Origin of the sequence: Staphylococcus lutrae (assembly GCF_002101335.1) — a bacterium.
Taxonomy (GTDB): domain Bacteria; phylum Bacillota; class Bacilli; order Staphylococcales; family Staphylococcaceae; genus Staphylococcus; species Staphylococcus lutrae.
In genome coordinates this window covers 519,044-576,714 of record NZ_CP020773.1, presented here as the reverse complement: position 1 = coordinate 576,714, position 57,671 = coordinate 519,044, and the positions used below count along the sequence as shown (strand labels likewise).

Here is a 57,671-nt window from a genome sequence, read left to right as displayed (position 1 = left end):
GGAATTATGAGCAATTAAGCAAAATCGCACCTACCATTTTATTACCAAGTTTAGACGCGGATTATAAAGAAAACATTGAAGCGTTTAAAACAATTGGTAAAGCACTTTCAAAAGAAAAAGAAGCGGACAAACGATTAAAAGCGCATGAAGATAAAATTAATCAATACAAAAAAGAAATTACAATGGATAAAGACAAAAAAGTCCTACCACTTGTTATTTCTCAATCAGGTATTTTAGCACATTCAGATAAATCATATGTCGGTCAATTTTTACGTGATTTAGGCTTTAAAGAAGCATTAACGAAAGAAGTGGCAGATCAATTGCCTGAATATTTAAATGCGCCATACTTAAATATGAATTCCGAGCAACTTGCTGACGTCAACCCTGAACGCATGTTTGTTATGGTGAATGGCGAAAATGACCCAGAGTATTTGAAAGTGCAAAAAGATCCAGTGTGGAAAGAAATCGATGCAGTGAAAAATCATCGGGTTCATGTTGTGGATCGTCAAACATGGTCGAAATTCAGAGGCTTAATCTCTTCTGAAGAAATCGCAAAAGAGCTTGCTGAGATTTCTAAAAAAGAAAAAGGGAATGACAAGTAGTTTTAAGGTTGCTTCAAAGGCACGCTTGTCATAGGTTTAAAGGTGATTTGTTATGTCAAAGTTAAAACCAAAATTTAATGATGGACATCACCAAAGAAGGCGCACCACGCTTACATTCATTGTAAGCGTGTGCTTTCTTATTTTTGCAATTGTTTTAAATCTTGCAATCGGTTCATCAAAAATCTCATTTCAGTCCATGTTAGACTATTTCTTTCATCTTCAAACAACAAAGGAAACATTTCTAATCCATCAAGTGCGTATCCCTAGAATGATTGCTGGGGCATGTATTGGTGCGTCGTTAGCGGTTGCGGGTGTGTTAATGCAAGCGATGACGAGAAATCCACTGGCTTCTCCTCAAATTTTTGGTGTTAATGCAGGGGCTTCATTTGCAGTAGTACTTATCACAGTGTTATTACCTTCTTTTGCGCATCATACTGTCGTGTTTGCGTTCATTGGTGCATTTATTGGTGGGTTGGCTGTTTATGTGCTTGCGGATACGACGAAAGGGATGACACCGCTGAAACTGGCACTTGCAGGGATGACCATCCATTTATTTTTCACGAGTCTGACGCAAGGGATTATTTTGTTAAATGAAGATGCGACAACGACAGTCATGTTCTGGCTTGTTGGAGCCTTACATACAATTAAATGGCCGCAAATTTATCAAGTTTTGCCATGGCTCATCGGGGGTTTAATTGCAGCATTATTTTTAGCGCGTCAACTTGCTATACTGAATTTAGGCGATCAACTGGCCACAGGGCTTGGGCAAAATACGAAGTTGATTCGTGCATTAGCAGGGCTTATCGTTATTGTTTTAGCCGGAGCAAGTGTGTCTGTTGCAGGACCCATTGGTTTTGTCGGTTTAATCGTTCCGCACATTGTGAAACACTATTTGAATCGTAATTATTTTTTAATTATTATCCTTTCTATGATAATGGGTGCGAATTTACTGCTCATTTCAGATGTCATTAGCCGTTTAATTGCATTTCCATTTGAATCACCAGTCGGTATCGTTACAGCATTTGTCGGGGCTTTATACTTCTTATGGATTACGATGAGGGGAGTGAAATCGAGATGAACAGACACTATAAAAAACGTTATAGCATTGTCATTGTCCTCCTCGTACTATGTTCGTTATTAAACTTAAGTGCGGGTGCTGTATGGGTTTCACCGCTTACCGTACTTAAGGAAGTATGGACGGGTCATCATTTTATTTTGAGTGAATATCGTGTTCCAAGGATGTTGTTAGGTCTATTCGTAGGGGCTGCATTAGCGATTTCTGGTGCGGTGATTCAAGGTGTAGTTCGTAATTCATTGGCATCACCAGACGTTATAGGTATTACGAAAGGGGCAAGTTTTACTGCTGTACTAGTGATTATTGTTTTTCCCACAGCACCGCTATTCCTTTTACCAGTCGCTTCATTTTTTGGAGCACTTGTCGTCAGTTTGATTCTTTCAATACTGATGAGTTGGAAAGGGATAAAAGGTTCTCAACTTGCACTGATGGGGATGGCGATTGGTGCAGTTGCAATGGCTTTAGTACAATATATGCTAATTCGTAATCCTATGGAAGCGAACATCGCTTTAGTTTGGCTTACCGGGAGTTTGTTTGGCCGTTCAATGCAACATGTTTGGACAATTTTACCGTGGCTCATTATCGCTATACCAACGATTATTTTCTATAGTAAAAAATTGGATATTTTGCACTTAGGTGATGAAGTTGCGACGGCATTAGGTACACATGTCCCGAGAACTAAAATGATTTTACTGTTTATGGCAGTGTTACTCGCGGGAGCCGCCATTTCTGTTGTCGGTGGATTAAGTTTCCTCGGTTTGATTGCCCCACATATTGCACGGAGTATTATTGGTCACAGACATCGTCACATCGTGGTGATGTCAGGATTAGTGGGTGCATTACTTCTCGTGGTTGCAGACGGTGTGGCTCGGATGATTGCCCCGCCGGTAGACATACCGGTTGGCGTCTTGATTGCAATTATTGGTGCGCCATATTTCGTTTATGTATTGCGTAAAATGTAGTGGATTATTTTTCATAAAAACGTATCAATATTCAAGATCATATTGTCTGAACTTCAAATCATTGATATAATTTATTTTAATCATTGAATTGTGTGAGATATAGAAAAAAGGCGTGAAAATATGAAGAATTTAACTCAGAAAGCACGAAGCATAGGTAGGCTGAAGTTTATATTGCTTTCTTTGATCGGGATTATCCTCTTTTTAGTCCCACTCCCAGCTGTTGAAGAGGGTAAACAAACGAGTACGTTACCTATTGCCTATTTGGCAAAGCAGTTCCAATTACTTTTAGGTCCGATGATATCATGGATGATTGTGATGATCATTACTGTTTCAGGAATTTTAACAATCCTTTATTGTACCGTGTTGAAAGCGCGTGTTCCTAAAAACAGCTTTCGAGCGAATGCTTTTGTAGTCAGTTGGCCATGGTTATTGATTCGAATGGTGTCGATTGTTTTCGTTTGGATGACTTTTTTGAGTCGTGGTATACCATGGGTTTACTCTGAAGATACAGGAGGCCTCATTTTCTCAGGACTATTGCCGACATTAGTTGCAGTCTTTTTCTTTGCAGCCATTTTTTTACCGTTGCTTTTAGAGTATGGGCTACTCGAATTTTTAGGTCCAATTTTTAGACCAGTTATGCGACCGTTGTTTACATTACCTGGACGTTCGACAGTAGATAACCTCGCCTCGTTTATAGGAGATGGGACTGTAGGGGTGATGATTACGAGTCGACAATACGAGCAAGGTTATTACACACGACGTGAAGCGACCGTGATTTCAACGACATTTAGTGTCGTGTCACTTACTTTTGCAATTGTTATTGCTGAGACGATTGGATTAATTGATCGCTTTGTCATATTTTATGGAACAGTGATTTTTGCCTGTTTTATTGCCGCATTAATTATGCCAAGAATATGGCCATTACGTTCAATAGATGACCATTATATAGATGGTGTTTCTGCTGAAGCGCGTCCAGAAAAACAATATCATTATCGTGAATCATTTAAAAAAGGATATGAAGATGCGATAGAAACCGCATATGGTGCACCAGATCTTAAAAAATATGTGATTACTGCTTTTAAAACGGTCATGGATATGTGGTTAGTAGTGATTCCAGTTGTGATGACAATAGGGACAGTGGCTACAATTTTAGCGACTTATACACCGATTTTCAGTTGGATTGGATTACCTTTTGTTCCGATTTTAGAATGGCTCCATGTTCCTGAAGCGCGCGCTGCATCGGAGACGATGATTATTGGTTTTGCGGATATGTTCCTTCCTTCAATCCTTATTGAAGGTGTACAAAGTGATATCACACGATTTATTGTGGGTGTTTTAAGTGTTTGTCAGCTCATCTATTTATCAGAAGTGGGCGGAGTCATACTAGGTTCAAAAATACCTGTCAGTTTGTGGAAGTTGTTTGCAATTTTTTTAATCCGGACGGTTATCACGTTACCAATCATTGTACTCATCGCACATTTATGTTTTTAAAAGTTAAGTCCTATGCATGATCATCAGTTCAAATCAAAAGAGAGCGCCCCAGCACATGATATATGTGTCGGGGCGCATTATTTTTAGCCGTTCACTAGATGAAATGAGGCTGTTAGAGAACGTATTTTAAGTGGAGCGGATATGATGACGTTTTAAAATTTATTTTGTCACTTCGTTATACACTTTTTTGTCGTTGAATGTGTAAATGATATATTGTTGTGAATCTGTATCAATGATGACGCGGTTCGTTTTGCCGAATGTTGAACCAATACGTGATACTTTTTTTGACCCTACATCAGGAACAGCATGGATGTCTTGATCTTCTGTTACATTTCTGATTTCACTATTGGGAATGTGAATATCTGCAACTCTCCATTGAATATGTACTTCATTTTCATTTTTTTTAACTGTCATTGCCATCTTGCAACACATCCTTTATCTCAATTTGTAGCTTTATTGTAACGGATTAAACCCATTTTTTCAACCAATATGACTCAAATTTAATTAAATGTGCCATACTAATAAAAAGGCGCTGATGATGCGAAAATATGTTCGTGTTTCGTGGTGGTTTGTGGTATAATCCTCACATAAATAAGGAAGGTGGAGACAATGACAGGTAAAACACATTCTACTGCTGGCATCTTGATTGGCACTGTTGTTGCGACACAACATCATTTAGATATTTTTGAAATGACGACCTGTATGGTTGTGTCAGGTTTAGCGAGTCTTTTACCGGACATTTGCCATACGCGGAGTAAGATGGGGCAGCGCTTGCCGATTTTGAGTCACATTATCAAACACTTGTTTGGTCATCGGACTTTTACGCATTCCTTGCTTTTTATGATAGGAATTTATTTTATTTTACATACAATAGAAACACCGAATTACTATATGATGGGTATCATTTATGGTATGCTTTCACATGTACTATTAGATATGTTAACACCAAGAGGCGTACATTTATTCTTTCCTATTCCAATTAGAATACGTTTTCCTATTCACTTCAAGACAGGTGGTATAGTAGATTTATCTCTTGCCACAACATTTAGTTTTGTGACACTATACGTATTGTTTGAATCTACAATGAAGCAATTTATAAACTACATATTGTAAATGAATGGATATTAACAGCACCGCACTTCGAAGTGATGTGTTAATCAATGAACAAGTAAGCAGACTTAAAGGAGCGTATAATTAATCATGTTAGATGGTCATAAACTTGATAAATATAATCAATCACATTTAAAAGAATATGAAAAACTGATGAGTACGAATGAAAAAGAACGATTAAGTGATAAAATAGCGCAACTCGATTTAGCGGAGATTCAAAAATTGTACCAAGATGTTTATATCAATAGACAAACGATTGATGATGTATCTCAAGTTCAAGAGATTAACTATGAAGCAATTTCTCATATGACTGATGAAACAATTGCGTTTTATCAACGACGTGGTATCGAAGCGATTCAAGAAGGTCAATTCGCTGTATTACTAATGGCTGGGGGTCAAGGGACGCGGTTAGGTTACAAAGGACCCAAAGGATCATTTGAGATTGAAGGTGTGAGTCTATTTGAATTACAAGCGCGCCAGTTAATACATTTAAAAATGCAGACAGGGCATTTTATCGACTGGTATATTATGACGAGTCATATTAACGATGACGCGACACGTGCATATTTTGAAGCGCATGATTGTTTTGGCTATCCCGCTTCACATATTTATTTTTTCAAGCAAGATAACATTGTTGCATTAAATGAGCAAGGTCAACTGATTTTGGATAAGGACAGCAACATTATGGAAACTCCAAATGGCAATGGGGGCGTTTTTAAATCATTAAAAGCCGCTGGATACCTTGATCAAATGCGCGAACGAGAAACGTCGTATATTTTTGTAAATAACATTGATAATGTGCTAGTTAAAGTTTTGGATCCATGCTTTGCGGGGTTTGCAATCCACCATCATAAAGATGTTACTACGAAATCAATTGCGCCATTACCTGGAGAGAAAGTAGGACGTCTCGTCGTCCAAAATGGAAAAGATAAGGTACTCGAATATTCTGAGTTGAACCCTGAAGTGGCAGACCGTTTTGATAATGCGAATATCGGCATTCATATTTTTCGCCGCGCGTTTATTGAAAACGCAGTAGACAAGCCATTACCTTATCATTTAGCGATAAAAACACTGGAACAATTAGATGAAGATTTTGGAGTTGTTCAAAAGCCAACGTTAAAATTTGAATTGTTTTATTTCGATATTTTCCAATATGCGACTTCTTTTATGACTTTACAAGTCACGAGAGACGAAGAGTTCAGTCCATTGAAAAATAAAGAAGGTAAAGATAGTATTGAAACAGCAACAAATGACTTGAAGCGAATGAAAATCATTGAATAGGAGTGGCGACATGCATAATCAAAGCGCGTCGAAGAAAAAAACGACGATAGATTCTTTTAAAGACATCCATCCTTTGTCTTTTGGTGAAGAAGTAGGGAATGCGGTTTCACATGGTTTCGCTGCATTGATGATGTTACTGTTATTACCCTATGCAGCGGTTTACAGTTATGCCCATCACAGTGTTTTAATGTCTGTCAGTGTATCCGTGTTTGTTATTAGTTTGTTTTTAATGTTTATTTCGTCGACAGCTTATCATACGATGCAACAAGCGTCGCCCCATAAGTACGTTTTACGTATTATTGATCATAGTATGATTTACGTTGCAATCACAGGGACATATACCCCCGTGTCACTCGTTCTCGTCGGAGGGTGGCTTGGTTGGACGATCATGGTGATTTTATGGGTGACGACCATTTGGGGAATTTTGTATAAGGCCATTGCGACAAAAGTCAATCCTAAATTAAGTTTGATGATCTATTTATTAATGGGATGGGTAGGTGTGATTTACCTTCCTATTGTTCTGAGTCGTTCACTCTGGCTGTTTTTTCTATTTATTTTATTAGGTGGCTTGGCGTACACAATTGGTGCTTGGTTTTATGCTCAGAAAAATAGACCTTATTTTCACATGATTTGGCACCTATTTATTTTAATCGCCTCACTTTTTCATTTTATAGGTATTTTATATTTTATGTAGGTTGTCAGAAGGTATAAACATGACATCTTGAGAATAGACGCGTATCAAAGGAGACATTTTAAAATGACCACTTTGATACGTGTTCTTTTGTATAGTGCAACGTAAAATTAATGGAAGAAGACATGCGCTAACGCTTTAAGTCAAATCGAAAGATGGAGTTGATTTATCGCCTCGCTTTTTTGGAGATTAAACTTGGATCAAGTCGAGAAAACACTGTAGCTAAGCCGTTTAAATGACGATATCATCATAACGATGGGTATTCTTGCATAACGGTATCATATGGGAGTTAGGACATGTTATGATTGGGATAGAGATTGACATTGCCTTTGTGAAGTGGACAGAGGTGTGTCGTCAAAGGCTCGGATGTGCAAATGATGGAGATGCCACTCTATGGATTAAGGCTCTCGTTGCTTTTAAAAGGCATACTTTATAAAAATGGAAGCCTATATATTTTCTTTTTTGGTCGGTTTTTTTGATATGACATGATCATAGCCCATTGTTAAGCATGTCGTGTTTTAAAACGAAGCGGTTTGAACTTCAATTCGTTAGGCATGGAAGTGATAAATGATATATTGAGCAAAGTGATAATGTAAGTGTCGTAAAGCCAATGGACAACGATTTAATGTCAACAAGTGCATGCTTGCGGTGCTGGATGCATTGTCGCTTTGTTAGAAAGGTCGGGAAGTATGAATTTAAAACGCGTTAATATTATAGGATCGCTCGTATTAATGATGTTTATGGCAGCTATAGAAACGTCAATCGTATCGCTCGCCTTGCCTACGATGCGTGCAGATTTGAATGCAACACAACCGATTTCGCTTGTGTTCACAGTTTACTTTGTCGGGATTGTGTTAGCCATTCCAATTTTAAGCGAACTGATGACCCGTATTAAAATTATTTATGTCACGATGTTTGGCTTGATTTTATTTTTAGTTGGGAGTGCGTTGTCGGGAATGAGTTCCCAATTTGAAATGCTTATTTTTGCGCGCTTACTTCAAGGGATAGGTGCTGGGGTAAACATGTCGTTAGCACAAATTGTCCCTAAACTTGCTTTTGAAATCCCTTTTCGTTATAAAGTGATGGGGATTATTGGTAGCGTCTGGGGGATTTCAAGTATTCTAGGCCCTTTTTTAGGTGGCTTTATATTAGAAGTGTCCTCGTGGCATTGGTTATTTTATATTAATATCCCTATAGCCATCATTGTTATATTTCTAGTGATGTTTTCTTATCATTTTGAAGATGAAACCATTTCAAAACATCAAGTCGACTTTATGGGGATGTTGCTATTTTACATCCTTTTAGCATTAGTGATGGCAAGCGTATTAATCACGCAACATTTGTGGATGAATGTGACGGCTTTCATCTTATTTATTGGCCTGTTTGTGTTCACGATTAAACGTGCTAAAAGCGTAGCTGTTTCATTTTTACCGATAGATGAATTTAAATCAACGGTGCGATTAGCATTTTTCACAGATTTTTTCATCGCCGTTGTGTTAATTGGATTTAACGTATTCATTCCATCATATCTACAAGATGATTTGAATTTAAGTCCTTTGCAAAGTGGCTTAATCATTTTTCCATTATCGATAGGGTGGTTGCTCATTAATTTTACTTTAGAGAAAATCGAAGCCAATCGTACAATTCGAGGTTTATATTTGCTGGCAATAGGTATTTTAATTGTAGGTAGTATGAGTATCATTATCAATGCGTTTCACCCAATAGTGATTGCGACAACCTTATTCTTTTTAGGAATGAGTTTTGGTGCTGTTTATACTAAGGATAGTGTGATGATTCAAGAAGAAGTCTCTTCAGAAAGTATGAAGAAAATGATGTCGCTCTTTACATTAACACGTAACATGGGAAATTCGATTGGTTCTGCGATCATCGGTTACATTTATGCAATGAACATGGCTATATTTAAAGCGAGTATTCAAAATGTGATGTTGTTTTGTATCATAATCATTATTGGCTTATTGATTGTTTGGTTGACACGAAAAGGACAACGTTTGCGCTCACGTATTTAAAGAAACAAATCAAAAATGGGGAGGTCGTTTGAGTGAAAGGCAAATTTAAATGGTTTAACGTCATCACTTTGTTAATGGTTCTCGCCATTTTTATCGTTTCGGGCGCCTTCTTTTTAACATTTCTTGGTTTTGGGTTGTTTGGCTTAAGTCGATTATTGATTTATTTTCATCTCGGAACATTTACTTATAATAAAGGGTTTTACGATAATTTATTTTATTATGGCAGCTATATTATCCTAGGTTATTTTGTTGTATTTGCCGTTGAGTATTTGATGGATTGGTTGCAAAAGAAACTCCATCCTAACCCATATTTTGAAGGTTTGACATTTCACTTGCTCACTTATTCGCTCATGACAACTGTATTTTATTTTACGATTCATATTCACTATCAAGACATTCGAGTGGATTACTGGGTTTTAATGCTGATTGTAGCGTTGCTTTATGTCTGTAAAGAAACCTTTTATCCTGACGCGAAAGATTTAAATCGAAAGTAAATTAATGCATAAAATACTTTGTTGAAACAAAAACTTTGCCAAGCTAACTTTTTAGTCGTAAAATAAATCCTTGTATATGAGTGTGTGGAGGAGGAAAAATGAATGCATGAAGGTGTTCAGATCGATAAAAAGCAAAGAAATATTATTATTGCTGTTATTTTAATTAGTGCTTTTATCGCAATATTAAACCAAACTTTATTGAATACGGCGCTCCCTAGTATTATGAGAGGGCTTAATATTCATGAAAGTACGTCACAATGGTTAGTGACGGGCTTTATGCTTGTAAATGGGATAATGATTCCATTAACAGCTTATTTAATGGATAGAATACCGACAAGAACATTGTATTTAACTGCAATGGGTATCTTCGTGGTAGGTTCTATTACGGCATCATTAGCACCAACATTTCCATTGCTAATGACTGCCCGTGTGATTCAAGCAATGGGTGCCGGTGTTATTATGCCGCTGAGTCAGTTTACATTGTTTACGTTGTTTCCTAAAGATCAGCGAGGCTTTGCAATGGGATTATCCGGACTCGTTATCCAATTTGCACCCGCCATTGGACCGACGTTGTCAGGATTGCTTGTTGACCACTTTTCTTGGCGTGCACCGTTATTCGTCGTTGTCGTCGTATCAGTCATCGGGTTTATTTTTGGATTGATTTTCATGCGCAACTTTAGCGATACAAAAGAAGTGGTATTGGACAAAGCTTCAGTGATGCTCTCAACACTAGGATTTGGTATTTTACTTTATGGTTTTAGTGTTGCAGGTACACGTGGTTTTAATGATTGGATAGTTATTATGAGTTTAATAATCGGGGTCGTTGTTGTGGCTGTTTTCATTTTGCGTCAACTTCGTATCGACAACCCGATCTTAAGGTTAACAGCATTTCGTACACGAACGTTTACATTGACTTCTATCGCGTCGATGATTGTGTTTACGTCAATGGTAGGTCCAGCATTGCTTATTCCAGTCTATGTTCAAAATGGATTGGGGCTTACAGCGTTACTTTCTGGATTGGTCGTTTTACCAGGTGCTGTCATTAATGGTGTGATGTCAGTTGTCACGGGTCGTCTATATGATAAGGTGGGGGCTAGAGTGCTCGTTATTCCTGGTTTTATCATATTACTGATAACAACCTTGATGATGGCTCAATTGACCGCGCACACTTCTTACCTGTACGTCATTATCGTGTTTACTGTTCGTTTGTTCTCGGTCTCATTGTTGATGATGCCGTTGAACACAGCAGGTATCAATGCATTGCCTAATGACATGGTCTCTCATGGCACAGCAATTATGAATACGTTACGTACGATTTCTGGTTCAATGGGCACAGCGCTCATGGTGACTTTAATGAGTTTAGGGGCAGGTCTGTATGTACCGGATAAAAGTGTCGCGCCAGCAATGATTAGTCGTGAAGCGATGGCGCACGGTGTTGATTTAGCATTTTACGTTACATCGGGATTTATTTTGATCGGTTTGATTATAAGCTTCTTTATATATGAACAAGATAAAGGAAAGGCAAAAAGAAATCGACGTGTCGCCAACTAAAATATAAGCATTGAGCATTCAAGGATCATCAACTCTCGGAGCTGAAATTCAAGCTTTGAGTGATAAAAATGATCGTATGCTTGATGCTTTTTTATTTATATTTTGAGTCGATATGTTGAAGGCATAAGCAATGTTTTTGAATATAGGCGATGTCAAAGCGACTTTTCGTAAAATATAAGGTTTTTACTTTAGGCATTGCCGATAAATTTTGTTAAACTTATGAATAAAGTGTATACAAAAGGAGATGTCGGAAGTGTTAACAGTTGAACAAGCAAAAGCATTTGTTGGAGAAATCAACGACCCTACAATCAACGTTCCATTAAAAGAAACTGGCGGAGTGATTGAAGTTTCAATCAAAGAAGAAAAAGCGCATGTCAGTGTGAAAGTCGCAATGGCACAACTAGGGGGACAACCTCAACTTGAGCTCCAAATGGCGATTGTTGAAAAATTAAAGGAGCAAGGTGCGAAAACGGTAGGTATCCGATTTGAAACGTTACCTGAAGAAAAAGTCAAACAGTATACAGGAACACAAAAGGAAGAACGTCAAACCATTGAATCAATGCTGGCGCAAGGCAATGATTTAGAATTTATTGCGATTGCATCAGGTAAAGGCGGTGTTGGGAAGTCAACCGTTGCTGTCAACCTTGCTGTCGCCTTAGCGAGAGCAGGGAAACGTGTAGGATTAATCGATGCTGATATTTATGGTTTCAGTGTCCCTGATATGATGGGTATTGATGAAAAGCCAGGCATTGAGGGGAAAACGGTCATTCCTGTTGAACGTCACGGTGTAAAAGTCATTTCAATGGCATTCTTTGTTGAAGAAAATGCACCAGTCATTTGGCGCGGACCGATGCTTGGTAAAATGTTGACTAACTTTTTTACTGAGGTGAAGTGGGGAGATTTAGATTATTTACTATTAGATTTACCTCCAGGGACGGGAGATGTGGCATTAGATGTCCATACGATGTTGCCATCTAGTAAGGAAATTATCGTAACAACGCCTCATCCAACAGCAGCCTTTGTAGCCGCAAGAGCAGGAGCGATGGCGAAACATACTGAACACTCTATTCTAGGTGTAATTGAAAATATGTCTTATTTTGAAAGTAAAGAAACTGGAGAAAAAGCATACATTTTCGGTAAAGGTGGCGGTCAAAAATTAGCTGATGAATTGAAAACAGACTTGTTAGGCCAGCTTCCATTAGAGCAACCATCATGGAAACCTGCCGACTTCTCACCTTCAATTTATCAACCTGAGGATCACTTAGGTCAAATCTATCAAGATATCGCCGAAAAAGTGATTGAGATGACACAAAAGTAGCAGCACTTCAAAAAGTGATCCAGCATGGTGCATATCTGCATGTATTTTCCCGCATTTCTATGTTTTTGTTGCTGTATAAATAGAAGCGGTGAATCAAGGATAGCCGACATTGAGAAAGTTGAAAGCATATAATGATTTCGAAAGGGGGAGGAGAAGCTGTCATGTTTGACGTATTAAAGGCTTGTTTTCTCCCTTTTCAACTCGGTATCAAGCCTGTGATGAGCTACGATTTTCTTTGATTTCGATTGCTTCGAGTAAAAGGAGAACGGGAAAGCAGTTGTTTTAGAAATGGGGGGCACTTTTCTTAAGTGACGTGACCCAATAAGTATAGATAAGTTAACCTAGAAATTGAATGTGGGATTTCATTAATCGCCGCTTTACAATTGTCAGAGAAAAGGGTTTGACGTGTGTTTGATTTAATCAAAATCATTTTCGATAAAAAATGAAAAAAGGGGTTGCATTTTCTTTGTGACCTGTATACAATATATTCTTGTGAGCGAAATGAATTGTTCGTAGAAAATAAGAAATCAAAAATATAAAACATTTCTTATTGACAATCCATTCTTTCAGTGGTAAGATATAAAAGTCGCTGAAAACGGCAAACAAATTTAATTCAAAAGTTTTTGAATGGTGTAAAATTTACTGTTGCAATTATTTTTGAATGAAGTTAAAATAGTAAAAGTCTTGTTAATTAAGTAAAGATATAGTAAACTTAGCTAACAAAACGAGATGAACATTGAAAACTGAATGACAATATGTCAACGTTAATTCCGATAATTTTGAGTACTTCAACAGTACTTTCGAGAGTGATTGACTTAAACAATCAACGAGCTATATCAAGCTTACTTCTTTTATGGAGAGTTTGATCCTGGCTCAGGATGAACGCTGGCGGCGTGCCTAATACATGCAAGTCGAGCGAACAGATGAGGAGCTTGCTCCTTTGACGTTAGCGGCGGACGGGTGAGTAACACGTGGGTAACCTACCTATAAGACTGGAATAACTCCGGGAAACCGGGGCTAATGCCGGATAATATGTTGAACCGCATGGTTCAACAGTGAAAGACGGTTCTGCTGTCACTTATAGATGGACCCGCGCCGTATTAGCTAGTTGGTGAGGTAACGGCTCACCAAGGCGACGATACGTAGCCGACCTGAGAGGGTGATCGGCCACACTGGAACTGAGACACGGTCCAGACTCCTACGGGAGGCAGCAGTAGGGAATCTTCCGCAATGGGCGAAAGCCTGACGGAGCAACGCCGCGTGAGTGATGAAGGTCTTCGGATCGTAAAGCTCTGTTGTTAGGGAAGAACACATGTGTAAGTCACTATGCACATCTTGACGGTACCTAACCAGAAAGCCACGGCTAACTACGTGCCAGCAGCCGCGGTAATACGTAGGTGGCAAGCGTTATCCGGAATTATTGGGCGTAAAGCGCGCGTAGGCGGTTTTTTAAGTCTGATGTGAAAGCCCACGGCTCAACCGTGGAGGGTCATTGGAAACTGGAAAACTTGAGTGCAGAAGAGGAAAGTGGAATTCCATGTGTAGCGGTGAAATGCGCAGAGATATGGAGGAACACCAGTGGCGAAGGCGGCTTTCTGGTCTGCAACTGACGCTGATGTGCGAAAGCGTGGGGATCAAACAGGATTAGATACCCTGGTAGTCCACGCCGTAAACGATGAGTGCTAAGTGTTAGGGGGTTTCCGCCCCTTAGTGCTGCAGCTAACGCATTAAGCACTCCGCCTGGGGAGTACGGTCGCAAGACTGAAACTCAAAGGAATTGACGGGGACCCGCACAAGCGGTGGAGCATGTGGTTTAATTCGAAGCAACGCGAAGAACCTTACCAAATCTTGACATCCTTTGACCGCTCTAGAGATAGAGTTTTCCTCTTCGGAGGACAAAGTGACAGGTGGTGCATGGTTGTCGTCAGCTCGTGTCGTGAGATGTTGGGTTAAGTCCCGCAACGAGCGCAACCCTTGAACTTAGTTGCCATCATTTAGTTGGGCACTCTAAGTTGACTGCCGGTGACAAACCGGAGGAAGGTGGGGATGACGTCAAATCATCATGCCCCTTATGATTTGGGCTACACACGTGCTACAATGGACAATACAAAGGGCAGCGAAACCGCGAGGTCAAGCAAATCCCATAAAGTTGTTCTCAGTTCGGATTGTAGTCTGCAACTCGACTACATGAAGCTGGAATCGCTAGTAATCGTAGATCAGCATGCTACGGTGAATACGTTCCCGGGTCTTGTACACACCGCCCGTCACACCACGAGAGTTTGTAACACCCGAAGCCGGTGGAGTAACCATTTTGGAGCTAGCCGTCGAAGGTGGGACAAATGATTGGGGTGAAGTCGTAACAAGGTAGCCGTATCGGAAGGTGCGGCTGGATCACCTCCTTTCTAAGGATAATTACGGAATATCACCAATAGGTGATAGCGGATTAACGTGACATATTGTATTCAGTTTTGAATGCTCATCCATTTGAGGATTCAGAATGATTTGTACATTGAAAACTAGATAAGTAAGTATTGATTTTACCAAGCAAAACCGAGTGACAAGCGTTTAAAAGCTTGAAACAAAAAATGAATCGCTAGTCGTTGAAAAACGACTCACATAATTAATAACAGATTAAGTTATTAAGGGCGCACGGTGGATGCCTTGGCACTAGAAGCCGATGAAGGACGTTACTAACGACGATATGCTTTGGGGAGCTGTAAGTAAGCGTTGATCCAGAGATTTCCGAATGGGGAAACCCAGCACGAGTTATGTCGTGTTATCTGCATGTGAATACATAGCATGCAAGAAGGCAGACCCGGAGAACTGAAACATCTTAGTACCCGGAGGAAGAGAAAGAAAAATCGATTCCCTGAGTAGCGGCGAGCGAAACGGGAAGAGCCCAAACCAACAAGCTTGCTTGTTGGGGTTGTAGGACACTCTATACGGAGTTACAAAAGAATTTGTTAGACGAATAACCTGGAAAGGTTAATCAGAGAAGGTAATAATCCTGTAGTCGAAAACAAATTCTCTCTTGAGTGGATCCTGAGTACGACGGAGCACGTGAAATTCCGTCGGAATCTGGGAGGACCATCTCCTAAGGCTAAATACTCTCTAGTGACCGATAGTGAACCAGTACCGTGAGGGAAAGGTGAAAAGTACCCCGGAAGGGGAGTGAAAGAGAACTTGAAACCGTGTGCTTACAAGTAGTCAGAGCCCGTTAATGGGTGATGGCGTGCCTTTTGTAGAATGAACCGGCGAGTTACGATCTGATGCAAGGTTAAGCAGAAAATGTGGAGCCGTAGCGAAAGCGAGTCTGAATAGGGCGAATGAGTATTTGGTCGTAGACCCGAAACCAGGTGATCTACCCTTGGTCAGGTTGAAGTTCAGGTAACACTGAATGGAGGACCGAACCGACTTACGTTGAAAAGTGAGCGGATGAACTGAGGGTAGCGGAGAAATTCCAATCGAACTTGGAGATAGCTGGTTCTCTCCGAAATAGCTTTAGGGCTAGCCTCAAGTGATGATTATTGGAGGTAGAGCACTGTTTGGACGAGGGGCCCCTCTCGGGTTACCGAATTCAGACAAACTCCGAATGCCAAATAATTTAACTTGGGAGTCAGAACGTGGGTGATAAGGTCCATGTTCGAAAGGGAAACAGCCCAGACCACCAGCTAAGGTCCCAAAATATATGTTAAGTGGAAAAGGATGTGGCGTTGCCCAGACAACTAGGATGTTGGCTTAGAAGCAGCCATCATTTAAAGAGTGCGTAATAGCTCACTAGTCGAGTGACACTGCGCCGAAAATGTACCGGGGCTAAACATATTACCGAAGCTGTGGATTGTCCTTTGGACAATGGTAGGAGAGCGTTCTAAGGGCGTCGAAGCATGATCGCAAGGACATGTGGAGCGCTTAGAAGTGAGAATGCCGGTGTGAGTAGCGAAAGACGGGTGAGAATCCCGTCCACCGATTGACTAAGGTTTCCAGAGGAAGGCTCGTCCGCTCTGGGTTAGTCGGGTCCTAAGCTGAGGCCGAAAGGCGTAGGCGATGGATAACAGGTTGATATTCCTGTACCACCATGATTCGCTTTAAGCGATGGGGGGACGCAGTAGGATAGGCGAAGCGTGCTGTTGGAGTGCACGTCTAAGCAGTGAGATTGAGTGTTAGGCAAATCCGGCACTCTTAAGATTGAGCTGTGATGGGGAGAGGAACTTGTTCCTCGAGTCGTTGATTTCACACTGCCAAGAAAAGCCTCTAGCTAGAATCAGGGTGCCCGTACCGCAAACCGACACAGGTAGTCAAGATGAGAATTCTAAGGTGAGCGAGCGAACTCTCGTTAAGGAACTCGGCAAAATGACCCCGTAACTTCGGGAGAAGGGGTGCTCTTTGGGGTTCACGCTCTGAAGAGCCGCAGTGAATAGGCCCAAGCGACTGTTTATCAAAAACACAGGTCTCTGCTAAACCGTAAGGTGACGTATAGGGGCTGACGCCTGCCCGGTGCTGGAAGGTTAAGAGGAGTGGTTAGCATCTGCGAAGCTACGAATCGAAGCCCCAGTAAACGGCGGCCGTAACTATAACGGTCCTAAGGTAGCGAAATTCCTTGTCGGGTAAGTTCCGACCCGCACGAAAGGCGTAACGATTTGGGCACTGTCTCAACGAGAGACTCGGTGAAATCATAGTACCGGTGAAGATGCCGGTTACCCGCGACAGGACGGAAAGACCCCGTGGAGCTTTACTGTAGCCTGATATTGAAATTCGGTACAGTTTGTACAGGATAGGTAGGAGCCTGAGAGACGTGAGCGCTAGCTTACGTGGAGGCGTTGGTGGGATACTACCCTCATTGTATTGGATTTCTAACCCGCAGCACTTATCGTGCTGGGAGACAGTGTCAGGCGGGCAGTTTGACTGGGGCGGTCGCCTCCTAAAGAGTAACGGAGGCGCTCAAAGGTTCCCTCAGAATGGTTGGAAATCATTCATAGAGTGTAAAGGCATAAGGGAGCTTGACTGCGAGACCTACAAGTCGAGCAGGGTCGAAAGACGGACTTAGTGATCCGGTGGTTCCGCATGGAAGGGCCATCGCTCAACGGATAAAAGCTACCCCGGGGATAACAGGCTTATCTCCCCCAAGAGTTCACATCGACGGGGAGGTTTGGCACCTCGATGTCGGCTCATCGCATCCTGGGGCTGTAGTCGGTCCCAAGGGTTGGGCTGTTCGCCCATTAAAGCGGTACGCGAGCTGGGTTCAGAACGTCGTGAGACAGTTCGGTCCCTATCCGTCGTGGGCGTAGGAAATTTGAGAGGCGCTGTCCTTAGTACGAGAGGACCGGGATGGACATACCTCTGGTGTACCAGTTGTCGTGCCAACGGCATCGCTGGGTAGCTATGTATGGACGGGATAAGTGCTGAAAGCATCTAAGCATGAAGCCCCCCTCGAGATGAGATTTCCCAACTTCGGTTATAAGATCCCTCAAAGATGATGAGGTGAATAGGTTCGATGTGGAAGCGTAGCGATACGTGGAGCTGACGAATACTAATCGATCGAAGACTTAATCAAAATGATGTTCATTAGGTTTTATTGATAAATACGATACTTACTATCTAGTTTTGAATGTATACACATTCAATATGATGAATCTGGTGCCAATGGCAAAGAGGTCACACCTGTTCCCATGCCGAACACAGAAGTTAAGCTCTTTAGCGCCGATGGTAGTCGGACTTACGTTCCGCGAGAGTAGGACGGTGCCAGGTTCAAATTATTCCACAGTAGCTCAGTGGTAGAGCTATCGGCTGTTAACCGATCGGTCGTAGGTTCGAGTCCTACCTGTGGAGCCATGGCCCCTTGGTCAAGCGGTTAAGACACCGCCCTTTCACGGCGGTAACACGGGTTCGAGTCCCGTAGGGGTCATTTCAAATATGGAGAATTAGCTCAGCTGGGAGAGCATCTGCCTTACAAGCAGAGGGTCGGCGGTTCGAACCCGTCATTCTCCACCATTTTAAATTTCATACATACGGAGGGGTAGCGAAGTGGCTAAACGCGGCGGACTGTAAATCCGCTCCTTCGGGTTCGGCAGTTCGAATCTGCCCCCCTCCACCATTGTTTATGGGCTATAGCCAAGCGGTAAGGCAACGGACTTTGACTCCGTCACTCGCTGGTTCGAATCCAGCTAGCCCAGCCAAGAGCCATTAGCTCAGCTGGTAGAGCATCTGACTTTTAATCAGAGGGTCAGAGGTTCAAATCCTCTATGGCTCACTATCAAACCTTATTCTTCATTGAATAAGGTTTTTTATTTTGATCAAAAAGTGGCGTCAACAAGCGATGGTTTCCTTCTCTCTAAAGTCTTCATTCCGACTCTCCTATTTTCATCATTATGTATGTGATGTCTTATTCAAAAGCGCGTTTTTTATCAATATCATGTGTGGTTTGTTTTCCTAGATGTATTTTGAATATCGATAATAAGATATATTTTTAATGCATAAAAATATCGTTTTCATAAATAAAAAAACCGATTCTCCTCGTTTTTACTAAATAAAAATTCATAAAATAACATATAGTTGAATACGAGCTGTTTGTACAAATGATACCTGACTTGAATTTAAGTCTTTAAAATATTATTCTGACATTGTATGTGTGTTAAATAAGAACAAAGGGGTAGTTTAACCGCATCAGATAAACGATAATGAAGGGGCGAGGCAAATGGATAAGACAATAGAACTTATCGGTGCACCAACAACTTTTGGACAAAAGAAATTAGGGGTTGATTTAGGTCCAGATGCAATTCGTTATGCAGGTGCATTACCAAGATTAAAACGTATAGGGCATCAAGTCATTGATTCAGGAAATGTTGAAGCACCTCGAGTAGATATTGAGAAATTCACCTCTCAACAAGAGGGATTACAAAACTATGAGGAAATTCTTACATTTTCTAAAGCGTTAAAAGATAAAGTATCGGAAAGTATTCGTCAAAACCATTTTCCAGTTATTCTTGGCGGAGATCATTCGTTAGCGATTGGTTCTATTTCCGGAGTAGCAGAACATTATCAGCAATTAGGCGTTATTTGGTATGATGCCCATGGTGACTTAAATGTCCCTGAAGAATCACCTTCTGGAAATGTCCATGGCATGCCACTTCGCATTTTGGCTGGTGAAGGGGATTCACAATTAGTTCAACTCGGTGGTTTTATGCCGAAAGTGAAACCTGAAAATATTGTCCTTATCGGTATGCGAGATTTGGATTATGGGGAACGGGCCTATATCAAACAACATCAAATTAGAACGTATACAATGGCCGACATTGATGAACGAGGTATACGTCCTATAATTGAAGAAAGTATTGCGTATTTGAAAGATAAAACAGACGGCGTTCATTTATCATTAGATGTTGATGCATTAGATCCAAATGAAACACCAGGTACAGGCACTAAAGTTTCGGGAGGGTTAACTTATCGGGAAAGCCACTACGCGTTAGAATTGTTAAATGCTTCAGGATTGATTACGTCAATGGATATTGTGGAAGTCAATCCGTTATTAGATAGAGAAAATCGGACTGCAGAGCAAGCGGTCGCATTACTCGGCTCATTCTTTGGAGAAACGTTATTGTAAACGCGTCATATTCAATCGGATAAGCGCTAGTCTTATCTAGATCAAACGAGGTGAACGTGCACGTATTCACCTCGTTTGATGTTGTCTGTGCTTCATCGGACTTTTGTACAAGTCTGTCGAGACATGTAGACATCTATAGCAGAGACGGTCGCCACTACTATCCTTACTTTGAAATGGAGAATATTAAGAGAAATAGGGAAAAGTATACATAATGATCAACAGTAAAACAGAGGTCCCTTTAAGCAATACGTAAATATGAAAATTTAAATGCGATTTCATCATACTCCTATATGACAAACTGAGATTAACATTGGTATAATATAGGGCATGGGAATAGATTACCGGAGGAGATACTATGCAAATCACACACCTCTTTGAAAATTTAAGTACGCTTGAGGTTATCACAGGTATTCTAGATTTATTAATTGTATGGTATGTCATTTATTTACTGATTACAGTCTTTAAAGGGACGAAAGCAATTCAATTATTAAAAGGGATATTATTCATACTTGTGGGGAAAGCGGTAAGTGAATATTTACAACTTACGACAACTTCAAGATTGTTTGATTTGGTCTTGCAATGGGGATTTTTAGCCATTATTGTCATCTTTCAACCAGAAATCAGACGTGCGTTAGAGCAACTTGGAAGAGGGAGTTTGTTCAAACGTTATTCGGCGACATCTACTGTTGAAGTACCAAAGCTCGTGGATGCTGTATCAAAGGCTGTACAGTATATGGCAAAGCGACGAATTGGGGCGCTCATCGTTTTTGAAAAAGAAACAGGGCTACAGGATTACATAGAGACAGGTATACCGATGCATTCTGATATCTCACAAGAGCTTTTAACGAATGTTTTTATTCCAAATACGCCTTTACATGATGGTGCGATGATTATACAAGGGGACAAAATTGCGACTGCTGCCAGTTATTTACCGCTGTCAGACAGCCCCAAAATTGCTAAAAGCCTTGGAACACGTCATCGTGCAGCGGTTGGTATTTCTGAAGTTTCTGATGCTTTTACAGTGGTTGTATCAGAGGAGACAGGGTCTATTTCAGTGACATTTGATGGGAAACTCAGAAAAGATATTTCACCAGAAGTCTTTGAAGAACTGTTATCTGAGCATTGGTTCGGTGCACACTTTGGAAAGAAAGGTATGAAGTAAATGTTGGAATCAAAATGGGGTTTACGTTTTACAGCCTTAATCTTAGCATTATTACTCTTCTTGTCAGTCAATCATGTATTGGGAGATGCATTTAGTACGGACAATGTATCGAATGATGGTAATAAAACGATTAAAAATGTCGCTGTTGAAGTGATTAACAATGACAATAGCCTTTATATTTCGGGTGCACCTGATACTGTAGATGTCGAGCTCACTGGTCCGCAATCCAAAGTATTACGAGCACAAAAAATTGAGGACTTTAAAGTCGTATTAGATGCTTCAAATACACAGCCAGGTGAATATACAGTCGGTTTTCAAGTCCGTGGATTAGACAAAGACATCAATTATCGTGTTTATCCGAAAGAAGTGACCTTATCTGTTGAAAAAAAGGAAACGAGAACTTATAATGTTGAGCCGAATGTCAGTCCATATTCAATCCATCCAAACTACAAAATTAAAGAAACAACTGTGTCACCAGAAACGGTTAAAATTACGGGAGGTAAGGCCCAATTGGATCGGATTGCATTTGTGAAAGCCAGCTACCGTAACGAAAATAATATTTCGGATAAAACAACAGGAGAAGCAAATGTATTTGTATTCGATAAAAATATGAATAAGCTCGATGTCCAAGTCGTACCTTCGACGGTGACATTAACGACAGAAGTTGAACCGTATTCCAAAAAGGTGAAACTGGAAGTGTCTTTAAAAGGGACGCCTGCAAATGGCTTAAAGGTTTCTGATATTGATGTCGATTCTGATACGATTGAAATTATAGGTAACCGTCAAGATTTAGCCAATATATCTGAAATTACTGGTGAAGTGGATGTCAACGGTATTTCATCTGATACAGAAAAAGAAGTCAAATTAGATTTGCCGAAAAATGTGACAGATGCCAAACCAGAAGCTTTAAAAGCAAAGATAAAAGTTGAATAATGAATGAACATAAAAGGAGATATGATTTATGGGTAAATATTTTGGTACAGACGGTGTAAGAGGCGTTGCTAACCAAGAACTCACACCTGAATTAGCGTTTAAGTTAGGACGTTATGGTGGTTATGTTTTAGCACATAATGAACACAAAAAACATCCTCGTGTACTCGTCGGAAAAGATACACGCGTGTCAGGAGAAATGTTAGAGAATGCATTGATTGCTGGACTCGTGTCAATAGGCGCTGAAGTCATGCGTTTAGGCGTGATTTCTACTCCGGGTGTTGCTTATTTAACGAGAGAAATGGATGCAGAATTAGGTGTGATGATTTCAGCTTCACATAATCCGGTAGCGGACAATGGTATTAAGTTTTTTGGTTCAGATGGTTTCAAACTATCAGACGAACAAGAAAACGAAATTGAACAATTACTCGATCAAGATCATCCAGATTTACCGCGCCCAACTGGTACGGATCTTGTCCATATTTCCGACTATTTTGAAGGCGCTCAAAAATATTTAAGTTATTTGAAATCGACGATAGAAGTGAATTTAGAAGGGTTAAAAATTGCGTTGGACGGTGCACACGGTTCAACAGCAGCACTAGCACCATTTTTATTCGGTGACCTTGAAGCAGATACAGTGACAATTGGCTGTAATCCAGATGGTTACAATATTAATGATGAAACAGGATCTACACATCCACAAGCGTTAGCACAAAAAGTTGTCGATAATGAATGTGATTTTGGCTTAGCATTTGATGGTGATGGGGACCGATTAATCGCAGTCGATGAAAAAGGTCAAATTGTCGATGGTGACCAAATTATGTTTGTTATCGGACAAGAGATGGCGAAAAATCAAGAATTGAATGATAATATGATTGTGTCCACAGTGATGAGTAACTTAGGTTTCTACAAAGCATTAGAAGCAGAAGGGATTCAATCCAATCAAACCAAAGTGGGAGACCGTTATGTCGTAGAAGAAATGCGTCGAGGTCATTACAATTTAGGTGGTGAGCAATCGGGGCACATCGTTTTAATGGATTACAATACGACGGGTGATGGTCTATTGACAGGTGTTCAATTGGCAGCTGTTGTTAAACGTTCTGGTAAGAAGTTAAGTGAATTGGCAGCTCAAATGAAGAAGTATCCTCAATCTCTGATTAACATCCGCGTATCTGATAAATATGGTGTGGAAGAGAATCAAGAAGTTAAAGCTGTGATTGCGGAAGTTGAAGCGGAAATGAATGACGAAGGTCGTATTTTAGTGCGCCCATCAGGTACAGAACCACTCGTACGTGTCATGGTAGAAGCTAAAACAGACGAAGATGCACATGGCTTTGCAGAACGTATTGCAAAAGTAGTAGAAGAAAAAATGGGCTTAGACACTTAAAAATAATGAACCCCCTCTAACAAGTATCATCTATACCTTGTTGAGAGGGGGTTCATTATTTTTAAGAAATACCATTCATTTGTTGGTAGAAACTCAATTGTATTGCCTCCTTATTTAGTGTATTTAAAAAGACATAAAGCGTAATAAGTTAGGTCATAGAGTTTATCACTCATTTTTATAAAAGTAATAAAAAGTTGGGATGTACACCCAGCTTTTTAAATGCTATGATAATTGTTGATATTTGTTCGCAATGGCATGTGCCAATTTGTCATCTAGTTCAGCATGTTCTTGTAAAAACGTTTCAACCCCGACTGCTTGAATACGTTCTTCTTTTTGAACAGCTTCTGGATCTTGTGCATCTTTGTACACGAGTGCATAAGCGGCCAGTTGTGTTAACGCATCATGCGGTTCGTTGGATTCATATAATGCTTTCAATGGTTTCATAATACGGTCTTGTGGTCCTAATTTTCTTAAGACACCGCGTCCGACACGTTGAATGTCATCTGACAAATATTGATTGTGGTATCTGCCGATGATTTTTTCACGATATACGGCTTGTTCTTCTGCAGAAAAGTCAAATGTGTTAGTAATATATTGACTTGTTTCTGTTAATGTACGTTCTAATTCTTTTGCAATCTTTTCATCATGAACCGCTTCTAAAATCGTTTGATGACCGAAATAATGACCTGCATAAGCAAGATAAGCATGACCTGTATTCACTGTCAGCAATTTGCGTTCGATATAAGGTGTGAGTGCATCTACATATTTCACTCCGTCCAATTGTTGACCGTGCCAAGTCGCTTGTTCGATCACCCACTCGTAAAATGGTTCTACTGTCACATCTAAAATATTTTCATTGTGTTGAATAGGGACGATACGGTCTACGGCAGCGTTAGAGAAATGAATGTTGTCATCTAAAGTCTCCACTTCATCTAAAATTGCTGCTTTCAATGCATCTGTCGCATTAATCGCATTTTCACAAGCGACGATGTTTACAGGTGTGGTACGAGTTTTTAAAATCGGTGCTAATGATTTTGCGATGATAGGTAAAATGTTCACACCGACTGCAGTTGTAATCAAATCTGCTTCTAAAATTGCGTTTTTAAGTGCTTCTGGTTCTTCAGCAGAATGAATGGCATTGACGTTGTGAATGGTCGTCTTTGTTTGCGCCTCATCAGCAAGTGTCACTTCATAAGCTTGTTCTGCTTTAAGGGCATTGACGATATCTGTATTAACATCTGCAAATGTCACGTCAAACTGGTTGTCTGCGAGGATAAAGCCGATAAAACCACGACCGATATTACCTGCTCCAAAATGAAGTGCTTTCATTATGCATCCGCCTCCTCGAACACTTGACGAATTGCTTGTGGAGATGCCGCATTGACGACTTTGTCTACATTTTCTTCTTCACTGAATGTAATCGCAATTTGTGATAACAAGTCTAAATGTTCGCCATCTTTACCAGCAATACCAATCACAACTTTCACTTCTTCACCATTCCAGTCTAAGCCTTCAGGAATTTGTAATAATGATAAACCTGATGCGATTACTTCATTTTTCGCTTCATCTGTGCCGTGTGGAATGGCTAAAGCGTTACCCATAAATGTGGATACAATTTGTTCGCGGTCTTTCATCGCTTGTACGTAGCCTGCTTTAACGACACCACTATCTACAAGTAGTTGTCCTGCTTTTTCAATTGCTTCTTCTTGTGTAGAAATAGATTGGTTTAATAAAATATTTTCGTCTCTTAATAAGTTTTCCATAATCAATCGCTCCTTGTTATAGTTGATTCAATGTGATAATACTTTGCTTAATCCATTGTTCAATGTGCGTTGCGTCGGTCAGTGCGTCCTCATGTTCATCTAAAGTGAGTGACAACTGACCATAGATTTCACTGACGAGACGTTGAAGTTGTGTATCTTCCGGTAAAAAAACACAGAATAACGTGTCGACAGTGTGCCCTTCACCAAAGTCGTAAGGTGTCGCTAAGTGCCATACGCCGATGTAAGGTGTTTCGACGTGTGCACTGGCAAAATGTGGAATCGCGACTCGAAATGGTGATAATACAAAAGATTGCTTATCGTGACGTTCTTTCAAAAGTTGTTGTACAGCAGTTAAATCATGCGTAATCTTTTTGTGATAAAGATGTTGCGCGATATCATACGACCAATCCGTCAGATCCGTTTGGAATACTTCTAATGCATCTAACAGTTGTAAACTTTCGCGCATCGCATCAATTTTTTGGTCCACTTTTGTCGCATCAGTCGTACCCGTTACAGTAGGCTTTGTATCCGTATCGTTTAAACGCGGATGCACTCCTGACATTTGCGGCAGTTGTTGGTGCAAAAATGAAGAAGTTTTCGCAATTTCATGTTCAGGAAGTAGGGGATTTACCGTTAAATACGGCTGTTCTAAATCCAACTCCACGGTAGAAATAATCGCGTCATACTGTGTGAGGTCATGCGATTTTAAATCACTTACAGACATTTGCGTCGTACAGTCAATCATAGGAAACGTTTCTTTTAAGCGATTGGCCAAAATACGACTTGTTCCGACACCACTGCTACATACGACAAGTACAGATGATGCATGTTGGCGTTTTTGTAAAGCGCCACCAAAATGTAAGACTAAAAAGGCAATTTCATGGTCTGGAAAATGAAGGTGTGGCCATAAATCAGTGACCGCATGTCGTACGGCTTCAAATAATCGCGGATAAGCGCTTTGAATGCGTGTCGTCATCGGATTGTAAGTTTCGATTTTAGCGTGTATCCGATTTAAAGCAGGCGTGAGATGTAACAACAAGCCTTCTTTTAATTCATGGGTATTGTTAAATTTCAGCCCAGTTTCCATCGCGACCATGTCAATTAACGCAGCAACTTGTGGTACATTTTGCGATAATTGTTGATCCTCTTTATCATTTTTTCGCTTTGACCCGCGTAAATGAATCGTAATAAAGGCAACTTCTGCCGGCTTGAACGTAATGCCGTAATGTTGTCCGAGGCGATCTGAAATTTGACAAGCAATGTGATATTCATCAGTCGCTTGAACTTCTGCCATAGTGTCATCGTTAATAGAGACATATTGTTCATGGCGCATACGTTCAATACTTAAGACAATGTGAACAATGAGTGCCAAATAACTTGATTCTGTCAATGAATACGGCAAGTGATCCAAATCATCCATAAGCAACCGTTCAACTTGGAAAATCTCTTTCATGTCGACCATAGGCAGTCGGTTATGATTTAACGATTGAAAGACAAAATGATTTTCAATGACGGAATACACACTCGTACTATCTAAACGTTCCATCATCAGTTGGCTTAACAGTTCACGTTTATGCATTTCGCTACCGAGAATTGAAATTCCGACACCGCGTTTTCGAATGAGCTCAATTTTGAACTGATTCAAATCTTGTTCGAGTTTATCCAACACTTTGCTCAGTTGTTGCAGAGATGCGCCAATTTCCGAAGCTAAACCGATTTGTTTCACGGGTTCATTTGACTGAATTAAGGCATATAAAATAATGACTTTTTGTTCTTCTGTACTTAAATCAATGACAGTGTCTTGACCGAGTTCTTGTTGTAATCGGGCAATATCATCATGTGCACCGACCAAGAGGAGTCCTTGATTTTTAGGACGTTGAATGGTGATTTCAAAAGGTGCGAGGGTTGCATCGAGATTGTTCAGTTCTCGATGCACCGTTCGCGAAGATACCCCTAATTGTTGAGCGATATCATATCTAGAAATAGGTAACCCTTGATTTTTCAGCAGTATTTCTAAAATGTCACGCTCCCGACGTCTGATATACATGCAGCAGATCACATCCCCATTACATGATTTCTTATTCTTGATTCTCTTTTTCTTTAATGTTTTTAATTAACTCTTCATAGCGCGGTGAGTTTAAGAAATTATCTACAGAAAGATGAATCGCGTTAGGTACTTGTTTAATCGCACGGTCTGTCAATGTTTTTTGAGTAATGACAAGTTGTGACTCACCTGGAAGTTGGTTGATCGCTGTATTTGTCACTTCTACATTGTCGATACCAGCTTTTTGAAATTTTTTACGCAACAGACTTGCACCCATCGCACTTGAGCCCATACCTGCGTCACAAGCGAAAATAATGTGGTCGATATGGCTATAGTCATGTGCTTCAACATTTTCAGTGTCATATTTGTCTAACAATACTTCTGGATCTTCTTCTGCAAGTGTTGCGTTATCAGTTGTTGTAGATGTCGCTTCAGCAGTTGCAGTTGTATGGTCAGTTGTTGTTTCATCTTCTTGAATGAATGTGTCGCGAACTCGAGATTTTTTACCTTTTGTCGCTTCCATTTTCGCTGTTGCATCCGCAAGACTTGTTTTAGAACCTCTAGAAAATTTCAAAATGGCAGATGCGACGATGAATGTCACTAATGTTGATAAGAAAATGCTGAGTAACATCACCCAGTAACTGCCTTTAGGTGTGACTGCAAAGTATGCAAGGATTGAACCTGGTGACGCTGGGCCTGTTAAACCAAAGTTGAATAAGCTAAATGTTGCAACACCTGTCATACCACCCGCCATTGCTGCAAAGATTAACAATGGACGTGCAAGAACGTAAGGGAAGTAAATTTCATGAATACCACCGATAAAGTGGATGAATGCTGCCCCGTATGATGTTGCTTTTTCAGTCCCTTTACCAAAGACCATATAAGCAAGTAAAATACCTAAACCAGGACCAGGGTTAGACTCTAATGTGTAAAGAATCGAACGACCTGCTTGGCTCACTTGTTCTGATGCGAGCGGTGTAAGGACACCATGGTTAATCGCATTGTTTAAAAAGACAACTTTTGCAGGTTCAATAATGATACTTACAAGTGGAAGCAAGTGATGTGAAACTAGGAAATCCACACCTGCACCGAGAATTTTCATTAAGCCTTCAACAATAGGGCCTAAAATTTTAAAACCGAAAATCGTCATGAAGAATGCAAGGAAACCTGCTGAGAAGTTATTGAATAGCATTTCTAAGCCGTTTGGTGTACGTGGTTGTAAAAACTGATCCACTTTTTTCATCAGCCAACCGACTAATGGACCCATAATCATGGCACCGATTAACATAGGTGTATCTGGGAATGCAGCGATGATACCCATTGTTGCAGTCGCACCGACAATCCCACCACGTAAATCATGGACAAGACGCCCTCCGCTAAAGGCGATGAGTAGTGGAATTAAAAACTTGATCATCGGGTCGACCATTTTGGCAAGTTCCTCATTTGGAAGCCAGCCATCAGGAATGAATAACGCAGTAATCAAACCCCAAGCAATGAACGCACCGATATTCGGCATGATCATACTACTTAAAAATGAACCGAATGCTTGAACGCGACGTTGAATCTGTTCTTTCATCGGCTGTTGTTCTGTTTTTTCTTGATTTGCCATCTATTTGACACCCCTTAATAAAAAATTGGTTTGTGTGTACATCTTAAAGCGTTATTTAGTCGTTTACAATAAATAGAAAATACCAACTTGTCACGTTGAAAATGACAAAATACATTTAGTGATATAAATATAGAAGAAACAGGCTCATGATGAAGAAACGCTTTAGAAAATGACAGTTCATAATTATGCGACAATAGTAAAAAAGGAATGAGGCGGTTTCGTGGTGTATTCAAGATACGACATGTAGTTAAGTGTAAAATGACAAATAATGTCTCGAGGCCACTTTTTAGAAAGGCCTTTTGAGAGAGGAAAATCACAAATGGTGTTAACGAGGACAAACTGATGTTTAACTTAAAATGAAAGCGATTTTAAAGGATAGATGAGGGAATTGCATTGACCATTGTGCGCAAATAATGATTAAAGATTATAATTGAACAGCATTGAATATCAAAAATATATAATTAACTAAAAAGTACAGGATATGAGGCTCAAACACACAACAATAATTTTCGAAAATATTGTACTTTTATTTGCAAAGAAAGTTTCACTCATTGTACAATAGGTTATATTCTGATGAAGGAGGGTAGAGGTAGTCAGCATTACAAAGCGCCAGCGCAAGTACACGCTATAGATTGATGACCTACATACTAAAGCAGAGTGTGTAGCAGATGTATAGAATGTAGTTGTGGACGAGGAGGATAGTGATCGAATATGATCGGCGGATGCTATCCCGGATGTGGCTCATTCGTTAGCTTATTAATCAAATCAACAGGGTAACTTGTTGGACAAAGTTAGTAAGATCGCCAATAGCAAAATAATAATTAGAGAACGATGCTAATGCAATTTTCATTATTGGGGCATGAAAACAGCATGTCACAATATGTGAAAAATTGAACAATTGCACCGTTATTTCGTCGTGGAGGAAATTATTTATGTGTGGAATAGTTGGTTATATTGGACGTCAAAATGCAAAAGAATTACTGTTAAAAGGGTTAGAAAAGCTAGAGTATCGTGGTTATGATTCAGCCGGAATTGCAACGCGAGAAGGGAATGAAGTGACAGTCACAAAAGCCAAAGGACGTATTGCAGATTTGCGTGAAGCGGCGGCACATGAGATTGATGGACAAACAGGTATCGGTCATACGCGTTGGGCGACGCACGGCGTACCGAGTTTTGAAAATTCACACCCACATCAGTCAACAAGTGAGCGCTATACATTAGTGCACAATGGTGTGATTGAAAACTATCAGGAGTTAAAAGCAACATATCTGTCAAATGTCACGTTTGTTTCTGACACGGATACCGAAGTCATTGTACAGTTAATTGAGCATTTTTCAGAAACAGGTTTATCAACAGAAGAAGCATTTACAAAAGTGGTTTCATTATTACATGGATCATATGCATTAGGTTTATTGGATCGCGAAGATGATGATACGATTTACGTTGCTAAAAATAAATCGCCGTTACTCGTTGGGATTGGCGATGATTTCAATGTGATTGCGTCAGATGCTTTAGCAATGATTCAAATTACAAGCGAATATAAAGAATTAAAAGATCAGGAAATCGTTTTAGTTAAACGTGATCAAGTGATCATTAAAAACTTAAATGGCGAAAAGATAGAGAGAAAGAGCTATATTGCAGAAATCGATGCTTCGGACGCTGAAAAAGGAATTTACGATCATTACATGTTAAAAGAAATTTACGAACAGCCTGCAGTCATGCGACGTATCATTCAAGAGTATCAAGACGATAAAGGTGAATTGAAAATTGATTCAGAAATCATTAAAGATATTCAAGCGGCGGATCGAATTTATATCATTGCAGCGGGGACAAGTTACCACGCTGGCCTAGTAGGTAAAACATTTATTGAAAAGTGGGCCGGTATCCCGACAGAAGTACATGTCTCATCGGAATTTGTGTACAATATACCGTTGCTTTCTGAAAATCCATTGTTTATTTATATCTCTCAATCAGGGGAAACAGCGGATAGTCGTGCGGTATTAGTGGAAACGACAAAACTAGGATACAAATCATTGACCATTACGAATGTTGCGGGATCGACCCTGTCTCGTGAAGCGGATCATACATTGTTGTTACATGCAGGTCCAGAAATTGCTGTCGCTTCAACAAAAGCATATACTGCACAAATTGCCGTTCTATCTATTTTATCTCAAGTGGTAGCGTCATCACGTGGCCGTCAAGCGGATATTGATTTGCTTCGTGAATTGGGTAAAGTCACTGCAGTAATTGAAACGATTGTTGATGATGCACCGAAAATGGAAGACATTGCGACAGAATTTTTAGAGACGACACGTAATGCATTCTTTATCGGTCGTACGGTTGACTACAATGTCAGCTTAGAAGGTGCTTTGAAACTGAAAGAGATTTCATACATTCAAGCGGAAGGTTTCGCGGGTGGTGAATTAAAACATGGGACGATTGCTTTGATTGAAGAAGGCACACCAGTCATTGCCCTTGCGACTCAGGAAAATGTTAATCTTTCAATTAGAGGTAATGTTCAAGAAGTTGTTGCGCGTGGTGCAGCACCTTGTATTATCTCAATGGAAGGGCTTGAGAAAGACGGAGACACGTATGTGATACCGAATGTTCATGAATTACTGACACCGCTTGTCTCTGTAGTTACATTGCAATTGATTTCTTATTATGCCGCATTGCATCGTGGATTAGATGTGGATAAACCACGTAATCTTGCGAAATCCGTGACAGTGGAATAACAAGCATGCCTCATTTATCAGACGAAATGTCCGATGATATGTTGAATTGAAATAGTGAGCAATAAGAATAATAGACGTTTTGTCAACGGGCTCTTTGTCAACGTCGGCCTTGTGAAATGAATGATTTCATTTTACGAGGTCGATTTTTTATGGCGCATGCTAAAATGGAACAAGCCTGTCAAACTAAGGGCGCTGGCGCTGTTAGACTGTGACGCATATTCTCGACTATTATCTAAAGTACGTTGTAAAAGTGTTGCATGAATGACAGGAGTTGCGATATTTTGTGTTTGATGCCACAATAAATTTATCATTATGTAATGAAAGGAAAGTCATGATGCAAAATGTAAAAGCAATTTTTTTAGATATGGATGGTACAATTCTGCAAAGCCACAATAGAGCTTCTGAAAAGACAGCACAAATATTGAATCAATTACGTGAAAAAGGCTATAAAGTCTTTTTAGCGACTGGGCGCGCATATGAAGAAATTCATCTTTTAATTCCAGATGATTTGGTCTTTGACGGTGTCATTTCATCAAACGGTACGTTGGGCCATGTGGGAGACCATGTTTTATTCGAACATGATTTAAGTGAGGCAACTGTTGCTCAAATCGTCGCTGCTGCACAGCAGGATGGGATATATTATGAAATTTTTCCGTTTACAGAACCTCGATTTGCATTGGAAGAAGATCAAACATGGATGTTGAATATGGTAGCAGGTGATAAGCCTGAAGCTGTCCATCAAAGTGAATGGCTTTCTCGACATGAGGCGATTAAAGAAAAGTTAACTTGGCGGTCTTCGTTACCAGCTGATCTGGGCTATTCAAAAATATATTTATTCCATCCGGATTTAAAGCAAATCGAACCATTTCGCAATCGTATGATTGAACAGATAGAGGCGTTGCGCATTGAAGTGTCTAACTCTACTCCGAATAACGTTGAAACGATGGCGTATCAAGTGAATAAAGGCACAGGTATTGTGGAAATGTGTCGTCATTTCAATATAGATCGTTCTGAAACATTAGTGATGGGTGATAGTGATAACGATCGAACAATGTTTGAAAAAGGCGCCATCACTGTTGCAATGAAAAATGCTGCGCCACACATTAAAGCGATGGCAACTTACGAAACAGAATTTGACAATAACGCTGATGGAGCAGCCCTGTTTTTACAGCAACACCTATTGCAAAATGAAGGACTTTAAAACACGAATCTAAAAATGGTAGATGTGTCGCATGAACCATAGAGTGTATGGCGACGCATTTATTTTTATGTTGAAAATGAATGATCGTTTTAAAGTGAGAAGCCTATAGAGATCAGCAGTCAGTATAGATGGGGGTTGGTGACGCAATCAAAAGAGGGGATATGAGAATTGCTATCGTTTTTAAAACACTTGGGCAAGTGATGACTGAGAAGAAATGCTGCTTTTGCAAGATTTTTCAACTCTAGTCATCGCTGCCTCAGTGCGGTGCACCATTTTACTCAAATGGCTACGTTGTTGTCCGGTTATCGCACATTATAAGGTAGGAGATTGACTGCCTCGACGTACAAAGTATTGTACGATACTCCCGATGAGGATGAAGTAAATGAAGTAACGAATCAATAGTAATAAAATACTCAACACGATTGATAAAGTATTCGCGATATTTTGTGAGATATGTGCTAGGTTTTGTTGAATTAAAAAGTTGACCGGTTCATTAATGATGATAAACAGTAAATTGATTAACAGTAATCCTAATAAGAAACGGAAAAATGTTTGATGTCCATTTCTCATTCCTCTCCATGCCTCTTTAAAATGGATTTTAAGTGAGCGCGTCGCATCTTCATTGATAGAAACAGCGACATGAGTGATATAAATCCCTGCAAGCCAAACTACGATACTTGACACAAATGAAGCGATGACGATGAGAATACTAATGATCAATTGTAAAAAGCTTTGTCCGTTATTCGTTGAACGAATAAGATTGAACAGTTTTTGTATCAAAAATGTTACGCCGGCATTCACTAAAGCATAGACAATCAGTGTGAATACAATGAATAATAGTACAAATACACCTGTGAGAACGGTTTTACCCCATACGCCTTTCTTAAACGCACCAACTAAATTTTTCCATTGCAAGGTGTAACCATCAACGATACTGTGATGGATTGCCTGAATCACGCCAACAAAAAATGGGAAAATCAACATTGTAAATAAGCAAATGGTTAAAATAATAGAGGCAACCATCATAAGAATTAAATAAGTAAAGTTTTGGTTTCCTGATAAGACAGAAAATTGCCATAGTTGAAGCAATACATTAAAAGGTGACATGGATAATATTGTTAGCAGTAATAAAATGACAAAACCAATGATAGAAATTGAGAATAATTTAGGTTTCTGATTTTGTGTATTGTGCCAGAATAGTTTGGTAAATGTAAACAATTGAGAGCACTCCTTTCGCATATACACCACATTATCAAAATCTTGGGCATTTGCAAAATAATAGGGTCATGAAATGTTATTTTTAGTTCAATTATAACAAAACAATAGATATAGATTGAAATTGATTAAAGAGTTACACCTTTATTTTTGTTAAAATGAAGTAGAAGGGTTGTGGTGGAGAAAATGAAGATTTCAAGTCAAAAAATTTATGAAAAGATTGCGGATATATTGATTCAACAAATTGAAGAAGGCATTTTGAAAGAAGGGGAACGTTTGCCTTCCATTCAAAAACTTGCAGAAACGTATGGCGTGAGTAGCGCTTCCATTCGAGAAGCACTCAATGCATTACGTATTATTGGATTGATTGAAATCAAGCATGGCTATGGCACGTTCGTTAAACAAAAACAGCCATTGTTATTCGATTTTACATCACAAGCGTTGACACAAAAACGCATTCAAGAAATTTTGGAGCTGCGTGAAGTTGTGGAAGTTGCAACAGCACAGTTGGCAGCGTCACGACGGACAGAAGAAGATATTCAAGTGATGACGGTCGCATTAGAAGAAATGAACAGAGCGATTCAGCATAACAAGTCGGGAGAAGAAGCGGATTTAAGATTTCATCTGGCTATTGCGAAAGCATCAGACAATCAACTTTTGTACGAGCTGTTGAATAACATTGCGGATTTAATTCAACAAACAATGAAAGGAACGCGTCATATCTACATTTATAGTCGTCAAAAAACAATGGAAAAGTTGATGGAGGAGCATCTTGTTATTTTAGAAGCGATTAAAAATAAAGAAGGGGCAGCTTCGTCTCAACTGATGGCGGCGCATTTGGCAGAGACACGTCAAACATTAGTAGAGAATTATATCGTGAATGCAGATTAAGCCTTGCATGTAGAGTAGAGTTGAGTACAGCATTGCTAAATCGTATGAGATGATGCCTTTTACGTGAAAACGGTCATTGAGTCACATGGCAACAATATGTTGTCTTATACTCGATGATAGTCAGTTTAAGCTGATGATTCGATACGTGAATATGAGCAAGGGGAGACGTGCTTCAAAGAAACCATTGGAAGTGGCGATTTTGAGGGGCGTTTTCATATGTCTGATGAGTGACTATTGACAATTGCGCAAAGATACTATATTTTCATGTATATCACTATCCTACGTTTCTCAAATGACAGGGTGATGGGCTGCGGTTTGTAGCACAGTCCTATATGGTCTTAATACGGGGCATCCATTGAGCTGCACCTTTCTGAAATAAGGAGCGTATTTAAAGTAGATATGTTACAATACCGATAGAGGTATGTGCGCGTTTATAGAGGTGATTGTACATATCACATCTAATATACATAAAAATTGAGCAAACTATGAAAGATTGAGAGGTGATCCCCAATGCCATTAATACTTGAACCTGTATTTCAAGAAAGAATTTGGGGTGGAACAAATCTCGCACAATTCGGTTATGATTTACCAAGTGACCATACTGGAGAGGTATGGGGGATTTCAGCGCATCCACACGGCGCCAACCGCATTTTAAATGGGCCGTATAAAGGGCAAACATTGGATGAAGTATGGGAAAACCAACCTAAATTGTTCGGGGAGTTTCCAACACAGAAATTCCCATTATTAACTAAGATTTTAGATGCAACTGAAAAGCTTTCTGTCCAAGTTCATCCGGATGATACATATGCATATGAACATGAAAATGGTGAATATGGTAAAACGGAATGTTGGTATATACTTGAAGCGAAACCAGGTGCAGAGATTATTTATGGAACATATGCGGAATCACGTGAAGTATTAAATCAAATGTTAGATGACCATGAGTTTGAACATTTATTTAAACGTGTTCCTGTACAAAAAGGGGATTTCTTTTTCGTTCCAGCTGGGACTGTGCATGGAATTGGTGAAGGGATAATGATTTTGGAAACACAACAATCATCGGATACGACTTATCGTATTTATGACTATGACCGCGTGGATCAAGATGGAAAGAAACGTGAATTACACATTGAAAAGGGTAAAGATGTCATTAGTATAGGCGAAGAAAGTCCGAATGTTATTCCGCAAACAGAAGTCATTGAAAACCATAAATGTACGACTTTTGTTCAAAACCATTTCTTCACAGTAGCGAAATGGGAAGTCAACGGGACATTGAATTATATGAAACCACGAGAGTTTGTGCTTGTGTCTGTACTTGAAGGACAAGGCCAATTGATTACAGATGGCGAGATTTATGATATTCAAAAAGGAAATCATTTAATTTTAACAGCAGAAGATTTAGATAATGTGTTTGAAGGGGAATTTACGCTCATGGTGAGCTACGTTTAATGCCAATAGCCAGTAAAGTGAAAATCGGGCTAGATAGCGCTTTGATGGGGAATAGGGGTTGTCGTTGTAGCCAGTTGCTTTCAAGTGTGACATGACTTTCCTTTATTGCCCTAATTGGTGTGGTCACGATAGAATAGGTTGGTTTGACGAGATGTTAAGTGACTGACGCAAGTTAAAACAGGAAAACCTATAGAGATATGGTTTTCCAATGGCCGTAAGACACTTTTCAAGTATGAACGGAGACTAAAAAGTGGTTGTTGATTCATCCTATTGCTTTTATAATGGATGAGAAAAATATTTTAAAGGAGATACAACATTACCATGACAGCAGAAACGAATTATTTTTGGCTGAATTGCGGTTATAATAGATGGAATCACAATGAACCACTTGTTGGGCAAACAACCGTGTTTGAATCAGGTGCACAGTTTAATCCAACACAAGGTTTTCGTGCTTTTAAACAAGCCAAAATCGGTGATAAGGTCATCTTCTACCAAGTGCAAACGGATGCAGGTTTACTCGGGTGGGGAGAAATCACTCGTGTACAAACAGGTGCACAAAATAAAATACATGTAGAATTTAAATTCAATGAAATGTTTAAGGCGTTGACGACGGACTATCTTAAGAGAAGTGAAGCGTTAGAGTTTCGAATGAATAACATGAAAGAAACGCTTTTCAACAAGATTTCCTATGATGAGTTTGAATTGATTAAAGGCTTGGGAAGTGGAGAAGTATCCATTCCACGATACTTTTTTATTGCCGAAACGGAAAACTTTGAATGTGGTGAAACGTATACGATTTATACGCATACATTAAACGGTATTAAACGCAATGGCTATCATCATTACACACAACTGGAAGTCGGAGATCAGATGATTGTCTACAATCGCTTTTCCAATCAATCCGTTGTGGGACGCGCAGAAGTTGCACATCATATTCATCAGCGACCACCTGAAGCGGGGAGAACGAATAGCACTGCGATTGAGCTACGTTACATAGAGGATATACATCCTGTCAGCTTGATGACTTTAAATAAGCATCCTAAACTTAAAAATTTGTACTTTTTGCAAGAAAACGCAAAACAAGCCATTGCGAGCTTAACGCCTACACAATTTAATGCGATTATGGAAATGAGCGAAAATGATGGTTTAAAAGGCCAATTCGAAGCAGTTCCGTCCACTGAAAGCGGGGGACAGGATGATGAACTCAAGCCATTTATCTTGCTCTTAGCAGAGGCGCATGAGAGCGGATTAAATTCGGCACAAGCACTTGTTGAAAAAGCGAACGCAACGCCTGTGATGACTGTGGGTCATCCAGACTTTACAGAAGAGATGCTCTATGGCAGATATTTACCAAATGAAGCCGGTGCATTATATTATAGAGAAGGATTTATTACAGAGTTGATGCCTAAAACAGATCGTCAGTTTTTAGTGATTGATCAGTTTGAGCGTATCGATGTCGCTATTTTCCAAACATTTATTAATGTCTTGGAAGGCTATGAAATGACTTTACCACGCTATCATAAAAATGGGAGTATGGTGAAGTGGAGTAAAGAGAAAGACTCTTTTTACCGTTTTAATCCCAATTGGCATATCGTTGGTGTGACGTATTTGACACCACAAGAAGTGAAAGCGCAATATCCTGCACAATTTCTTAAATATGCCCGTATTGTACAAGTCAAACAATAAAATCAGTTAAACGTTAAAACATCCCATCAATGACTGTGTGACGGGATGTTTTTGCGTTCCTTGTCAAATCAGGTGGTGGGCAAACTAATATTGTTTTGCCGTTTTTGGCATGATTGATGATTGACACCAACGTTTGACTCTAGCGTTTAAATCATTAGATTGCGAAGGTTTCTTTTTAATTTTTTAGCCATTTCCTATAAAATGAAACTATGGAATGGGGTGATTCAATGCCAATCGTTTATTACGACGATCGCTGTGTATATTGTTATAATTATGCCATTTGGTTAATTCGCCATGGTTTATCTAGACGTTATGTATTCGTTCCGTTAAAGAGTGCGGCTGGGGATGCTTTAAGGGCATCACATCCCGAAGTGTTGGCGTATAATAGCGTTGTGTTACAGGAAGGAGATCAACTCACTTTTCAATCAACAGCAATTGTAAAATTGATTTATGCGTTAGATCGTTATAAAGCTTTAGCCGTATTACTGTGGCTTATCCCTCGACCACTTAGAAATTTAGGATATCAACTTTTTGCTAATAATAGGGACAAAATGTGGCAGACGGATTGGGCCCAAGCAACGGATGACGAGCAATCATTTTTTCTATAATTCAAAGACACAAAACAGTTGAAAGCATATTAGAATTAAATATTAAAAAGAAGCGCGACAGCGGATTCATTTAGATGATGAATCTCTGCGCGCTTCTTTAAGTGCGTTTATCCTTCTGCGATTTCTAATGCAATTTCCATCATTTGTGTAAATGAATTTTGACGTTCTTCTGCAGTTGTGGCTTCATCACGAAGTAAATGATCACTAACAGTAAAAAGACCTAAAGCTTTCTTACCGGCTTTTGTTGCATTGAGATAAAGTCCTGCCGATTCCATTTCCACACCTAAGATGCCCATATCAATCCATTTTTGATTGAAATCAGGATTTGCGTTGTAAAAAGTATCAGATGATAAAATATTGCCGACATGTGCACGTGCACCTATTGTATCTGCGGCTTCTTTTGCTTTAACAACGAGATCAAAATCAGCAAGTGGTGCAAAGTGTCCTGGAATTTGGAATTGATCGACGTAATTAGAGTTTGTCGAAGCCCCTTGTCCAATAATGATGTCGTAAAGTTGGATATCCTCTTGCATTGCGCCACAAGAACCGATGCGGATAATCGTATCAACATCAAAGAAGTGATACAGTTCATAAGAGTAAATACCGATGCTTGGAATGCCCATACCGGAACCCATCACTGAAATCGTTTTCCCTTTGTAAGTCCCTGTATAACCGAACATGTTACGCACTTCATTGAATTGTTCTACATTTTCTAAAAAGTTTTCAGCGATAAATTTAGCGCGTAATGGATCTCCAGGCATTAAAACCGTTTTAGCGATTTTTTTACCATTGGGTTGAATATGGGGTGTACCTTGTGTCATATTTAAACATCTCCTTGAATGGTTAGTTATTAATTTAAAGATAACAGATGTATAATCAAATGTCGATGAATGTCTTGAATAAAAAGTGTCATTAAATCGCCGTTATTTAAGGGATGAAAGGAATTATTTTGGTTTAACAAATGATACATGTTCGTTTATAATAAAGATGTATACAAATATTTTACAACTTAAATTTGATAAAGAAATGAGGGAATAGCCATGAGAATGGTGGACATTATTGCGAAAAAGAGGGATGGTCACGCATTAACGAAAGAAGAAATTGAATTTGTAGTGAATGGATATACGAACGATGACATTCCAGACTATCAGATGTCAAGTTTGGCCATGGCAATTTTTTTCCAAGATATGACAGATGAGGAACGTGTACATTTAACGATGGCAATGGTGGAATCTGGTGATCAAATTGATTTATCGAATATTCAAGGCATTAAAGTGGACAAACATTCTACTGGGGGTGTAGGCGATACGACAACGCTTGTGCTTGCGCCGTTAGTCGCTGCATTGGATGTCCCTGTTGCTAAGATGAGTGGCCGTGGATTAGGGCATACTGGTGGGACAATTGATAAATTAGAATCAGTGGCGGGTTTTCATGTTGAAATTTCAGAGGAAGAATTTGTCAAGCTCGTTAACGAAGACCGTGTCGCTGTGATTGGACAAACCGGAAATCTTACGCCTGCGGACAAAAAAATCTACGCTTTACGTGATGTAACAGGAACAATTAACTCTATTCCATTGATTGCTTCTTCAATTATGAGTAAAAAAATTGCGGCGGGTGCAGATGCGATTGTATTAGATGTAAAAACGGGTAACGGTGCATTTATGAAGACGATAGAAGATGCCGAAGCGTTAGCACATGCGATGGTTAAAATCGGTAATCAGGTGGGGCGTCAAACGATGGCGATTCTTTCTGATATGAGCCAACCACTCGGTCGTGCAATAGGGAATGCGTTGGAGCTTAAAGAAGCGATTGATACTTTGAAAGGGGAAGGGCCGGAAGATTTAACAGAACTTGTACTGACATTAGGTTCACAAATGGTCGTATTGGCTCAAAAGGCAACGGATTTAGACGAAGCGCGCACAATGTTACAAGAAGTGATTGATAATGGTCAAGCGCTTGAGAAATTCAAAACATTTTTAAGTAATCAAGGTGGCGATGCGTCAGTGGTCGATGATCCTTCAAAATTACCGACAGCACAATATCAATTTGAATTACCTGCCAAACAAAGTGGGGTTGTTTCAGAAATGATTGCAAATGAAATTGGTATCGCCTCAATGATGTTAGGTGCGGGTCGTCAAACGAAAGAAGATGAGATTGATTTAGCGGTTGGATTGGTTTTAAACAAAAAAATTGGCGACAAAGTAGAAGCTGGAGAATCGCTACTTACGATTTATGCAAATAGTGAAGATGTAGAACAAGTGAAACAAAAATTGTACGATAATATTATGATTTCAGATCATGCAGAAACACCGCAGCTGATTCATAAGGTGATTACAGAATAAATCTGGAAAATCATAACAATAAAATCTTAATTCATTTGAGATGAATGAACAAAGCGTGAAAGGAGCAACTCTAGGTGAGTTTCACTTTTCACGCTTGATTATTGCTTAAATGTAACTTTTAAGAAGTGGCCGTGTTTCCTGTTCCAAAAACATCGTGCCATTGATCGCGTTGTTCTAAAAAGGATTGTGCAATGGCTTGAGCGCCTTCTAACGAGTGAGAAGCGGCCCAACCACATTGGACTTCGTTGCATGCAGGGACTTCTTTAGCTGAAATCACGTCGTTGAGCGTTTTTTCAATAATATTGAGTACGTCATCATAATCTGTGTGATTAATAAACGAGACATAGAAACCAGTCTGACACCCCATTGGACTTAAATCAACGACTTTATCTGTATGATTGCGAATGTTTTCTGCCATTAAATGTTCCAAAGAATGGAGACTGGGCATTTCCATATGCGCTTTGTTCGGTTGTTTAAACCGTATATCATATTTATAAATATCATCTCCATTGAGCCCTTTCATTGTGCCAGCAAGCCGAATAAATGGTGCAACGACTTTAGTGTGATCGAGATTAAAACTTTCTACATTCATTTTTGGCATGGTGATCCCTCCTTCATCATTACCTTCATTTTAACATATTCAATTGCAGAAAAAAGAATTTTGAGATGTGTTGACGTCTTGAGTGATAAGGAAAAAAGGCTTCAAACCGAGTTATACGAGTGGTTTTATAAGTTTTAAAAACTTCAAATACAAGTATACAAATAAGAAGGATACAATTGAAAGTGAAGCAGTATAAAAACAATAATTGTTAGAAGATTTGGAACAGTGTTGAAATAACATGACAAAACACGCAAAATTAGTTAAAATGGTTACACAATTGAATCAAATTTATCGAGAGTGGTGGAGGGAATTGGCCCAACGAAACCCAGCAACCTCATCGGATTGACGATAAAGGTGCGAATTCCAACAGTTTGACGACTGAAAGATAAATGAAAACAGAGGCGTTATCACATACGTTCATCAGTCATACGGTACTTGTTGGTGAGAGAACGATGCGATAACTTTTTTATTTTAAGGAGGAGGATTTGATGCAGGAGAGAGCGCAGCGGATTTTAGATTATATTGACCAACATAGATTGACCTATATCGATATCAGTCATCAAATACATGATCGGCCAGAGATCGGAAATGAAGAAATTTTCGCTTCGAGATTATTAATCGAACATTTAAAGGCACAACAATTTCAAATAGAGAGAGACATTGCTGGGCATTCAACTGGATTTATTGCGACATACGACTCAGGCGCACCGGGTCCTAAAATCAGTTATCTTGCCGAATATGATGCATTACCAGGGCTCGGTCATGCATGTGGACATAATATTATCGGAACAGCGAGTGTGTTAGCGGCCATTGCGTTAAAACAAGTTATTGATGAGATTGGGGGACAGGTCATTGTGTTTGGTTGTCCCGCTGAAGAAGGTGGGGAGAACGGAAGTGCAAAAGCATCATATGTTCGTGAAGGTTTATTTGATCAGATTGATGTTGCACTGATGGTACATCCAGGTAATGAAACATATCGTACAGTTCCGACACTTGCCGTCGATGTTCTGGATATTAAATTTTATGGGAAGAGTGCACATGCTTCGGAAAACGCAGAAGAAGCCCGTAACGCTTTGGATGCGATGTTAAGCTATTTCAATGGCGTGGCACAGCTCCGTCAACATATTAAAAAAACGGAACGCGTCCATGGCGTCATTTTAGAAGGTGGACAAGCGGCGAATATTATACCAGATTTTACGCACGCACGATTTTATACACGTGCAACGACGCGCAAAGATTTAGATGTATTGACGGCAAGAGTACATGATATTGCAAAGGGCGCTGCCATACAAACGGGTTGTGAATTTGAATTTGGGCCAATTCAAAATGGCGTTAATGAATTTATTCAATCTGATGCGTTAGATGACTTATTTGAGCAATATGCGACTTTACTTGGGGAGGAAGTGAGTCATGATGATTTCGGTTACGGTTCAACGGACACAGGCAATGTGAGTCATGTTGTCCCAACGATTCATCCGCATATTAAAATAGGACCTAAAAGCTTAGTGGGTCATACACATCGTTTTCGTGAAGCAGCAGTAAGTCCGATGGGGGATCAAGCATTGATTATAGGCGCAAAAACGATTGCACTGATGGGAGCGAGATTGATACAAGATGATGCGTTGTTACAAACGATTCAACGGCAACATCAAAATAAAAGGGAGTCATAAACGATGAAAAATTATGAAAAAGATTTACAGCATATTACAATGGGGGAGATTTATGATACCAATGTCGTATATTCATCAAGACCTTCTTACGTGTCGAATCCATGGTTAGCCCCTGATGAACACCAATCTAACTTTTTAACAGGTAGGGAATTATTAATTGCGAATTTACCAGTAATAGTCCATGAAGCGAGTTTTACAGATAAACTTGTACAACTCTTTCAATTGATTGGTAAAACATTGCCAGAACAAATCATTCCATTTCGTGATCAAGAGACGTATGAAGCACAGTTAAAAACATTGACTGAAAATCAAAACCGCGTGATTTATTTTCAATATGTACATGATGATACGGTAGTGGATCCGTCTCATTATGCGATGAATCAACAACTATTTAAAGATTTAAACAATAAATCATTGATTCCCCAATGGACATCTGGCAAATATTTGCCGAAAAGAGAAGTGGTTACATTCGATGATTTTAAAGCGGCACTCAAACATTGGAGCTGTCCTTTAGTGATTAAACCCGGAGATGATTTACCGACTGCGGGGGTTATGGGGTAATGATTTGTTATAACAATGAAGATTTAGCAAAAGCTGTAAGGCGTATAGAGCAGGCTGAAGCTGAGACAAAAACATTGATCATCGAACAATGCATTGAAGCAGTGGAAAATTATTGTGTTCAATATGCCTTGCACCCTGAAGCGGGCATTGTATATTTAGGTGCAGCCAAACAACTGACGGATGAATATGGGTTTTACAATGGTAATATCAATGCGACGCATGTCCCTGAAAGTGTCATACAAGCAGGATATGAAATTATGGAAAAAGCAGTGCAACAAGGCTTTTTTGGAATTGCTGGTTTTGACTTACTCGTTGATGCGCAAGGTGATATTTTTGCGATTGATTTAAACTTCAGACAGAATGGTTCGACAAGTATGTTGTTGTTACGCAATGAATTAGTCAGTCAGCATCATAAGTTTTATAGCTACTTTGCCAATGGGGATAATGCACGTTTTTTTGATACTATTTGTGAGTTTGTCACACGGGGTGTTTTGTATCCATTATCTTATTATGATGGGGATTGGTATACAGACAAAGCTGTAAATTCGAGATTTGGTTGTATTTGGCATGCCGAAAGTTTAGCTGAGATCGAGGCTTATGAGCAAGAATTTATAGAAAAAGCGGGGCTTTAACGTAAAGATGTTTACTGATATAGTAGAGTTAAAAGAGAATGAGACGGACGAAATTTGACGAATAGAGCGATTTTGTTTATATTTGTCATTGGATTTTGATCTGTAAAGGAGCGGAGTCATGTCATATAAGAATGAACGTTTTTATAAAGATATATTAATAAACGAACAATTTTTTATTGCTGTGAAAGATAAAAAGATGATTAAGCATCAACACAATGGCAAATTGTTATTCTGTTTTTGGACACGTGAATCATTAGCAAAAGCATACCTAGAAAATCTAAACATCGCTTACGATAAAATTAAAGAGATGGATATCGACCGCTTCGCTACTTATGAATTAGATGAAATGTTTGACGAAGAGGATGAAGCACTCGTGAACGTGACGGATCATGTGGAAGGGCACGAAATTAAAATCGTTGAGGCCATTAATGACTTAATGACGGATTTGGATAATATTCGTATTCGTGAATTCGTACAAGATGTTGCCAAAACAGATATGGTGTACGGTTTAAGTCAAAAAGGTGAAAAGCAGTTTATGCTTGTTTATGACGAGAATGACCATTTTGATCAATCGTATTTCATGCCAGTGTGGAGCTTGAGTCAACGTGCGAAAAAAGTAGCTGAAGCAGATTTTGAAAGTTTTGAGTTGATTGATGTGGAAGGTGAAGTATTCTCGGAATGGTTAGATGAATTGCGAGATGACAATCGTTATGTTGCGATTGATATTAAGCCAGGTGTAGTCGGCACAATCGTGTCAGCTCAAAAGTTGGCAAACGAACTTACATTTTAAAATGAAAAAGATGAATGTTATCGAGCGTACTCGACGGACATTCATCTTTTTAGATTGTGCTGCTGATGACATGTTCTATTGACACACATTGGAGATATTATGATAAATATAATGTACCTAAAGCGCCTGAAAATGCACCATTATGCAAATAATGTGGTTTGAATCCTCTCAAAACAGTATAATCCGTAACCACTTTTTGCAACAACGGATTTTCATGGAAAGAAGAGCCGATATAAACAACATCTTCCACTTGATGCTCTCTGGCAACATGAATTGCTACCGTTGTCACACTTTCACCCACAACGCCAATTACTGAAGCAATTTTATCCGCATCAGTAAATGTCTGATCCATATTGAGTAAGACATGTCCAAAATTCGCAGCCGTTAATTCGCCTGAAATAGGGGGCGTATCATTTTTATAAATATGTTTAACTTTTAAGTCAATGATATCACGGTTGCCTTCTAATGCGAGTTTTGTTAAGGTCGCATAATGGGATATTCCAGTCAGTAAATAACCTAGCCCTTGAATCATCCCGCCACCCGTTCCAATTCCGCCGACCCGTTTTTGACCGGACGAATCAGATAAATGAAGTGACGTTCCTGTCCCGACATTTGTGAAAATATAACGTTGAATTTGTATGTTTTGCTCTTTTAATAAAATTTGAACCCCTTTTGCCGCTGCATCAAATTCAATGTAATTTTTAGGTGTGCACTGGAGTAACGCACTTAACACTTTTGCATTGCCACCTGTGACATGAATCGCTTTACATGGAAGCTGATTAAGCCAATCCGCAACAATTTGTATCTCTGTCGTTGGATATGTTTTAAATGTTCGTTTGCCGTTGCCCTCAATAACGATTTTAATTAACGTTCCACCAGCATCTATACCTATACGCATATACGTCACCTCAAAAAATGTTTATCACCCATATATACTATAGGATAATGACAAAATTACAAGACTAAATTTTAAGTGAACATCAAATTGTGTTGTACGATATTTTTGAAAGTGAACATCGTCAAAATGAGGCATGTATCTAGGGCCCCATTTTGACGTGATTAAATGTTACATCTCATTATCTCTTTCCCGTTCTTCTATCGTTCTTGAAAAGTCCTTCTCATCCTCTATATGTGTCATTTTAAAATGTTTCGTCGGTTCACGTCTCAATGCATTCATCAATGAGAAAATCATCAACAATAAAATAATGGAGAAGGGGAGTCCTGTCACAACTGAAGCAGTTTGTAAACTCGTGAGACCACCAGCAACAGTGAGTGAAACGGAAATAGCCCCAATCAGAATGCCCCATACCATTTTGTGTTTACGCTTAGGATTTTGGACGCCCCCGGTCGCCATTCCTGATACAATATGCGTCGTGGAATCTGCACTCGTGACAATAAATGTAAAAATCAAAATAATCGCCAACGCACTGGTCAATTCATTGAGCGGAAACTTACTTAACAACTCAAAAAGTGCAACGGTATAGTCTTGGTCGACGATTTTTTCAATGCCATCGTTATGGTGCAATGCCCAATTGATGGCTGTCCCACCGAACCCAGAAATCCAGAGAAAGGAAATAAACGGTGGAATAATAAGCACACCAACAATAAACTCACGTATTGTTCGTCCGCGTGAAACACGTGCGACAAAACCACCAATGAAAGGAGACCAAGAAATGACCCAAGCCCAATAAAACACAGTCCATTGCTGAATCCAAGAATTATCCCCTGTATACGGATCCATACGCAAACTATATTGAACAAAATGCGTCAGGTAATCGCCGATGGATACTGTAAACGTTTCGACAATAAAACGCAAGTCACCAAAAATGTATATAAAGATCAATAGTAATGCGCCGATAATAATGTTTAATTGACTTAACCATTTAACGCCTCGATTGATACCCGTTAATGCTGAACCAAGGAAAATCGTTGTCATCAGTAGTGTGATGACGATTAGCGTTATGGATGTATTAGGCACATGAAAGACGTGATTAAGGCCACCAGCGATTTGCAAAATGCCTAAGCCAATAGAAGTGGCAATTCCCATCACTGTTGCGATAATCGCTAAAATATCAATAATGTTACGAAATGGTCGTCGATACGTTTCACCAAATACAGGCTCCATCGCTGTTGAAATCAGGCCATCCCGTTCCTTACGAAATTGGAAATATGCAACGATTAATCCACTCATTGCAAAAATAGACCATTGCGAAATCCCCCAATGAAAGAATGTGTAGCCCATTGCTAACCTTGCAGATTCGACAGTTTGACCGTTAATCTGCTTAGGAAAAGGAGAATGTAAATAATGTGTCAGCGGTTCAGCGACACCCCAAAATACGATGCCGACACCTAAACCTGCAGAAAATAACATCCCGATCCAAGATATAAATGAAAATTCAGGTGCTTCATCATCACCGCCTAATTTAAAACGGCCATATCTTGAGATGGCTAAGAAAATCAAGAAAATGTCTAAAACGAAGACAATGATTAAAAAGAGCCAACCGAAATTGAGGGCTAAAGCATCATATGTATTTTGTGCATAAGTCCCGAACGTTTTAGGGAAAATAGCAGCGAGTAAAGTGAGAACTAAAATAATACTAAATGACACGAGATAAACGATCATGCTATGCTTCTTCTTTGATTGATTGTGGTTCTTCATAAATACCCCTTTCTTGGTACAGTGAATGGAATGCTTTTCAAAGATGATGCTCTGATGTTGATTCGTGATGTGGCTTTAACAAGTTGAATCCAACCTGTTAAAAGAATGTTTAAACCCCATTATTTTTGTCAACATTATACTTAGGAATGAAAAGTAAAAGGGATGGGGAAAACAATGACTAAAAAAAGTAAACGCTTTGATGATATTACTATACAATGCTATGATCCGCAATACCGTGATGCACTATACCAATTTGAGTTAAGTGAAAGACAGCAAGTGTATTCTTCTTTACCCAAAGCGGTTTTGGATGATGCATTAAACGATGATAATCGAGAAGCCAATATCGTTTTAAATGACAAGGGTGCGGTGATTGGCTTTTTTGTGCTACATCAACATTATCAACACGAAGGATACGACACACCACATGAAGTGATTTATATTCGCTCGCTGTCCATTAATGAAGCGTTTCAAGGGAAGGGGTATGGCACAAAAATTATGATGTCATTGCCAGAATACGTTCAAATGCTTTTCCCTGACTTTAATCATTTGTATTTAGTGGTAGATGCTGAAAATGAAGCAGCTTGGAATGTTTATGAACGGGCTGGGTTTATGCATACAGCGACGAAAGAGGAAGGACCTATTGGGAAAGAACGACTTTATTATTTGGATTTAGATCATAAATATGTCTCCTCGTTAAAGTTAGTGCGAAATGAAGTAGATGCATCTGATGGGATTGAAATTGTGAATTTCATGTTAGATAATCAGAAAGTCGGGTTTATCGCAATTGAGGCCTTTAATACACGTCTAATGATCCGAGCGTTATACGTGGATGATGCATATCGAACATTAGGTATCGCACAAAATGCATTGCGACAGTTAGCCACGTATGTACGCAAACAAAATCAAGCGATTAAAGTGATTGAAACAACATTGTTCGGACCTAATCACCAGTACACAGCTTTGTTTTATAAAAGTAATTTTGTTGAAACTGTCTCAACCGAAGACTATGTTACATTTGAAAAATACATCAACTATTAAATAAGTGTGCAACGCAGAAATGATGAAGTCATTGGAGAATGCTACGTTGAACTGAAGGTGGTCTTTTTGCATCTCATAGAAAAATGTAACAGAAAACATTGCGAAATCATCAGTAGTGATTTATAATTTAGTTTTGTTAACGCGGATGTGTAGATTGACGTGTCATGAAGCGGTGATGAATGACGTCAAACGCTAGAAATTGCCAGATGTGCGCCTATTTTTTATTATGGGAAGCATCGAATTGTAGAGAAATGTTAACCTTTGAAAGGAAGATGTGCTGATGAAATTGCAAGATTACACACAAGAAATGGTTGATGAAAGATCATTTATTGATATGGCTTATACACTTTTAAATGAACAAAATGCAACAATGAATTTGTATGATATTATTGATGAATTTAAACGTATTGGTCATTATGATGATGCACAAATTGAAAATCGTATTGTTCAGTTTTATACTGATTTAAATACAGATGGACGTTTTTTAAGTGTCGGTGACAATGTTTGGGGACTCCGTGACTGGTATTCAGTTGATGATATTGAAGAAAAAATTGCCCCGACAATTCAAAAATTTGATATTCTTGATGAAGACGACGAAGAAGATCAAAACCTGACATTGCTCGGTGAAGATGATTTAGACGGTGATGCTAACATTCCGAACCATACAGATGATCAAGAAGGTTTGAATGATCCAGAAGATGAACGTGTGGAAGATGAAATTGAAGAGTCTGATCTCGTTGTAGAAGAAAGCGACGAAGATATTGATGAAACGTATGATGATGAACTGGAAGATGAGGAAGAAGAAGCGTTTTAATTTCTGATTTCTAATGAAAGTTTATTGACTTTTGATGACAACATGATAAAATTTTATTCGGGCTCCTTTAAAAAGGACGGATAAATAAATGAGAGCGATAGAGTGCGATTATAGCACCTGAATGTATCAGTTTTCTATCGTTGAGGTTCCCCTTACAATCATGACATTGTGAGTGGGGCCTTTTTATTTTAAAAATAAAGAATGAGTGAGCATGTTTCGATATCCAATTGAACATAAAGTATAACCCCTATACATTGAAGCGTTTGAAAGCACTTCTGACAACTAAAGAGGAGGAAATGAAAAATGACTAAATTTATTTTCGTAACGGGTGGCGTGGTTTCATCATTAGGAAAAGGAATAACAGCTGCTTCACTGGGCCGTTTATTAAAAGATAGAGGATTACAAGTGACAATTCAAAAATTCGACCCATACTTGAATGTGGATCCGGGGACAATGAGTCCGTATCAACATGGTGAAGTATTTGTAACAGATGATGGTGCTGAAACCGATCTAGATTTAGGGCATTATGAACGTTTTATCGATATCAATTTAAATCAATATTCCAATGTCACAGCCGGGAAAGTATACTCTCATGTCCTGCAAAAAGAACGTCGCGGTGACTATTTAGGGGGAACTGTACAAGTAATTCCTCATATTACAAACGAAATCAAGTCGCGTCTCTTACTTGCGGGTGAAAGTACGCATGCGGATGTCGTGATTACGGAAATTGGGGGGACAACAGGTGACATAGAATCCCTTCCATTCATCGAAGCGATTCGTCAAATTAAAAGCGACTTAGGTCGAGAGAACGTCATGTATGTGCACTGTACTTTATTACCGTATATTAAAGCAGCGGGTGAAATGAAAACGAAACCGACACAACATAGTGTTAAGGAATTACGTGGTCTAGGTATTCAACCTGACTTAATTGTAGTACGTACAGAATACGAAATGACGCAAGATTTAAAAGATAAAATCGCATTATTCTGTGATATTGACAAAGAAAGTGTGATTGAGTGCCGTGATGCGGAATCACTTTATGAAATTCCATTACAATTGAGTCATCAGCACATGGATGACATCGTGATTGAACGCTTGAATTTACAAGTGGATCGTGAAACACAGTTAGATGAATGGAACCATTTACTGCGCGTGGTGAACAATTTAGAAGGAACAGTGACGATTGGGCTCGTTGGTAAATACGTTTCATTGCAAGATGCGTATCTTTCTGTCGCGGAAGCATTAAAGCATGCAGGTTATCAGTTTATGAAAGACATTGATATTCGTTGGATTGATTCAAGTGAAGTCACAGATGATAATGTTGCAGATTATTTAGCTGATGTTGATGGTATTCTTGTGCCAGGTGGATTTGGCTTCCGTGCAAGTGAAGGTAAAATTTCTGCTATCAAATATGCACGTGAACAAGGGATTCCATTTTTCGGTATTTGTCTAGGTATGCAGCTGGCAACTGTTGAATATGCACGCCATGTTGTAGGTTTAGAAGGTGCCCATTCAGCTGAACTTGATCCGAACACACCACATCCAGTTATCGATTTGTTACCAGAACAAAAAGATATTGAAGATTTAGGAGGAACGTTGCGTCTCGGCTTATATCCATGTGCGATTCAAGAAGGCACATTAGCGGAAAAAGTTTATGGAACAACATCTGTGGAAGAACGTCATCGTCATCGTTATGAATTTAATAATGACTATCGCGCACAATTAGAAGAGGCAGGTATGATATTCTCAGGAACAAGTCCGGACGGTCGCTTAATCGAAATGGTCGAATTAGCTGACCATCCATTCTTCCTTGCGTGTCAGTTCCATCCAGAATTTTTATCTCGCCCTCAACGCCCACAACCGATTTTTAAATCATTTATAGAAGCTGCAGTCTTACATCAAAATAAATAAATGCCTGACCTTCAAAACATGTATATCATACTGTAAAGCGCATGGGAAAGGTTGAGCCATGTAGAACTGCGAAGTTTCATCATCATTCCTCATTTGGTATGTCGACAGAACTTGTGAAATTAAGAAGTTGCTGATATTGACATCATACTTTTAAATCCTTATTTCATCGATGGTGTAGGGGTTATCATACGTATAGATGATACGTCACAATAGGAGTTGGGACATTAGGTCCTAGCTCCTATTTGTGGTTATCTGTATCCGGTATCAGTCACGTCTGATGCTTGCTTCTCCAAATCGACGCCATGATGCCTAAACACAAACGGAGGCGCTTTTTACGTCTAACTTTATAAGTTTGGATCGTCATGAATGAAAGGCCCGATAGGTTGAACATTGAAATGACAAAATGAAGCATCAGATAGCGCTGCCAACCTTTATCATTTCCTTCTTTTTAAAGCGGTGTAAGTGTTATTGACAGATATCAAATCAATGAATAAAATTTACATAAAAATAAAACATAATTTTTAAACGAGGAGGATGCGTATGTTTCGATGGTTAGAACCGCCTGCAGCAACGACGCCCGTACCAGAAAACCAAAAAGATGAGACATATAAAAGGCTTAGACGCCAAGTGTTTTTGGGAATTTTCTTAGGTTATGCAGGCTATTACTTGTTGCGTAAAAACTTTTCTATTGCGATGCCGTATTTAGCTGATATGGGATTTTCGAAAGGGGAACTCGGTTTTGCTTTATCAGCGATTTCTATTGCATATGGGATAAGTAAGTTTGTGATGGGAACAGTCAGTGATAGAAGTAATGCAAGGACGTTTCTCACATTAGGACTTATATTAACGGCCATTGTGAATTTAATGATGGGATTCATTCCTGTGTTAACATCAAGTGTTGCGATTATGTTTATCATGTTATTCCTTAACGGTTGGTTTCAAGGAATGGGATGGCCGCCGTCTGGACGTGTGCTTGTGCATTGGTTTAGTGTGAGTGAACGCGGGAGCAAAACAGCAGTTTGGAACGTGGCACATAACGTAGGTGGCGGGTTAATGGCACCTATTGCTTTAGCCGGTATATCTCTTACAGGTGTATGGCACTTTGGTTATTTACAAGGCTTTGAAGGGGCATTTATATATCCTGCTTTACTCGCTTTGATTATTGCTATTCTTTCATTCAGTTTGATTCGTGATACGCCACAATCTGTGGGTTTGCCTTCTATTGAAGCGTATCGTCAAGATTATCCAACACATAAAAAAGAAACATTCGAGAAAGAATTAACAACAAAAGAGATTTTATTCAAATATGTACTTAATAATAAATGGGTATGGATTATTGCAATTGCAAATATTTTCGTATATTTTGTCCGTTACGGGGTGTTAGACTGGGCGCCATTGTATTTGAGTGAGGTCAAACACTTTGATATGAAAAGTTCAGGCTGGGCTTACTTCTTATATGAATGGGCGGGAATTCCTGGTACATTGATATGCGGATGGTTATCGGATAAAGTGTTCAACGGTCGACGGGGGCCTGCGGGCTTTATATTCATGATAGGTGTGACGATTGCAGTTGTTGTTTATTGGTTAAATCCACCAGGACAACCGCTTATTGATAATCTGGCATTGATTACAATAGGATTTTTAATCTATGGCCCTGTCATGCTGATTGGACTTCAAGCGTTGGATTATGTCCCTAAAAAAGCAGCAGGTACGGCGGCGGGACTAACAGGTTTATTTGGCTATCTTGGAGGAGCAGTGATGGCAAATGTAATCATGGGAGCACTCGTGGAGCATTTAGGTTGGGGTGCAGGTTTCCTTTTGCTCACTGTGATTAGTGTTCTTGCCATGTTAAGCTTTATCCTTACATGGAACAAGCGAGGCCAAGAATGGATTCATTAACAGAGAAAATATAAAAGTAAGGACAGGACACGGAGCAAATCTCCGACATACCTGTCCTTATTATTTTTGAGTTTATGCATTTAAATCCAAATCACGCATCATTTCTACCATTTGTGTATAAATTTCATAGTAAATATAATTCAATGCAATTAAATGCGGTTGCACCACTTTATCATAATCTTCGGTATAAACAATGGGTCTTGGTGTTGACAAGTCAATGAAATGGAGTAAATGGTCCGGGAGTGACTCGGATTTCGGCTTGTTTGTAATGACGACAACATCTCGATCGTCTGCAAGCAATGCCTCTAAATCCGTTTGCATTTCCGTTTGATAATCTGGACCGAATAAGAGGACTCTATCTGTCGAGTCTAAATCATCAAATGACGTACAAGTTTCAAGGGACAAGCTCGAATGCAATTTTTCGAAGCTTGAGAGGATATACGGTTCAAAGCATTTTAAATCTCCGTACCCTTTAATATAAACATGCCCTTCTCCACCGATAGCTTGAATGAGGCTTTGAGCAGCCATTTGAATATCAAGCGCTTGTTGATCGAGTCGATTAAATACACCCGTTAACTGTGTCGTTAGCATTTTTGACATTGTGTCATCCTCCTTTTTGTCGTTCACGAAACCGATGAATAAGTTGATGTATATTGATGAATACCAAGATTCATTTTATAAAATAAAGCGTTGAGAATCAATGTTTATCAATGGTTGCGCTTACATGATAAATTACGATATTTTTCACAAATTTCAGCTGATTTGTCTGTGCATATTAATGGTGACTTTGCTATACTGTACTTATAAATATTCGTGCGCTATGCACGCAAGGAGGAACTTTCATGCCTTTAGTTTCAATGAAAGAAATGTTAATCGACGCGAAAGAAAACGGTTATGCTGTAGGTCAATACAACTTGAATAACTTAGAATTCACTCAAGCCATTTTGCAAGCGTCTCAAGAAGAAAATGCACCTGTTATACTCGGTGTTTCTGAAGGTGCAGCAAGATACATGGGTGGTTTTTATACGGTCGTTAAAATGGTTGAGGGACTATTACATGACTATCAAATTACAATCCCAGTTGCGATTCATTTAGATCACGGTTCAAGCTTTGAAAAATGTAAAGAAGCGATTGATGCAGGGTTTACTTCAGTGATGATTGATGCATCTCACGAGCCTTATGAAGAAAATGTAAAAATCACTAAAAAAGTTGTTGAATACGCACATGAACGTGGTGTTTCTGTAGAAGCTGAATTAGGCACTGTTGGAGGTCAAGAAGATGACGTTGTTGCTGATGGCGTGATTTATGCTGATCCAATCGAATGTCAAAATTTAGTGAAAGAAACAGGTATCGACACGTTAGCCCCTGCATTAGGTTCTGTTCATGGTCCTTACAAAGGTGAACCAAACTTAGGTTTTAAAGAAATGGAAGAAATCGGTGTTTCAACTGGTTTACCATTGGTTTTACATGGCGGTACAGGTATCCCAACTCACGATATTAAAAAAGCGATTTCTTTCGGTACAGCAAAAATTAATGTCAATACTGAAAACCAAATTGCTTCTGCAAAACGTGTGCGTGAAGTTTTAGCGGAAGATCAAGAGGTTTATGATCCACGTAAATACTTAGGACCAGCACGTGAAGCGATTAAAGCAACAGTGATCGGTAAAATTAAAGAGTTTGGTACTTCAAACAAAGCGGATAACATTAAAGGTTAATTCACTATAGAATGAAGGTGGATTGTACACGAGTGATTGTAAGATAATCGGCGGGTGCATACCATTGATGTATTTAAAGAGAGTAGTTGGATGGCACATGTGATGATGCATATGTGTGAGTCGCTACTCTTTTTATATTATGAGAGGATATAGCGTTGTGATATTTCTAGCTCACTTTACTGATTCAACTTAAGGAAGGCACATGTTTAGGTGCACTTGTAAAAGAATGTATGTTTAAATTTTTTGTTCTGCAATGATAATAAGTGTCCAACCTATTTTTGTATGGCGTCATCGTTTCAAGCGGGTGATACTTCATTTTGCAATTTGAAAAAAATTACATTATAATGCTTTTAATATAGTATTTTATGGATAAAATGAGCAAGGGAAAAGGAGTTCAATGACATGGCACAAGAAGTGATAAAAATAAGAGGTGGTCAAACTTTAAAGGGATGTGTTGAAATTAATGGCGCTAAAAATAGTTCCGTGGCGATCATTCCAGCAGCACTTATGGCAGAATCGCCGGTCACTTTAGAAGGGTTGCCTAAAATTTCAGATGTTGAGACTTTAGTGAGTTTATTAGAAGATTTGAACATAAGTGCGGAATTGGACGATACCACTTTAACCGTCGATCCGACTCAAATCGAAAATGCCCCTTTGCCGAATAATAAAGTTGAATCTTTACGTGCGTCATATTATATGATGGGTGCGTTACTGGGTCGCTTTAAAAAATGTGTCATTGGATTACCAGGAGGGTGTCCGCTTGGGCCAAGACCGATTGATCAGCACATTAAAGGGTTTAAAGCGTTAGGTGCAACGGTTGATGAGTCGAGTACGTCTTCAATGAAGATTGAAGCAGAACGGCTGGTTGGTGCGAATATTTATCTCGATATTGTGAGTGTGGGTGCAACGATTAACATCATGTTGGCTGCAAGTCGTGCTGAAGGTCAAACGATTATTGAAAATGCAGCGAAAGAGCCTGAAGTTGTAGATGTTGCTAACTTTTTAAATAGCATGGGTGCGAAGGTGACAGGTGCAGGAACAAGCTCAATCAAAATTGTAGGGGTCCCGCATTTACATGGAAGTCGTCATACGATAATTCCTGATCGTATTGAGGCAGGGACGTATATGTGCATTGCGGCAGCTTGTGGAGAAAAAGTGTTGATTGATAATATTATTCCGAAACACGTGGAGCCCCTCACGGTGAAATTGCGAGAGTTAGGTGTTAGAATAGAGACTGGTGATGATTATATGCGCGTCACGTCTTCTTTACCTTATAAAAGTGTGGACATTAAAACACTCGTGTATCCCGGTTTCGCAACAGATTTACAGCAGCCTATCACACCATTACTCTTCCTAGCAAATGGACCGAGTTTTGTGACTGAAACGATTTATCCAGAACGTTTCAGACATGTGAAAGAACTACAAAAAATGAATGGATTGATAACAGCGGATCAAGGTACAGCGACAGTTAAACCGTCACATTTAACTGGTGCAGAAGTGTATGCAAGTGATTTGCGTGCAGGTGCCTGTTTGATTATTGCAGGTTTATTGGCAGAAGGTGAGACAACGATTTATAACGTCAAGCACATTTACCGAGGTTATACGAATATAGTTCAAACACTGAAAAGGTTAGGTGCAGATATTTGGACGGAACAAATCGAAGCTTAATCCAGAATCTCTTGTTATCACAAATTTAATGATGAGAGGTGATAACTATGGAAGTTTGTCCATATTTAGAAGAAACTTTTAAAATATTAGGTCGCAGTTGGAATGGGTTGATTTTACATTATCTTTCCACTTGTGATGATTATAAAGCGCACTTTTCAGAGATGAAGAGGGATTTGACACCCATTACGAACAGAGCATTATCTATGAAAGTGGCTGAACTCGCAGAAGCGGGTTTGGTAACTAAAGTTGTCATTTCTAATACACCTCCTTCAGTTTGTTACCATTTAACTGAAAAAGGCGTAGCATTAGCAAAAGCATTGGAACCACTCGAATCTTGGGCGCATGATTATATTGAGCTTAAGGAAGAAGTACAATAAAATTTATCAATTTAATCGCAATGTTAATAAAAGAGTAAGGTCTCATTGGTCATACAATGGTTGCCTTGCTCTTTTTTTGTGCTTTGAATTGTACGATCTTGAAACTTTGATAAGT

General features: G+C 39.3%; 42 protein-coding genes, 6 tRNA genes, 3 rRNA genes, 1 pseudogene and 1 riboswitch (1 of these 53 cut by a window edge). Of the genes and pseudogenes, 41 read left to right on the top strand and 11 right to left on the bottom strand.

Annotation, left to right across the window (positions count from 1 at the left end; translation table 11 throughout):
* From B5P37_RS02880 to B5P37_RS02865, 4 genes are all read left to right on the top strand, one after another.
* Window positions 1–602: the 3' portion of an ABC transporter substrate-binding protein gene (locus B5P37_RS02880; RefSeq protein WP_085236817.1), read on the top strand. 397 nt of this gene lie to the left of the window's left edge; 602 of the gene's 999 nt are visible here — the last part of the coding sequence; the start codon falls outside the window, past its left edge; it ends in the stop codon at window positions 600–602.
* Between the two features lie 52 nt (window positions 603–654).
* Window positions 655–1,680 carry a FecCD family ABC transporter permease gene (locus B5P37_RS02875; RefSeq protein WP_085236816.1) on the top strand — a complete coding sequence of 342 codons (1,026 nt, stop codon included), beginning with the start codon at window positions 655–657 and terminating at the stop codon, window positions 1,678–1,680.
* Entirely contained in the window at window positions 1,677–2,639 is a 963-nt protein-coding gene (locus tag B5P37_RS02870) for a FecCD family ABC transporter permease (RefSeq protein ID WP_085236815.1), read from the top strand. Before B5P37_RS02875 ends, B5P37_RS02870 begins: the two co-directional genes overlap by 4 nt.
* Before the next feature lie 120 nt (window positions 2,640–2,759).
* Window positions 2,760–4,130, top strand: a complete 1,371-nt coding sequence (locus tag B5P37_RS02865) for a YjiH family protein (protein ID WP_085236814.1) — start codon at window positions 2,760–2,762, stop codon at window positions 4,128–4,130.
* Window positions 4,131–4,289: 159 nt separating this feature from the next.
* Here B5P37_RS02865 and B5P37_RS02860 read toward each other — a convergent pair whose 3' ends face one another.
* On the bottom strand, window positions 4,290–4,550 hold the full coding sequence (locus B5P37_RS02860) for a SunI/YnzG family protein (protein WP_085236813.1): 261 nt from the start codon (window positions 4,548–4,550) through the stop codon (window positions 4,290–4,292).
* Between the two features lie 189 nt (window positions 4,551–4,739).
* On the opposite strand from B5P37_RS02860, the gene B5P37_RS02855 reads away from it, so the two are divergent.
* The 20 genes from B5P37_RS02855 (at window position 4,740) to glmM (ending at window position 23,678) form a co-directional block, all read left to right on the top strand.
* A complete protein-coding gene (locus B5P37_RS02855; RefSeq protein ID WP_085236812.1) occupies window positions 4,740–5,243 on the top strand; it encodes a metal-dependent hydrolase in 504 nt (167 codons plus the stop codon).
* Window positions 5,244–5,330: 87 nt separating this feature from the next.
* A complete protein-coding gene (locus B5P37_RS02850) occupies window positions 5,331–6,521 on the top strand; it encodes a UTP--glucose-1-phosphate uridylyltransferase (protein WP_085236811.1) in 1,191 nt (396 codons plus the stop codon).
* Between the two features lie 10 nt (window positions 6,522–6,531).
* Complete coding sequence (gene trhA, locus B5P37_RS02845) at window positions 6,532–7,215, top strand: PAQR family membrane homeostasis protein TrhA (protein WP_085236810.1); 684 nt, start codon at window positions 6,532–6,534, stop codon at window positions 7,213–7,215.
* 686 nt (window positions 7,216–7,901) lie between these two features.
* Complete coding sequence (sdrM, locus tag B5P37_RS02840) at window positions 7,902–9,239, top strand: multidrug efflux MFS transporter SdrM (protein ID WP_085236809.1); 1,338 nt, start codon at window positions 7,902–7,904, stop codon at window positions 9,237–9,239.
* Between the two features lie 32 nt (window positions 9,240–9,271).
* Window positions 9,272–9,733 carry a SepA family multidrug efflux transporter gene (locus B5P37_RS02835; RefSeq protein WP_085236808.1) on the top strand — a complete coding sequence of 154 codons (462 nt, stop codon included), beginning with the start codon at window positions 9,272–9,274 and terminating at the stop codon, window positions 9,731–9,733.
* A gap of 102 nt (window positions 9,734–9,835) precedes the next feature.
* Entirely contained in the window at window positions 9,836–11,284 is a 1,449-nt protein-coding gene (locus tag B5P37_RS02830) for an MDR family MFS transporter (RefSeq protein WP_085236807.1), read from the top strand.
* Window positions 11,285–11,537: 253 nt separating this feature from the next.
* Entirely contained in the window at window positions 11,538–12,602 is a 1,065-nt protein-coding gene (locus tag B5P37_RS02825) for an Mrp/NBP35 family ATP-binding protein (RefSeq protein ID WP_085236806.1), read from the top strand.
* Window positions 12,603–13,452: 850 nt separating this feature from the next.
* A 16S ribosomal RNA gene (locus tag B5P37_RS02820) occupies window positions 13,453–15,004 on the top strand.
* A 227-nt stretch (window positions 15,005–15,231) separates the two neighbouring features.
* Window positions 15,232–18,153 (top strand): 23S ribosomal RNA (locus tag B5P37_RS02815).
* A 79-nt stretch (window positions 18,154–18,232) separates the two neighbouring features.
* A 5S ribosomal RNA gene (gene rrf / locus B5P37_RS02810) occupies window positions 18,233–18,347 on the top strand.
* The 16S, 23S and 5S rRNA genes sit together here with 6 tRNA genes alongside, the layout of an rRNA operon.
* 9 nt (window positions 18,348–18,356) lie before the next feature.
* Window positions 18,357–18,431 (top strand) — tRNA-Asn (locus tag B5P37_RS02805).
* Between the two features lies 1 nt (window position 18,432).
* Window positions 18,433–18,504 (top strand) — tRNA-Glu (locus tag B5P37_RS02800).
* 10 nt (window positions 18,505–18,514) lie between these two features.
* Window positions 18,515–18,590: transfer RNA gene (locus B5P37_RS02795), tRNA-Val, on the top strand.
* 19 nt (window positions 18,591–18,609) lie between these two features.
* Window positions 18,610–18,693: transfer RNA gene (locus B5P37_RS02790), tRNA-Tyr, on the top strand.
* 7 nt (window positions 18,694–18,700) lie between these two features.
* Window positions 18,701–18,775, top strand: a tRNA-Gln gene (locus B5P37_RS02785).
* Window position 18,776: 1 nt separating this feature from the next.
* Window positions 18,777–18,849 (top strand) — tRNA-Lys (locus tag B5P37_RS02780).
* Between the two features lie 444 nt (window positions 18,850–19,293).
* Window positions 19,294–20,199: an arginase gene (rocF, locus tag B5P37_RS02775; protein WP_085236805.1), complete on the top strand. Its 906-nt coding sequence runs from the start codon at window positions 19,294–19,296 to the stop codon at window positions 20,197–20,199.
* 355 nt (window positions 20,200–20,554) lie between these two features.
* Window positions 20,555–21,361, top strand: coding sequence for a diadenylate cyclase CdaA (cdaA, locus tag B5P37_RS02770; RefSeq protein ID WP_085236804.1), 807 nt, complete (start codon window positions 20,555–20,557; stop codon window positions 21,359–21,361).
* Window positions 21,362–22,294, top strand: coding sequence for a CdaR family protein (locus tag B5P37_RS02765; RefSeq protein WP_085236803.1), 933 nt, complete (start codon window positions 21,362–21,364; stop codon window positions 22,292–22,294).
* Between the two features lie 28 nt (window positions 22,295–22,322).
* A complete protein-coding gene (gene glmM, locus B5P37_RS02760) occupies window positions 22,323–23,678 on the top strand; it encodes a phosphoglucosamine mutase (protein WP_085236802.1) in 1,356 nt (451 codons plus the stop codon).
* Window positions 23,679–23,900: 222 nt separating this feature from the next.
* Here glmM and B5P37_RS02755 read toward each other — a convergent pair whose 3' ends face one another.
* The 4 genes from B5P37_RS02755 to B5P37_RS02740 are packed head-to-tail and all read right to left on the bottom strand — an operon-like array spanning window position 23,901 to window position 29,094.
* Window positions 23,901–25,007, bottom strand: a complete 1,107-nt coding sequence (locus B5P37_RS02755) for a mannitol-1-phosphate 5-dehydrogenase (RefSeq protein WP_085236801.1) — start codon at window positions 25,005–25,007, stop codon at window positions 23,901–23,903.
* A complete protein-coding gene (locus B5P37_RS02750) occupies window positions 25,007–25,441 on the bottom strand; it encodes a PTS mannitol transporter subunit IIA (RefSeq protein WP_085236800.1) in 435 nt (144 codons plus the stop codon). Before B5P37_RS02750 ends, B5P37_RS02755 begins: the two co-directional genes overlap by 1 nt.
* A gap of 16 nt (window positions 25,442–25,457) precedes the next feature.
* The gene (locus B5P37_RS02745) at window positions 25,458–27,488 is read right to left on the bottom strand and encodes a BglG family transcription antiterminator (RefSeq protein ID WP_085236799.1); all 2,031 of its coding nucleotides are present in this window, start codon (window positions 27,486–27,488) and stop codon (window positions 25,458–25,460) included.
* Window positions 27,489–27,519: 31 nt separating this feature from the next.
* Entirely contained in the window at window positions 27,520–29,094 is a 1,575-nt protein-coding gene (locus tag B5P37_RS02740) for a PTS mannitol transporter subunit IIBC (protein WP_085236798.1), read from the bottom strand.
* Window positions 29,095–30,026: 932 nt separating this feature from the next.
* Between B5P37_RS02740 and glmS the strand changes: the two genes are divergently transcribed.
* Together glmS and B5P37_RS02730 are read left to right on the top strand one after the other, a co-directional pair.
* On the top strand, window positions 30,027–31,829 hold the full coding sequence (gene glmS, locus B5P37_RS02735; protein WP_085236797.1) for a glutamine--fructose-6-phosphate transaminase (isomerizing): 1,803 nt from the start codon (window positions 30,027–30,029) through the stop codon (window positions 31,827–31,829).
* Window positions 31,830–32,163: 334 nt separating this feature from the next.
* Complete coding sequence (locus B5P37_RS02730; RefSeq protein WP_085238404.1) at window positions 32,164–33,030, top strand: Cof-type HAD-IIB family hydrolase; 867 nt, start codon at window positions 32,164–32,166, stop codon at window positions 33,028–33,030.
* A gap of 312 nt (window positions 33,031–33,342) precedes the next feature.
* Here the strand turns inward: B5P37_RS02730 and B5P37_RS02725 are convergent, their stop codons facing one another.
* Window positions 33,343–34,248, bottom strand: a complete 906-nt coding sequence (locus tag B5P37_RS02725; RefSeq protein WP_085236796.1) for a lytic transglycosylase — start codon at window positions 34,246–34,248, stop codon at window positions 33,343–33,345.
* 183 nt (window positions 34,249–34,431) lie between these two features.
* Here B5P37_RS02725 and B5P37_RS02720 point away from each other — a divergent pair, with 183 nt between their 5' ends.
* From B5P37_RS02720 to B5P37_RS02705, 4 genes are all read left to right on the top strand, one after another.
* A complete protein-coding gene (locus tag B5P37_RS02720; RefSeq protein ID WP_085236795.1) occupies window positions 34,432–35,136 on the top strand; it encodes a FadR/GntR family transcriptional regulator in 705 nt (234 codons plus the stop codon).
* 510 nt (window positions 35,137–35,646) lie between these two features.
* On the top strand, window positions 35,647–36,585 hold the full coding sequence (manA, locus tag B5P37_RS02715; protein ID WP_085236794.1) for a mannose-6-phosphate isomerase, class I: 939 nt from the start codon (window positions 35,647–35,649) through the stop codon (window positions 36,583–36,585).
* Window positions 36,586–36,906: 321 nt separating this feature from the next.
* Window positions 36,907–38,271 carry an EVE domain-containing protein gene (locus tag B5P37_RS02710; RefSeq protein WP_085236793.1) on the top strand — a complete coding sequence of 455 codons (1,365 nt, stop codon included), beginning with the start codon at window positions 36,907–36,909 and terminating at the stop codon, window positions 38,269–38,271.
* Window positions 38,272–38,498: 227 nt separating this feature from the next.
* Window positions 38,499–38,879: a thiol-disulfide oxidoreductase DCC family protein gene (locus tag B5P37_RS02705; protein ID WP_085236792.1), complete on the top strand. Its 381-nt coding sequence runs from the start codon at window positions 38,499–38,501 to the stop codon at window positions 38,877–38,879.
* Between the two features lie 107 nt (window positions 38,880–38,986).
* Here the strand turns inward: B5P37_RS02705 and deoD are convergent, their stop codons facing one another.
* Window positions 38,987–39,700, bottom strand: a complete 714-nt coding sequence (gene deoD / locus B5P37_RS02700) for a purine-nucleoside phosphorylase (protein WP_085236791.1) — start codon at window positions 39,698–39,700, stop codon at window positions 38,987–38,989.
* Window positions 39,701–39,919: 219 nt separating this feature from the next.
* Here deoD and B5P37_RS02695 point away from each other — a divergent pair, with 219 nt between their 5' ends.
* Window positions 39,920–41,221 (top strand): pyrimidine-nucleoside phosphorylase, encoded by a 1,302-nt coding sequence (locus B5P37_RS02695; RefSeq protein WP_085236790.1) that lies wholly within the window; start codon window positions 39,920–39,922, stop codon window positions 41,219–41,221.
* Between the two features lie 118 nt (window positions 41,222–41,339).
* Here B5P37_RS02695 and B5P37_RS02690 read toward each other — a convergent pair whose 3' ends face one another.
* Complete coding sequence (locus B5P37_RS02690; RefSeq protein ID WP_085236789.1) at window positions 41,340–41,822, bottom strand: S-ribosylhomocysteine lyase; 483 nt, start codon at window positions 41,820–41,822, stop codon at window positions 41,340–41,342.
* Between the two features lie 285 nt (window positions 41,823–42,107).
* Window positions 42,108–42,214, top strand: a riboswitch (SAM riboswitch).
* A gap of 96 nt (window positions 42,215–42,310) precedes the next feature.
* Between B5P37_RS02690 and B5P37_RS02685 the strand changes: the two genes are divergently transcribed.
* The 3 genes and pseudogenes from B5P37_RS02685 (at window position 42,311) to B5P37_RS02675 (ending at window position 45,475) form a co-directional block, all read left to right on the top strand.
* The gene (locus B5P37_RS02685; protein ID WP_085236788.1) at window positions 42,311–43,492 is read left to right on the top strand and encodes a M20 family metallopeptidase; all 1,182 of its coding nucleotides are present in this window, start codon (window positions 42,311–42,313) and stop codon (window positions 43,490–43,492) included.
* A 3-nt stretch (window positions 43,493–43,495) separates the two neighbouring features.
* Window positions 43,496–44,685 (top strand): annotated as a pseudogene (gene ldmS, locus B5P37_RS02680) (L-aspartate--L-methionine ligase LdmS).
* Window positions 44,686–44,803: 118 nt separating this feature from the next.
* Window positions 44,804–45,475, top strand: coding sequence for a DUF2750 domain-containing protein (locus B5P37_RS02675; protein WP_085236787.1), 672 nt, complete (start codon window positions 44,804–44,806; stop codon window positions 45,473–45,475).
* Window positions 45,476–45,572: 97 nt separating this feature from the next.
* Here the strand turns inward: B5P37_RS02675 and coaW are convergent, their stop codons facing one another.
* The gene (gene coaW / locus B5P37_RS02670) at window positions 45,573–46,373 is read right to left on the bottom strand and encodes a type II pantothenate kinase (RefSeq protein WP_085236786.1); all 801 of its coding nucleotides are present in this window, start codon (window positions 46,371–46,373) and stop codon (window positions 45,573–45,575) included.
* A 168-nt stretch (window positions 46,374–46,541) separates the two neighbouring features.
* Window positions 46,542–48,134: a BCCT family transporter gene (locus B5P37_RS02665; protein ID WP_085236785.1), complete on the bottom strand. Its 1,593-nt coding sequence runs from the start codon at window positions 48,132–48,134 to the stop codon at window positions 46,542–46,544.
* A 174-nt stretch (window positions 48,135–48,308) separates the two neighbouring features.
* Between B5P37_RS02665 and B5P37_RS02660 the strand changes: the two genes are divergently transcribed.
* From B5P37_RS02660 to glpT, 4 genes are all read left to right on the top strand, one after another.
* On the top strand, window positions 48,309–49,172 hold the full coding sequence (locus B5P37_RS02660) for a GNAT family N-acetyltransferase (protein WP_085236784.1): 864 nt from the start codon (window positions 48,309–48,311) through the stop codon (window positions 49,170–49,172).
* Window positions 49,173–49,452: 280 nt separating this feature from the next.
* Window positions 49,453–49,986 (top strand): DNA-directed RNA polymerase subunit delta, encoded by a 534-nt coding sequence (gene rpoE / locus B5P37_RS02655; RefSeq protein WP_085236783.1) that lies wholly within the window; start codon window positions 49,453–49,455, stop codon window positions 49,984–49,986.
* Window positions 49,987–50,289: 303 nt separating this feature from the next.
* On the top strand, window positions 50,290–51,897 hold the full coding sequence (locus tag B5P37_RS02650) for a CTP synthase (protein ID WP_085236782.1): 1,608 nt from the start codon (window positions 50,290–50,292) through the stop codon (window positions 51,895–51,897).
* Window positions 51,898–52,437: 540 nt separating this feature from the next.
* Window positions 52,438–53,796, top strand: a complete 1,359-nt coding sequence (gene glpT / locus B5P37_RS02645; RefSeq protein ID WP_085236781.1) for a glycerol-3-phosphate transporter — start codon at window positions 52,438–52,440, stop codon at window positions 53,794–53,796.
* A gap of 72 nt (window positions 53,797–53,868) precedes the next feature.
* On the opposite strand, the gene B5P37_RS02640 is transcribed toward glpT, so the two are convergent.
* Window positions 53,869–54,396 carry a DUF2529 family protein gene (locus B5P37_RS02640; protein WP_085236780.1) on the bottom strand — a complete coding sequence of 176 codons (528 nt, stop codon included), beginning with the start codon at window positions 54,394–54,396 and terminating at the stop codon, window positions 53,869–53,871.
* A gap of 242 nt (window positions 54,397–54,638) precedes the next feature.
* On the opposite strand from B5P37_RS02640, the gene fdaB reads away from it, so the two are divergent.
* From fdaB to B5P37_RS02625, 3 genes are all read left to right on the top strand, one after another.
* A complete protein-coding gene (gene fdaB / locus B5P37_RS02635; RefSeq protein ID WP_085236779.1) occupies window positions 54,639–55,511 on the top strand; it encodes a class IIb fructose-bisphosphate aldolase FdaB in 873 nt (290 codons plus the stop codon).
* Window positions 55,512–55,913: 402 nt separating this feature from the next.
* A complete protein-coding gene (locus B5P37_RS02630; protein WP_085236778.1) occupies window positions 55,914–57,179 on the top strand; it encodes a UDP-N-acetylglucosamine 1-carboxyvinyltransferase in 1,266 nt (421 codons plus the stop codon).
* A gap of 47 nt (window positions 57,180–57,226) precedes the next feature.
* The gene (locus tag B5P37_RS02625) at window positions 57,227–57,556 is read left to right on the top strand and encodes a winged helix-turn-helix transcriptional regulator (RefSeq protein ID WP_085236777.1); all 330 of its coding nucleotides are present in this window, start codon (window positions 57,227–57,229) and stop codon (window positions 57,554–57,556) included.
* Window positions 57,557–57,671: the final 115 nt, after the last annotated feature.

Bases quoted from the DNA above. Each gene is read 5' to 3' on its own strand.
- B5P37_RS02875 (WP_085236816.1), top strand. From the start codon at position 655: ATGTCAAAGTTAAAACCAAAATTTAATGATGGACATCACCAAAGAAGG.
- B5P37_RS02870 (WP_085236815.1), top strand. From the start codon at position 1,677: ATGAACAGACACTATAAAAAACGTTATAGCATTGTCATTGTCCTCCTC.
- B5P37_RS02865 (WP_085236814.1), top strand. From the start codon at position 2,760: ATGAAGAATTTAACTCAGAAAGCACGAAGCATAGGTAGGCTGAAGTTT.
- B5P37_RS02860 (WP_085236813.1), bottom strand. From the start codon at position 4,550: ATGGCAATGACAGTTAAAAAAAATGAAAATGAAGTACATATTCAATGG.
- B5P37_RS02855 (WP_085236812.1), top strand. From the start codon at position 4,740: ATGACAGGTAAAACACATTCTACTGCTGGCATCTTGATTGGCACTGTT.
- B5P37_RS02850 (WP_085236811.1), top strand. From the start codon at position 5,331: ATGTTAGATGGTCATAAACTTGATAAATATAATCAATCACATTTAAAA.
- trhA (WP_085236810.1), top strand. From the start codon at position 6,532: ATGCATAATCAAAGCGCGTCGAAGAAAAAAACGACGATAGATTCTTTT.
- sdrM (WP_085236809.1), top strand. From the start codon at position 7,902: ATGAATTTAAAACGCGTTAATATTATAGGATCGCTCGTATTAATGATG.
- B5P37_RS02830 (WP_085236807.1), top strand. From the start codon at position 9,836: ATGCATGAAGGTGTTCAGATCGATAAAAAGCAAAGAAATATTATTATT.
- rocF (WP_085236805.1), top strand. From the start codon at position 19,294: ATGGATAAGACAATAGAACTTATCGGTGCACCAACAACTTTTGGACAA.
- cdaA (WP_085236804.1), top strand. From the start codon at position 20,555: ATGCAAATCACACACCTCTTTGAAAATTTAAGTACGCTTGAGGTTATC.
- B5P37_RS02765 (WP_085236803.1), top strand. From the start codon at position 21,362: ATGTTGGAATCAAAATGGGGTTTACGTTTTACAGCCTTAATCTTAGCA.
- glmM (WP_085236802.1), top strand. From the start codon at position 22,323: ATGGGTAAATATTTTGGTACAGACGGTGTAAGAGGCGTTGCTAACCAA.
- B5P37_RS02755 (WP_085236801.1), bottom strand. From the start codon at position 25,007: ATGAAAGCACTTCATTTTGGAGCAGGTAATATCGGTCGTGGTTTTATC.
- B5P37_RS02750 (WP_085236800.1), bottom strand. From the start codon at position 25,441: ATGGAAAACTTATTAAGAGACGAAAATATTTTATTAAACCAATCTATT.
- B5P37_RS02745 (WP_085236799.1), bottom strand. From the start codon at position 27,488: ATGTATATCAGACGTCGGGAGCGTGACATTTTAGAAATACTGCTGAAA.
- B5P37_RS02740 (WP_085236798.1), bottom strand. From the start codon at position 29,094: ATGGCAAATCAAGAAAAAACAGAACAACAGCCGATGAAAGAACAGATT.
- glmS (WP_085236797.1), top strand. From the start codon at position 30,027: ATGTGTGGAATAGTTGGTTATATTGGACGTCAAAATGCAAAAGAATTA.
- B5P37_RS02730 (WP_085238404.1), top strand. From the start codon at position 32,164: ATGCAAAATGTAAAAGCAATTTTTTTAGATATGGATGGTACAATTCTG.
- B5P37_RS02720 (WP_085236795.1), top strand. From the start codon at position 34,432: ATGAAGATTTCAAGTCAAAAAATTTATGAAAAGATTGCGGATATATTG.
- manA (WP_085236794.1), top strand. From the start codon at position 35,647: ATGCCATTAATACTTGAACCTGTATTTCAAGAAAGAATTTGGGGTGGA.
- B5P37_RS02710 (WP_085236793.1), top strand. From the start codon at position 36,907: ATGACAGCAGAAACGAATTATTTTTGGCTGAATTGCGGTTATAATAGA.
- B5P37_RS02705 (WP_085236792.1), top strand. From the start codon at position 38,499: ATGCCAATCGTTTATTACGACGATCGCTGTGTATATTGTTATAATTAT.
- deoD (WP_085236791.1), bottom strand. From the start codon at position 39,700: ATGACACAAGGTACACCCCATATTCAACCCAATGGTAAAAAAATCGCT.
- B5P37_RS02695 (WP_085236790.1), top strand. From the start codon at position 39,920: ATGAGAATGGTGGACATTATTGCGAAAAAGAGGGATGGTCACGCATTA.
- B5P37_RS02690 (WP_085236789.1), bottom strand. From the start codon at position 41,822: ATGCCAAAAATGAATGTAGAAAGTTTTAATCTCGATCACACTAAAGTC.
- B5P37_RS02685 (WP_085236788.1), top strand. From the start codon at position 42,311: ATGCAGGAGAGAGCGCAGCGGATTTTAGATTATATTGACCAACATAGA.
- B5P37_RS02675 (WP_085236787.1), top strand. From the start codon at position 44,804: ATGTCATATAAGAATGAACGTTTTTATAAAGATATATTAATAAACGAA.
- coaW (WP_085236786.1), bottom strand. From the start codon at position 46,373: ATGCGTATAGGTATAGATGCTGGTGGAACGTTAATTAAAATCGTTATT.
- B5P37_RS02665 (WP_085236785.1), bottom strand. From the start codon at position 48,134: ATGAAGAACCACAATCAATCAAAGAAGAAGCATAGCATGATCGTTTAT.
- B5P37_RS02660 (WP_085236784.1), top strand. From the start codon at position 48,309: ATGACTAAAAAAAGTAAACGCTTTGATGATATTACTATACAATGCTAT.
- rpoE (WP_085236783.1), top strand. From the start codon at position 49,453: ATGAAATTGCAAGATTACACACAAGAAATGGTTGATGAAAGATCATTT.
- B5P37_RS02650 (WP_085236782.1), top strand. From the start codon at position 50,290: ATGACTAAATTTATTTTCGTAACGGGTGGCGTGGTTTCATCATTAGGA.
- glpT (WP_085236781.1), top strand. From the start codon at position 52,438: ATGTTTCGATGGTTAGAACCGCCTGCAGCAACGACGCCCGTACCAGAA.
- B5P37_RS02640 (WP_085236780.1), bottom strand. From the start codon at position 54,396: ATGTCAAAAATGCTAACGACACAGTTAACGGGTGTATTTAATCGACTC.
- fdaB (WP_085236779.1), top strand. From the start codon at position 54,639: ATGCCTTTAGTTTCAATGAAAGAAATGTTAATCGACGCGAAAGAAAAC.
- B5P37_RS02630 (WP_085236778.1), top strand. From the start codon at position 55,914: ATGGCACAAGAAGTGATAAAAATAAGAGGTGGTCAAACTTTAAAGGGA.
- B5P37_RS02625 (WP_085236777.1), top strand. From the start codon at position 57,227: ATGGAAGTTTGTCCATATTTAGAAGAAACTTTTAAAATATTAGGTCGC.